Annotated in this window: 66 protein-coding genes and 1 tRNA gene (2 of these 67 cut by a window edge); 26 read left to right on the top strand and 41 right to left on the bottom strand. The window is 64.6% G+C overall.

All coding sequences use genetic code 11. The features are described 5' to 3' along the window. From SAMIE_RS08690 to SAMIE_RS08595, 21 genes are all read right to left on the bottom strand, one after another. Positions 1–434 carry the 5' end (the start) of a S49 family peptidase gene (locus tag SAMIE_RS08690; RefSeq protein WP_066700065.1) on the bottom strand. It extends 493 nt beyond the left edge of the window, so 434 of the gene's 927 nt are visible here — the first part of the coding sequence; the start codon lies at positions 432–434; the stop codon falls past the left edge of the window. Beyond that, a complete protein-coding gene (locus SAMIE_RS08685) occupies positions 431–2,065 on the bottom strand; it encodes a phage portal protein (RefSeq protein ID WP_066700063.1) in 1,635 nt (544 codons plus the stop codon). The genes SAMIE_RS08690 and SAMIE_RS08685 overlap by 4 nt, the downstream gene beginning before the upstream one ends. Further along, complete coding sequence (locus tag SAMIE_RS08680; protein ID WP_066700062.1) at positions 2,065–2,307, bottom strand: hypothetical protein; 243 nt, start codon at positions 2,305–2,307, stop codon at positions 2,065–2,067. Before SAMIE_RS08680 ends, SAMIE_RS08685 begins: the two co-directional genes overlap by 1 nt. 9 nt (positions 2,308–2,316) lie before the next feature. After that, a complete protein-coding gene (locus SAMIE_RS08675; protein WP_066700060.1) occupies positions 2,317–4,539 on the bottom strand; it encodes a terminase gpA endonuclease subunit in 2,223 nt (740 codons plus the stop codon). Further along, positions 4,523–5,143, bottom strand: coding sequence for a hypothetical protein (locus SAMIE_RS08670; RefSeq protein WP_066700058.1), 621 nt, complete (start codon positions 5,141–5,143; stop codon positions 4,523–4,525). Before SAMIE_RS08670 ends, SAMIE_RS08675 begins: the two co-directional genes overlap by 17 nt. 236 nt (positions 5,144–5,379) lie before the next feature. Continuing rightward, positions 5,380–6,054: a hypothetical protein gene (locus SAMIE_RS08665; protein ID WP_066700056.1), complete on the bottom strand. Its 675-nt coding sequence runs from the start codon at positions 6,052–6,054 to the stop codon at positions 5,380–5,382. Beyond that, positions 6,051–6,248, bottom strand: a complete 198-nt coding sequence (locus tag SAMIE_RS23355) for a hypothetical protein (RefSeq protein WP_126516778.1) — start codon at positions 6,246–6,248, stop codon at positions 6,051–6,053. Before SAMIE_RS23355 ends, SAMIE_RS08665 begins: the two co-directional genes overlap by 4 nt. Next, positions 6,245–6,406, bottom strand: a complete 162-nt coding sequence (locus tag SAMIE_RS23350; RefSeq protein WP_157077758.1) for a hypothetical protein — start codon at positions 6,404–6,406, stop codon at positions 6,245–6,247. Before SAMIE_RS23350 ends, SAMIE_RS23355 begins: the two co-directional genes overlap by 4 nt. Further along, positions 6,403–6,720 carry a hypothetical protein gene (locus SAMIE_RS08655; RefSeq protein ID WP_066700052.1) on the bottom strand — a complete coding sequence of 106 codons (318 nt, stop codon included), beginning with the start codon at positions 6,718–6,720 and terminating at the stop codon, positions 6,403–6,405. The genes SAMIE_RS23350 and SAMIE_RS08655 overlap by 4 nt, the downstream gene beginning before the upstream one ends. Further along, complete coding sequence (locus SAMIE_RS08650) at positions 6,717–7,469, bottom strand: hypothetical protein (protein WP_066700050.1); 753 nt, start codon at positions 7,467–7,469, stop codon at positions 6,717–6,719. Before SAMIE_RS08650 ends, SAMIE_RS08655 begins: the two co-directional genes overlap by 4 nt. Next, complete coding sequence (locus tag SAMIE_RS08645) at positions 7,372–8,031, bottom strand: hypothetical protein (protein ID WP_126516777.1); 660 nt, start codon at positions 8,029–8,031, stop codon at positions 7,372–7,374. Before SAMIE_RS08645 ends, SAMIE_RS08650 begins: the two co-directional genes overlap by 98 nt. A gap of 23 nt (positions 8,032–8,054) precedes the next feature. Further along, positions 8,055–8,444 carry a GIY-YIG nuclease family protein gene (locus tag SAMIE_RS08640; protein WP_066697618.1) on the bottom strand — a complete coding sequence of 130 codons (390 nt, stop codon included), beginning with the start codon at positions 8,442–8,444 and terminating at the stop codon, positions 8,055–8,057. Continuing rightward, on the bottom strand, positions 8,441–9,220 hold the full coding sequence (locus tag SAMIE_RS08635) for a hypothetical protein (RefSeq protein ID WP_066697615.1): 780 nt from the start codon (positions 9,218–9,220) through the stop codon (positions 8,441–8,443). Before SAMIE_RS08635 ends, SAMIE_RS08640 begins: the two co-directional genes overlap by 4 nt. Beyond that, positions 9,221–10,186 (bottom strand): hypothetical protein, encoded by a 966-nt coding sequence (locus tag SAMIE_RS08630; protein WP_066697612.1) that lies wholly within the window; start codon positions 10,184–10,186, stop codon positions 9,221–9,223. 11 nt (positions 10,187–10,197) lie between these two features. Further along, positions 10,198–10,743 carry a hypothetical protein gene (locus tag SAMIE_RS08625; RefSeq protein WP_066697604.1) on the bottom strand — a complete coding sequence of 182 codons (546 nt, stop codon included), beginning with the start codon at positions 10,741–10,743 and terminating at the stop codon, positions 10,198–10,200. Further along, positions 10,743–11,318, bottom strand: coding sequence for a hypothetical protein (locus tag SAMIE_RS08620; protein ID WP_066697601.1), 576 nt, complete (start codon positions 11,316–11,318; stop codon positions 10,743–10,745). Before SAMIE_RS08620 ends, SAMIE_RS08625 begins: the two co-directional genes overlap by 1 nt. Beyond that, on the bottom strand, positions 11,315–11,500 hold the full coding sequence (locus tag SAMIE_RS08615; protein WP_066697598.1) for a hypothetical protein: 186 nt from the start codon (positions 11,498–11,500) through the stop codon (positions 11,315–11,317). The genes SAMIE_RS08620 and SAMIE_RS08615 overlap by 4 nt, the downstream gene beginning before the upstream one ends. Further along, on the bottom strand, positions 11,500–11,724 hold the full coding sequence (locus SAMIE_RS08610) for a hypothetical protein (protein WP_066697594.1): 225 nt from the start codon (positions 11,722–11,724) through the stop codon (positions 11,500–11,502). The genes SAMIE_RS08615 and SAMIE_RS08610 overlap by 1 nt, the downstream gene beginning before the upstream one ends. Beyond that, complete coding sequence (locus SAMIE_RS08605) at positions 11,721–12,443, bottom strand: MT-A70 family methyltransferase (RefSeq protein ID WP_232037401.1); 723 nt, start codon at positions 12,441–12,443, stop codon at positions 11,721–11,723. The genes SAMIE_RS08610 and SAMIE_RS08605 overlap by 4 nt, the downstream gene beginning before the upstream one ends. 2 nt (positions 12,444–12,445) lie before the next feature. Next, entirely contained in the window at positions 12,446–12,925 is a 480-nt protein-coding gene (locus SAMIE_RS08600) for a hypothetical protein (RefSeq protein WP_066697591.1), read from the bottom strand. A 186-nt stretch (positions 12,926–13,111) separates the two neighbouring features. Next, positions 13,112–13,330, bottom strand: a complete 219-nt coding sequence (locus SAMIE_RS08595; RefSeq protein ID WP_126516776.1) for a carph-isopro domain-containing protein — start codon at positions 13,328–13,330, stop codon at positions 13,112–13,114. 105 nt (positions 13,331–13,435) lie between these two features. Here SAMIE_RS08595 and SAMIE_RS08590 point away from each other — a divergent pair, with 105 nt between their 5' ends. From SAMIE_RS08590 to SAMIE_RS08520, 17 genes are all read left to right on the top strand, one after another. Then, positions 13,436–14,089 (top strand): S24 family peptidase, encoded by a 654-nt coding sequence (locus SAMIE_RS08590; protein WP_066697574.1) that lies wholly within the window; start codon positions 13,436–13,438, stop codon positions 14,087–14,089. Next, positions 14,068–14,328 (top strand): hypothetical protein, encoded by a 261-nt coding sequence (locus SAMIE_RS08585; protein WP_066697572.1) that lies wholly within the window; start codon positions 14,068–14,070, stop codon positions 14,326–14,328. The genes SAMIE_RS08590 and SAMIE_RS08585 overlap by 22 nt, the downstream gene beginning before the upstream one ends. A 134-nt stretch (positions 14,329–14,462) precedes the next feature. Further along, positions 14,463–14,714 (top strand): hypothetical protein, encoded by a 252-nt coding sequence (locus SAMIE_RS08580; protein WP_066697570.1) that lies wholly within the window; start codon positions 14,463–14,465, stop codon positions 14,712–14,714. Continuing rightward, positions 14,711–14,875, top strand: a complete 165-nt coding sequence (locus SAMIE_RS23345) for a hypothetical protein (protein ID WP_157077752.1) — start codon at positions 14,711–14,713, stop codon at positions 14,873–14,875. Before SAMIE_RS08580 ends, SAMIE_RS23345 begins: the two co-directional genes overlap by 4 nt. Continuing rightward, positions 14,872–15,807: a PD-(D/E)XK nuclease-like domain-containing protein gene (locus SAMIE_RS08575; protein WP_066697564.1), complete on the top strand. Its 936-nt coding sequence runs from the start codon at positions 14,872–14,874 to the stop codon at positions 15,805–15,807. The genes SAMIE_RS23345 and SAMIE_RS08575 overlap by 4 nt, the downstream gene beginning before the upstream one ends. Positions 15,808–15,819: 12 nt before the next feature. Continuing rightward, positions 15,820–16,530, top strand: coding sequence for a 3'-5' exonuclease (locus SAMIE_RS08570; protein WP_066697561.1), 711 nt, complete (start codon positions 15,820–15,822; stop codon positions 16,528–16,530). Then, the gene (locus tag SAMIE_RS08565; protein ID WP_174522202.1) at positions 16,527–17,639 is read left to right on the top strand and encodes a hypothetical protein; all 1,113 of its coding nucleotides are present in this window, start codon (positions 16,527–16,529) and stop codon (positions 17,637–17,639) included. The genes SAMIE_RS08570 and SAMIE_RS08565 overlap by 4 nt, the downstream gene beginning before the upstream one ends. 1 nt (position 17,640) lies before the next feature. After that, complete coding sequence (locus tag SAMIE_RS08560) at positions 17,641–18,774, top strand: coiled-coil domain-containing protein (RefSeq protein WP_066697558.1); 1,134 nt, start codon at positions 17,641–17,643, stop codon at positions 18,772–18,774. A gap of 11 nt (positions 18,775–18,785) precedes the next feature. After that, positions 18,786–19,298, top strand: a complete 513-nt coding sequence (locus SAMIE_RS08555) for a hypothetical protein (RefSeq protein WP_066697555.1) — start codon at positions 18,786–18,788, stop codon at positions 19,296–19,298. Between the two features lie 133 nt (positions 19,299–19,431). Next, complete coding sequence (locus SAMIE_RS08550) at positions 19,432–19,929, top strand: hypothetical protein (protein ID WP_174522201.1); 498 nt, start codon at positions 19,432–19,434, stop codon at positions 19,927–19,929. Further along, the gene (locus tag SAMIE_RS08545; RefSeq protein WP_066697551.1) at positions 19,922–20,611 is read left to right on the top strand and encodes a hypothetical protein; all 690 of its coding nucleotides are present in this window, start codon (positions 19,922–19,924) and stop codon (positions 20,609–20,611) included. The genes SAMIE_RS08550 and SAMIE_RS08545 overlap by 8 nt, the downstream gene beginning before the upstream one ends. Continuing rightward, positions 20,604–20,888 carry a hypothetical protein gene (locus tag SAMIE_RS08540; protein WP_066697549.1) on the top strand — a complete coding sequence of 95 codons (285 nt, stop codon included), beginning with the start codon at positions 20,604–20,606 and terminating at the stop codon, positions 20,886–20,888. Before SAMIE_RS08545 ends, SAMIE_RS08540 begins: the two co-directional genes overlap by 8 nt. After that, positions 20,885–21,187 carry a hypothetical protein gene (locus tag SAMIE_RS08535; protein ID WP_126516775.1) on the top strand — a complete coding sequence of 101 codons (303 nt, stop codon included), beginning with the start codon at positions 20,885–20,887 and terminating at the stop codon, positions 21,185–21,187. The genes SAMIE_RS08540 and SAMIE_RS08535 overlap by 4 nt, the downstream gene beginning before the upstream one ends. Then, the gene (locus tag SAMIE_RS08530; RefSeq protein WP_066697545.1) at positions 21,187–21,573 is read left to right on the top strand and encodes a hypothetical protein; all 387 of its coding nucleotides are present in this window, start codon (positions 21,187–21,189) and stop codon (positions 21,571–21,573) included. The genes SAMIE_RS08535 and SAMIE_RS08530 overlap by 1 nt, the downstream gene beginning before the upstream one ends. Beyond that, positions 21,563–22,357 (top strand): DUF5131 family protein, encoded by a 795-nt coding sequence (locus SAMIE_RS08525; RefSeq protein ID WP_066697543.1) that lies wholly within the window; start codon positions 21,563–21,565, stop codon positions 22,355–22,357. Before SAMIE_RS08530 ends, SAMIE_RS08525 begins: the two co-directional genes overlap by 11 nt. Next, the gene (locus SAMIE_RS23340) at positions 22,354–22,530 is read left to right on the top strand and encodes a hypothetical protein (RefSeq protein WP_157077751.1); all 177 of its coding nucleotides are present in this window, start codon (positions 22,354–22,356) and stop codon (positions 22,528–22,530) included. The genes SAMIE_RS08525 and SAMIE_RS23340 overlap by 4 nt, the downstream gene beginning before the upstream one ends. Beyond that, a complete protein-coding gene (locus SAMIE_RS08520) occupies positions 22,530–23,702 on the top strand; it encodes a tyrosine-type recombinase/integrase (RefSeq protein WP_066697541.1) in 1,173 nt (390 codons plus the stop codon). The genes SAMIE_RS23340 and SAMIE_RS08520 overlap by 1 nt, the downstream gene beginning before the upstream one ends. A gap of 75 nt (positions 23,703–23,777) precedes the next feature. Here SAMIE_RS08520 and SAMIE_RS08515 read toward each other — a convergent pair. The 3 genes from SAMIE_RS08515 to moaA form a co-directional block, all read right to left on the bottom strand. Then, positions 23,778–23,852: transfer RNA gene (locus SAMIE_RS08515), tRNA-Asn, on the bottom strand. Between the two features lie 78 nt (positions 23,853–23,930). Further along, positions 23,931–24,707 (bottom strand): NAD kinase, encoded by a 777-nt coding sequence (locus SAMIE_RS08510; protein ID WP_066697540.1) that lies wholly within the window; start codon positions 24,705–24,707, stop codon positions 23,931–23,933. After that, positions 24,704–25,714: a GTP 3',8-cyclase MoaA gene (gene moaA / locus SAMIE_RS08505; RefSeq protein WP_066697538.1), complete on the bottom strand. Its 1,011-nt coding sequence runs from the start codon at positions 25,712–25,714 to the stop codon at positions 24,704–24,706. Before moaA ends, SAMIE_RS08510 begins: the two co-directional genes overlap by 4 nt. Positions 25,715–25,847: 133 nt before the next feature. Between moaA and SAMIE_RS08500 the strand changes: the two genes are divergently transcribed. Continuing rightward, on the top strand, positions 25,848–27,875 hold the full coding sequence (locus SAMIE_RS08500; RefSeq protein WP_408641262.1) for a putative bifunctional diguanylate cyclase/phosphodiesterase: 2,028 nt from the start codon (positions 25,848–25,850) through the stop codon (positions 27,873–27,875). On the opposite strand, the gene SAMIE_RS08495 is transcribed toward SAMIE_RS08500, so the two are convergent. The 5 genes from SAMIE_RS08495 to SAMIE_RS08475 all read right to left on the bottom strand — a co-directional run bounded on the left by SAMIE_RS08495 (position 27,872) and on the right by SAMIE_RS08475 (position 33,558). Further along, positions 27,872–28,267, bottom strand: coding sequence for an MAPEG family protein (locus SAMIE_RS08495; RefSeq protein ID WP_066697536.1), 396 nt, complete (start codon positions 28,265–28,267; stop codon positions 27,872–27,874). The two genes, SAMIE_RS08500 and SAMIE_RS08495, sit on opposite strands and share 4 nt — an antisense overlap. A gap of 55 nt (positions 28,268–28,322) precedes the next feature. After that, positions 28,323–29,060 (bottom strand): TorF family putative porin, encoded by a 738-nt coding sequence (locus SAMIE_RS08490; RefSeq protein ID WP_066697534.1) that lies wholly within the window; start codon positions 29,058–29,060, stop codon positions 28,323–28,325. After that, positions 29,047–29,454, bottom strand: a complete 408-nt coding sequence (locus SAMIE_RS08485; protein WP_066697530.1) for a hypothetical protein — start codon at positions 29,452–29,454, stop codon at positions 29,047–29,049. Before SAMIE_RS08485 ends, SAMIE_RS08490 begins: the two co-directional genes overlap by 14 nt. 261 nt (positions 29,455–29,715) lie before the next feature. Further along, positions 29,716–33,177, bottom strand: a complete 3,462-nt coding sequence (gene mfd, locus SAMIE_RS08480; RefSeq protein ID WP_066697527.1) for a transcription-repair coupling factor — start codon at positions 33,175–33,177, stop codon at positions 29,716–29,718. 114 nt (positions 33,178–33,291) lie between these two features. Further along, positions 33,292–33,558 (bottom strand): FAD assembly factor SdhE, encoded by a 267-nt coding sequence (locus tag SAMIE_RS08475; RefSeq protein WP_066697524.1) that lies wholly within the window; start codon positions 33,556–33,558, stop codon positions 33,292–33,294. Positions 33,559–33,702: 144 nt separating this feature from the next. Here SAMIE_RS08475 and recG point away from each other — a divergent pair, with 144 nt between their 5' ends. After that, positions 33,703–35,766, top strand: a complete 2,064-nt coding sequence (gene recG, locus SAMIE_RS08470; protein ID WP_066697523.1) for an ATP-dependent DNA helicase RecG — start codon at positions 33,703–33,705, stop codon at positions 35,764–35,766. Positions 35,767–35,936: 170 nt separating this feature from the next. After that, positions 35,937–37,013, top strand: a complete 1,077-nt coding sequence (locus tag SAMIE_RS08465) for a mechanosensitive ion channel family protein (protein ID WP_066697520.1) — start codon at positions 35,937–35,939, stop codon at positions 37,011–37,013. On the opposite strand, the gene SAMIE_RS08460 is transcribed toward SAMIE_RS08465, so the two are convergent. Beyond that, positions 36,985–37,341 carry a PilZ domain-containing protein gene (locus tag SAMIE_RS08460; protein ID WP_066697517.1) on the bottom strand — a complete coding sequence of 119 codons (357 nt, stop codon included), beginning with the start codon at positions 37,339–37,341 and terminating at the stop codon, positions 36,985–36,987. The genes SAMIE_RS08465 and SAMIE_RS08460 overlap by 29 nt on opposite strands. 79 nt (positions 37,342–37,420) lie before the next feature. Next, positions 37,421–38,638, bottom strand: coding sequence for a tyrosine--tRNA ligase (tyrS, locus tag SAMIE_RS08455; protein WP_066697512.1), 1,218 nt, complete (start codon positions 38,636–38,638; stop codon positions 37,421–37,423). A gap of 125 nt (positions 38,639–38,763) precedes the next feature. Here tyrS and SAMIE_RS08450 point away from each other — a divergent pair, with 125 nt between their 5' ends. Further along, the gene (locus SAMIE_RS08450) at positions 38,764–39,861 is read left to right on the top strand and encodes an anhydro-N-acetylmuramic acid kinase (protein ID WP_066697511.1); all 1,098 of its coding nucleotides are present in this window, start codon (positions 38,764–38,766) and stop codon (positions 39,859–39,861) included. A gap of 4 nt (positions 39,862–39,865) precedes the next feature. Here SAMIE_RS08450 and SAMIE_RS08445 read toward each other — a convergent pair whose 3' ends face one another. Next, a complete protein-coding gene (locus SAMIE_RS08445; RefSeq protein WP_066697510.1) occupies positions 39,866–40,303 on the bottom strand; it encodes a DUF1003 domain-containing protein in 438 nt (145 codons plus the stop codon). A 241-nt stretch (positions 40,304–40,544) separates the two neighbouring features. Further along, positions 40,545–41,720, bottom strand: a complete 1,176-nt coding sequence (locus tag SAMIE_RS08440) for a vWA domain-containing protein (protein ID WP_066697509.1) — start codon at positions 41,718–41,720, stop codon at positions 40,545–40,547. A 130-nt stretch (positions 41,721–41,850) separates the two neighbouring features. Here SAMIE_RS08440 and SAMIE_RS08435 point away from each other — a divergent pair, with 130 nt between their 5' ends. Beyond that, a complete protein-coding gene (locus SAMIE_RS08435; RefSeq protein WP_066697500.1) occupies positions 41,851–43,230 on the top strand; it encodes a methyl-accepting chemotaxis protein in 1,380 nt (459 codons plus the stop codon). 3 nt (positions 43,231–43,233) lie between these two features. On the opposite strand, the gene SAMIE_RS08430 is transcribed toward SAMIE_RS08435, so the two are convergent. The 8 genes from SAMIE_RS08430 to SAMIE_RS08395 all read right to left on the bottom strand — a co-directional run bounded on the left by SAMIE_RS08430 (position 43,234) and on the right by SAMIE_RS08395 (position 51,452). Beyond that, positions 43,234–44,277 carry a hypothetical protein gene (locus tag SAMIE_RS08430; protein ID WP_066697498.1) on the bottom strand — a complete coding sequence of 348 codons (1,044 nt, stop codon included), beginning with the start codon at positions 44,275–44,277 and terminating at the stop codon, positions 43,234–43,236. A 100-nt stretch (positions 44,278–44,377) separates the two neighbouring features. Then, positions 44,378–44,785, bottom strand: a complete 408-nt coding sequence (locus SAMIE_RS08425; RefSeq protein ID WP_066697495.1) for a GFA family protein — start codon at positions 44,783–44,785, stop codon at positions 44,378–44,380. Positions 44,786–44,787: 2 nt separating this feature from the next. After that, positions 44,788–45,633, bottom strand: coding sequence for an AAA family ATPase (locus SAMIE_RS08420; protein ID WP_066697492.1), 846 nt, complete (start codon positions 45,631–45,633; stop codon positions 44,788–44,790). A 77-nt stretch (positions 45,634–45,710) separates the two neighbouring features. Further along, positions 45,711–46,391: a DUF6975 family protein gene (locus SAMIE_RS08415; RefSeq protein ID WP_066697488.1), complete on the bottom strand. Its 681-nt coding sequence runs from the start codon at positions 46,389–46,391 to the stop codon at positions 45,711–45,713. A gap of 155 nt (positions 46,392–46,546) precedes the next feature. Continuing rightward, entirely contained in the window at positions 46,547–48,595 is a 2,049-nt protein-coding gene (gene rpoD, locus SAMIE_RS08410; RefSeq protein ID WP_066697485.1) for an RNA polymerase sigma factor RpoD, read from the bottom strand. Between the two features lie 42 nt (positions 48,596–48,637). Next, complete coding sequence (dnaG, locus tag SAMIE_RS08405; protein WP_066697483.1) at positions 48,638–50,542, bottom strand: DNA primase; 1,905 nt, start codon at positions 50,540–50,542, stop codon at positions 48,638–48,640. Beyond that, the gene (locus SAMIE_RS08400; protein WP_066697481.1) at positions 50,539–50,937 is read right to left on the bottom strand and encodes an endonuclease domain-containing protein; all 399 of its coding nucleotides are present in this window, start codon (positions 50,935–50,937) and stop codon (positions 50,539–50,541) included. Before SAMIE_RS08400 ends, dnaG begins: the two co-directional genes overlap by 4 nt. 62 nt (positions 50,938–50,999) lie before the next feature. After that, positions 51,000–51,452, bottom strand: coding sequence for a GatB/YqeY domain-containing protein (locus tag SAMIE_RS08395; protein ID WP_066697477.1), 453 nt, complete (start codon positions 51,450–51,452; stop codon positions 51,000–51,002). A gap of 156 nt (positions 51,453–51,608) precedes the next feature. Between SAMIE_RS08395 and carA the strand changes: the two genes are divergently transcribed. The 4 genes in view from carA to carB are tightly spaced (at most 26 nt apart) and all read left to right on the top strand, a layout consistent with a single transcriptional unit that may run on beyond the window. Next, positions 51,609–52,787 (top strand): glutamine-hydrolyzing carbamoyl-phosphate synthase small subunit, encoded by a 1,179-nt coding sequence (gene carA, locus SAMIE_RS08390; RefSeq protein WP_066697474.1) that lies wholly within the window; start codon positions 51,609–51,611, stop codon positions 52,785–52,787. Further along, complete coding sequence (locus SAMIE_RS08385) at positions 52,784–53,152, top strand: ribonuclease E inhibitor RraB (RefSeq protein ID WP_066697468.1); 369 nt, start codon at positions 52,784–52,786, stop codon at positions 53,150–53,152. The genes carA and SAMIE_RS08385 overlap by 4 nt, the downstream gene beginning before the upstream one ends. 26 nt (positions 53,153–53,178) lie before the next feature. Next, positions 53,179–53,403, top strand: a complete 225-nt coding sequence (locus SAMIE_RS08380; RefSeq protein WP_066697465.1) for a hypothetical protein — start codon at positions 53,179–53,181, stop codon at positions 53,401–53,403. Beyond that, on the top strand, positions 53,403–53,923 hold the 5' portion of the coding sequence (gene carB / locus SAMIE_RS08375; protein ID WP_066697460.1) for a carbamoyl-phosphate synthase large subunit. The gene runs 2,815 nt beyond the window's last position; the window shows 521 of its 3,336 coding nt (coding positions 1–521); it begins with the start codon at positions 53,403–53,405; its stop codon lies beyond the right edge, outside the window. The genes SAMIE_RS08380 and carB overlap by 1 nt, the downstream gene beginning before the upstream one ends.

The following is a 53,923-nucleotide window of genomic DNA, read 5'->3' as shown; positions in this document are numbered from 1 at the left end:
TCGGCCGCTGCGAACATGCCCGCGCACTCGCCGCCGCCGGAATCGAACGGAAGCATCATGCCCGTGATGCTGTCGTCGGTGGCCGCCGCGCGCGCCTGCCGCAGCAGGAAATCGTAGCCGATCAGACCGGACTCTGCGTCGAGCCAGCCGCCGCGATGAACCAGCGACCCCCTGACCGGAATGACGGCAATGTCACCATAGGCGGCAAAGGCGCGGCGGACGCCATTTGGACCCTGAAATGTTGCGAAGCCCTCGTTCGCCTGAATGCGCTCCGGATCGTGGTCAACCCTGTCCAGCGTGGCGGAGGTCAGCTTTTGCGGTCGCGCGCCGGTGATGCGCGTCTGCGCGAATTCGCAGAGCACCTCGTTCTTGAACCGGTCCAGCGCCAGTGGACGGTTGTAGAGGCGCTCGGCCCACAGCGGGAAATCGGTCATGCTGCCCTGCGCTCCGGTTGCGCCGGCGGGGCTGGTGCCGGCTCATTTTCGTTCGGATCGTCCTCCGCTCCGGTCGGTGCGGCTTTGACGTTGTGGTTGGGGGGCGGCATGCCGCGCTTTGCGCGCTCTTTGAGATACCAGTCCTCTTCCGCCATCACGTCAGTAGGATCTCGACCATCCTCCAGAATTGCGGCGACCGTCGATTTGCGGCCCGCTGCGATGTCGAGATTGTTGGCGTTCGCCTCTTTGAGCGGATCGACCGAACCTCGTCCGGGTCCGATCCACTCCGCCATGCAGATAGCCGTCTTGTTACGATAGAAGTTGGCGGGGCCGCCCGGGACAGTGATGTCCCCGTTCGCGACTTCCACTTCGAGCCATGCGGCATAGATCGGGGTGCAGAACTGCTGCGTGAAGAACTCACGATCCTCAAGGAAGGAGCGCCACAGTTCGTTGAGCAGGGCGCGCGCCGACGAATAGTTGATGCCCGACCAGTCCTGCGACAGCTGAGGGTAGCTGATGCCGAGCGACGCAGCGATCTTCTGGAGGACGAAGCGCGCGAAGGCGGGATAGTTGCTATTCGGATGGCTGGCATCCGGAGCGACCACGTCCTCCTCGGGAAGGAGGTGGACGATCTGCGCCGCATCCATGCGGACCGGCGACTTGGTACGATAGTCGAGATACTTGTCGACCCATGCGTCCAGCTCATTGTCGTTGCCGGTCGGCGCCAGCGCGGCCTGCAGATCATCGGTCGACCCGGGCGATCTGATGAAGAACGACAGAATGGCCGCTTTGAGCGCGGCCTGAACCTCCGCCCGGTCGACGCGGTCCAGCATTTTCGCCGGGACCATCGCTTCGGCGAGGCGCGAGATGCCGCGGTTCTGTTCTGCGTAGCGGGGGCTGAACACATGGACCAGCTTGGCGCGCCCGGTTTTGCCGAAGCGGGGGATATAGTCCCACCGGTCCGATGTCTTGCGGCCAGCGCTGTCTGCCGGGTGACGCGACGCCACGTAATAGCTGATGGCCGCGCCGCTGGATGAGAAGGCAATGCCATTGCGGAGCAGCGGTCCCTCTTCGAACATCCGGTCGCTCGGCGTGCTGATGCGCTCGGCTTCGAAGAGCAGGACGTTCGTGGTGTTCGAGATGCCGCGCTTGTCGTCACGAATCTCGGCCGCCACCTCGCCATCGCGGATATAGGTGAGATAGGCGAGCTTAGTGATCTGCCCGAAGGTCAGCATCTGCCGAGCATCGCATCGGCGTTCGATGTCCTTGCCCCAGACCTTGAAGCGGGCCTCCGTCTTGGCGGTCCACTTCATACGCCAGTCGTAATCGCGATTGAGGATGGTCAGCTCGGGCTGGGCTGCCAGACGGATCGACCCGCCGATGACGGATTCGACACGCCTATCAAGCCCGCCGTTGATCCACGCGTTGTTCTTGTCGAGATCCCGCGCGCGACCGAGGATGGCGTCCCGCTCGCCATAACTGTTCGAACCGGCAAACCCGGGAGGCGGATTCCAGCCATTCATCTCAGGGATGTCGCTGCGGCCAGCGTCGCGGCGGGGCTGGCCGAAGCTGATACCCAAGGAATAGGCAGCGCGGCTGAGGCCTGCGCCGATGTCCGAGATCAGCCCCATCAGTTCGAATACCGGATGCCGATGGCGCGGCGGCGCGGCGAACCGCCATCGTCGGCGAGGACGTCCGCCAGTTCCTGGTTCAGAGCGGTGAGGACCTTGGAGATACCGTCAAGGGTTATCTCGCTGAAGGTCAGCCGCCGGCCGTCACGCCAGACTTCTTTCACACGCTCACCGCGGATCAACGACAGCCGCTCAGCGCGGACCGCGGCGATGTCCGCCCTGATTTCCTCTGCTGTAGCCAATGTCGCTTCCTACCTGCTATTGAGCGCGTCAAAGCGCTGGAGAAGATTTCCCTTGGTTTCTTTCTTCGGCGTGGGAACGGGTGATCCCTCATCCGCAACCGCTTGATCACCTCCCCCCGTGCTGATGAGAACGGGGGTTGCCCACGGCGGTAGCTTCCCCTCGTCCCATTTGATGTCCTTGCGATCGGGCTGGAGCATCTGGCGGCCAGCCTCCTCGTACCCGAAGAGATCGAGGCTCTCGTTTGGTCCCGTCCGGTCCCACTTGCCGTCCTTCAGCGTCTCGCCGAAATACTCATCGAAGTGGTTCGACGAGATGCCGTCGGCGAATTCGCATTGGCCCGGGCCGCCGTCCGCTACACCGAGACGCTCGATTGCCTGCTCTTTGAGCCCGTGCACGCCCAGATCGAACTCCAGCACGATGGGCGTAACCTCATGGCCGTGCTCGTCCTTGCTGACCTTGCGCGGCACCACCGGCAGGGGCGGAGCGGTCACAGGCTTCGCGCCTTTGATCAGTCTGACCTTCGGCCAGGGATTGGAACGCGAGCCCCAGTACCTGCCACTTCTGATCGACCGGCGGGCAAATTCTCGCGCCTTCCACGTCGAATTGCCATCGCCGCTGTCGATGCAGGTCACCGCCACCGGCATGGCCCACCCCGGCCGTCCAAGGATGGGGAAACGTCGGTCGATGACCATCTCGTAGAGGACGTCCCAGTCGTCGATGCGGTCGGTCGGGCGCAGCTCGCGCCACACACCGTCCGGCCAGCGCCGCTGCGTCAGGGTAGACCGATCGATCCACCACGAACGGCTTTCCAGATCCCAGCCGCGAAAGCTGATGTCGAACTTGCCGTGCCCGACGTCGACCGCGGCGGTGATGAAGCGGACGGAGGCCGGGCATCGACCGATCGTAAACCGCAGATCGTCCTTCTGCCCGTCGGCGGACGCATCATGTCCACCCGATGCACGCTTCTGTAAACCTGCGCTGTCCAGATCCTGACCAGCCCCAGCGCCCTCGAAAATCTCCGCGAAGACCTTCGCCAGCACCTGCTTGAGCTTGTCGGTCTTCCGCGTCGACTCATAGTGGGCGTTCGCGCCCTCAAGATCGCGCGCCAGTTCGGCGTTGGTGATGGCCTTGACCATCAGGCCGTGAATCCAGAAGCCGCGCGCTGGATTATCGTCGGGTTCGCCCATGATGCCGGCTTCGACGTCGAGCCATTGGCCCTCGTGCATCCAGCCGCTCATGGTGTTGCGCCCTGTCCCCCGGCCTGCCGCCGCATCGTCGACCATGGCAAATCTCTGCTTGTCGTCGAGACCGGCAAGGCAGTGAGGGCACTGCATCACAGCGGTCTGCTCTGCGACCTTGAGGCGCTGCGACAGGGTCCAGCGCTCGTGCTTCGGCTGCTTCTCGTAGACCAAGCGAAACCGCGGAACGTCGGGCCAGAACTTGGTCGGATAGGGCGATGCATGGCCGCCGCAGTTCGGGCACTGCATGATGAATATGCCCTTGGAGGACATGGTCCACGCCTGCGCCACGCCAGAGCCCCAACCCATGTCGGGGTGAGACGTGATGCCCACCTTGCGATGCGAGCCCAACTGGCGGCCACGGATGCGGGTCTGTTCAAGAAAGTTCGAGCAGAGCACCTTCGGAAAGGTATCCAGCTCGTCGACCCGCATCCATGCCGCCTGGCGGCCCGTCACCGTTTTGGTGTTGGCCTGCAGCACCTCGACAGACCGCCCGCTGACTTTCTTCGCCTTGAGCTTGTCATCGCTCCTGCCGGTGCCGACCTTCGCCTTGATGTCCGGATGATCCTCGAAGAGATACCGGAAGCCCTTGTCGCAGTAGCTGTCGACCTCGCTGTCGGACCCAAGGTAGATGAGCATGTCGGGCATCGGCCCATGCTTCATCAGCTTGTACTCGTAGCATTCGAACAGCGCCGTGCCGCCGGATCGCCCAGGCTTGGGCATAATCACCTCGCGGCAGGTCGAATCGTCCAACCCATACCGGGCAGGCCCGACGAGATACGGGGTCTGCGCCCTGCTCCAGAGGAACTTCTTGTCGCCCTTGGGGGAGCGAAAATAGCGGGACGTCTCCGCGCATTCGATGGTGCCGATGTCGTCCGGCGGAATGAGATGCGACCGAACGCCTCGGGCTATCTCAGCAATGTCGGCGCAGTAGCCGTCGGCGGCGATCTTCTCGATCTCGCTGGCAAGCTCCTGCCTACTGTAGACCCGCACCTAACTCCTTCAGAAATGCGTCGACGATTCCGCCGACGTGGACCGCCACGTTCCGCAGTTCGTTGTCGATGACTGCACGGGCGGCCGGGTCCATGCCGCCGTTCGGGTCAGTCACCTGAGAGATGCCAAGGATGCCGCCCGTGACGGCAGCGTTGTAGCGGATCAGGAAGTCGCGGACTCTAGCGGCGGGCACATATTCCCGCTGCCGCGTCTTCTCGTTCTGGGCCCGAATGGTCAGGTCCGCCAGCTTGGCGAGATCCGCGAGGCTCATCGGGCCTTCCGGATCCTCAGGAACCGAGAAGCTGGTGAGCTGATGCGCGCGGCGCGCTGCGGCCTCGTTCGTGGCCATGCGTTCGCGCGCCCGTCGGATCATGTGCCTCAGCACCTTCACCACCTGAAATTCCCATGCGACGCCCTCCGCGCCGCGCCGCTTTACCGGAAACGCAGCGTCAGGCTCGATATGGGTGACCAGCAGGTTGCGCCATGTCATACCCACGATCTTCGACATGACGGTGGTGTCGACGACGTCGCGCGGCTTTGCCACCGTCAGGGCTGCCTCGAGACGCTTGATCAGATTGCTGGCGTCACCTCTCGGTCTGGCCATGGTTCAGTCCTTCCGCCGCCGGCGCGAGCAGCTGCACTCGGTCGAGCCTAGAGCGTCTGTTGATTGCAAGGGTGAGTGCTGCCCGGCGGCGGAAGATCGCTCGGACGAGCAGCGATAAGGCTGCCCGAGTCGCAAAAGCTAATCCGTTGCAGATAAACGAAAAAGGCGCGCCCGATTTTGGACGCGCCTTTCAGCAATTCGATTTCGTATGATTCGGATGTCCCGAAAAGTCAATATCATTGAAATCGCTTTTCAATCTCCAGTCGATTGGCAATTCCCCCATGGAGAGCAAGCGCTCCACGAAGGAAGGCCGCCCGGACGTTAGAATAGCGGCAGCGAGATGCCTTGGCTGCGCTGGTAAGTGTCTGATCTTCCAAAACAATGAGATCGAACAGCCTTGAGACATCGTCGGGTATGAAGCCTTGGGCAAAGCGGAAATCTGATCGAGCTTCTGCTGCCCACTGAGATTTGGGCAGATGACCGTAGATCGGGTCGCCTCGCACGCTTTCGCCGTAGCCCGCAACCGGTGCAGTCGGTTCCATCTCGCCGGCCTCGTACCGATCCTTATACCAGCGGCAGGCTGCAAAGGTGTCATCGTCCAGCACGCCATGGCTGTAGAGGTAGGCGATCTGGCTGATCAGAACCCGGCGCACGGTCCGGACACTTCGCACCGTCCCCTTTTCACCGCGGGGCGTATATGGTCGGAACTCCCCCTTTGTCAGTTGCTCAGGCGTCGGCGGTACCACTGTGTCGTCAAGGTTGGCGAACTCGCCGCTTTCGACCTGGGCGACAGCGATCGTACGCCGCCGGTCCTGCTCCCGGTCATCCGCATCTCGCTTCAACAGCGCTGCGACACGCTGCTCCTCTGCCTCTCGCACGCTCTGGCGATCCTGCCCCCGCTTCGTCATCATTTCTTCGCCTTCCCATGCACTTTGGCGGCAATCGCCTTCACCAGTTCTCGGTCGCCCCATGACTGGATCCAGGCAGGGTCCAGCACGATGAAGCCAGTTTCGTGGAATGCCTGTCGGGCCAGTCGGCGCGCGGCGGCGGGATCGGGGTCGCGCATCGACGACGCATGACGCCCAAGGGAGGATTGCATCGTCACAGCAAGGCTCCTTCCGCCGGCGGCGACACGCGCCGGCATCCTTTCCACTCGCCCATGGTGATCCTGCCGCAGGCGTGGCACTTGAACGGGACAGCCTGGCCGCGATCGTCTTCCCGGCCGCCGCACAGGCATTCGTGATAGGGAATGGGCGCCTTCATGCCGGTGCCCCCTGCTTGAAGACTGCCCTTGCGACATCCAGCCAAAGCAACCACAGCGCAGCGTCAGCTTCATTTTCCTCGAACGCGCGCTCGCTTATCTCGCCGTTCCAGTGCTTCGACGACTTTCGGCGGTCATCGAGCCGCGCCAGGCCAGATACGATGGCTGGGATTGTGACCCGAACTGCGGTGATTTGAAGGCGCGTCAGGTCTTCTGAATAACGCTTATCTGAGGCGAAGACAGACGCTCTGTCCATCGCGATCCGCAACGCTTTTTCATTGGGGCCGAACCGAGGATTCGCTTTTCCCTCAATCATGCCGGCCGCCCCTCATTGAACTCTTCCGCCATCTTGGCCAGCTCGTCAGGGCTGGGCTGACGCAGGTTCGAATAGTCCCTCTTCTTGGTGTCCTCGGCGCGCATCCCTGCGGCCGATTCCATCTCCTTCACGAAGGCGGCCACCTCGGCTGGGTCGACGGGATCATCTTTCAGCCGCTTGCGCTCAGCCAGTTCTTCCTCGGCCCGCTTCGCCGCTTCGAGCAGCTTGGACATGGTGCGCTGGCGTTCGCTCTCGGCGGCGCGAATGTAGGGCAGCAGTTCCCCATACCCGGCGGGGAAGAACTTGTTGGCCTTGGCATAGGCCATGGCGCCCTCTCGGATGGCCTCTAGGCAGTGGGGGCGGCAGTCGTCGCGCAGCAGCTTGAAGCGGCTCTCCGCCTCCGACCGGCTTTCGTTCCTGACGGTGGTTCGCAGGCGAAGCTCGGCGAGGATGTTGTCGAGCGGATCGGAGATGAGCGGGTGCACCTTACCGTCCTCGCCCTCACGCTGCCCGATCACTTCGCGAACGGCCCTCTCGCTCAGGCTGTCCCGGAATCGCTGAGCCACATCGCGAAGCTGGCGCGGGCCATCGGCGGGGATCTGGGCCGGCATGGCATAGGCGACGTCCTCGAACAGGCCGCGCCCCAGCCAGCTAGGAACCATGGCTTTGAGCGAGGTAATCGAATACGGGGTCGCGGAACTGCCCGCCGTGACCGCCTGATCCTGCCTGATGGCGATTTCCTGTCCCATGGGTGGGCATCCTTTCGTCAGCTGAGAGCAGCCAGTTGATCCAAGTTCGCTGCCAGTCGGTCTTCGTTGCGCCGGCCCCGGACTTCGCGAGCCAGTAGTTTCGGAATTTCTCCCGCTCCCGGACGAAGGCGCCGGGCGGCCAGTTCTCCACCATCGCCGTGTGCTTCTCGCTCAACGGCTCCGGCTGCCAGTCCTCAGCCAACCGGGTCCCCTTACGTGCGCGCGTTTCCGTCGCGGGGGTGTGGGTGGGGGTGGGTTTTGGTTGGGGGTCTGGGGGAAGGAAAAGGGAGGGGGCGGGCGAGGGGGTGGGCGTAACAGACGTAACGTCACCATCGTCACTCGCGGCGTTATGCGTTACGTCATCCGTTACGCTCTCACCGGCTTCCCGCTGCTTCTGACGCGCCCGATACCGTGCTTGCCGCTCAGCATTCGCCGTACGTAGCGTTGCGTTACTCGTAACGGATTTGGTGACGCTCGCAGCCTCTGCGACGGCGGAGCCATACAGCTCCATGACGAGCACCATCTGCTCCGGCGTCATGCCAGCTACGGCGATATCGGCCATGATCGATCGAGCGTCGCGAAAGCTCATGCAATCGCCCTCGCTCGAAGATTAGCTAGGAAGTCATCGCGCGAAATTTGATATCCGCTGCAACTAATAGCCTGCTTGATCGAGCAGGGCGGCTGCGAGATCGAAGGCCGCCCACCTTCCTTCCAAGTGCGACAGAATGCCTGAAGCTCGCTCGAATAGGTGAACCATTCCCGGTGAAGCCATTGCGCCGCAAATTGCTGGTGCATGGCGTCCTCGTAGCGCCACGCGCTTGAGCGATCCGGGAACGTCAGGAGCAGATCGATGGACAGTTTCTCGTGATTGCCAGCCTGGAGATCGTAGAGGCGCGTCCACGGGTTCGCTGACATGCCAATTTTGACTTGGCGACGCGACGCTGGGACGATGAAGTAGAGGCGGTGCTTGCTCACGCAGCATCGCTCCCGTGGCACATGAGGGAGCATTCGATATCCGGCTCATCCAAGATATTGCCGCGCGCGGGGTCGAGTTCGTCGAGGAAGACACGACCTTCCTTTTTGGTTCGGATGCAGGTGGCGCCAATCTCTCTCTCGATCCGTGCCATACGTTCGAAAGCTTCGGGGAAGTGCCGCCGGATCTTGTTCCAGTACCCCATGCCGCCCTTGGGGCAGCCGATGCAGTTATTGTTCTGGAACCCCAAGCGATACATCGCCGGGATTTCAATGCCCGCCTCGCGGATCATTTCTTTGCAATCGGACTTGGTAAGTCCTTGGTCGATCAGCGGCGTTTCGAGGTAAACTTCGAAGTTTTCCTCACGGAAGCGGTTGGCCCGGGCCTTCTCTTCGGCGGTGTAGCCAAAGACCTGGATGTCGTCTGGCCGTTGAAAGGTGAAGCGGAGAACGCGCTTCATTTCTCCAGTGCACTTGGCACCGTCGGGACCGACGATATACCGCTCGCGCAGCATCACGTCCCATGGGTCTTTATAGAACCGGCTAGAGAGCTGGACGATTTCGCGCCCGAACCACTTCTCGCAGTCAGCAAGGAAACGCTTGTTGTCGGGGTGCTCGCCCTTCGGGTCTGTGTAGGCCACTACGACGCGATCACCGTATTTATCGATTGATAGCTTGGTGGCGGCAGCAGACGCCGCGCCGCAGGAGAACCACGACACAACTCGGGAACTTTCCGTTGGCGACGGCACGTCGAAAAGGGCAAACTGGTCAGCCGTCACTCAGACGCCCCTCCGGTTCATCTCACGCGCCGTCAGGCCGACTTCGATCAGGCTGGTGACGAAGGTGTCGAGATCCAGACCCTCCTCGCGAGCGGCGCGCAGGACCTGGGCGCTGATCTTGTGCTTGCGGCTTTCAGGGGAGCGCCGTCGATCCATCTCAGCAAGCAGCATGTCGCGCGCAAAGGCGGGAAGCGCTGTCGACTGACCGGACCGGTCCATCTCATCCACCAGCCAGTTGAAGTCCTCCTTGGGCAGGCGGAAGCCGATGTAGAAGGGCACGATTTGCTCGCGCTCGGTCTCCAGCTTGAGCGCTGCTTCCACGGCGCCGGACTTCGGCTCGACTGTTCCGGCGGATTGAAGCCGCTTCAGTTCGGTGACGAATATCCCCCGGCAGAAGGCGGAGAAGGATTCGGCATCATCCGCGCACTGATCGTACTGGTCGCTGATCCAGCGCACGTCTTCCGGCGTGAGCTTGAAGCTGATCTGATTGCTGCGCGGGATGGTGCCGGAAGCCGCACGCGCTGGCTCCTGCTGGGCAGGAGGCACCGGTGGCGAGGTGGGCGCAGTTTGTGGGAGAGCACTTTCAGGAGGCACTGGCGGTTCGACCGGGGCGTTGCGACGCGCAACGTCGATAGCGCGCGAGACCTTCTTCCAGTCGACGGCGTCGGAACCTTTCTCAGCGGCGAGCACCGGCGATCCGGCCGACAGGAAGATCGGCCGCGAAAGGGGCAGCGCTGCCTTGATCTTCTTCCGGAAGATGCGGAACGAGGGGAAGCGGCCGTCTATGTCGATGGCAATCGCCCCGGCGTCTGTCAGCGCCTGAATAGCGTGGTTGAGCTGAGTCTCGTCCTCGAAACCATAGGACATGACCATGGCTTGCTTGGAGAGGCCTGCCTGCTTCGCTTCGGCGCGCTTCACCAGACCGTCGAGGAGCGCGACCTGCTGGTGACCGTGGGATTTGCTCATGGGGGAGATCCTCAGAGGTTCAGGGCCGGGCGCAGCACTTCGGAGGCGCTCCACGGCGGGGAAAGATTGAGGGCGTCGCAGGCGTAATCGAGAATTCCGATTGCCTCGGCCTGATCGTGCTTGGTGGGACGGAAGCCCAACTGGCGGCAGCGCTCGATAGCCATTGCCTTGAGGTCGACCGACTTGGTTCCGCGGGGCATCTTGCCGATGAAGTGCCGTCGCCAGGTCGCCTGATGGACGGACCGGATGATCCGGAACCCCATCGCGTCCCCGAAGCTCTCGATATGACCGGCTATGCCTGCCGCCAGCAGGATCGATTCCTTGTTGGTCGGCACCGGGGATCCCGGCACGATGTTCACCAGATCCTCGTAGAAGACGGCCTCGATCTCTCCGAGCCGGTGGAGCGCCATCATATTCTCGTGGACGCGCGCGAAGACGGTCCCACGAGAAGTGAGTTCGGAACCCAGTTCCCAGACGCCGGAGGCGGGCTGGTCACCGGGAGCCCAGAGCGCCCACCCCATGGAGCGCTTGGAGGGATCGAGGCCGAGGACGCGCATCAGTTCAGCGGCGACACGGTGGCGAGAGCAGGGCGCTTGCGCTCCCGGGTCGGCATGCTGTCCGCTTCGCCCTCGCCCATGGCGTCGACCAGATCGCGGCTGAGACCGATGTCCAGCCCTTCCATCAGGCCATAGAGCGAGCGCAGGAAGTCGTCGCGCTTCGTGTCTTCCATCTCGGCCAGCTTGAACGCCAGCTTGGCGGCGCCGGGATGGACGTGCGCCTGCTTCTTGATCGCCTTGTAGGCGGTGGACTGTTCCTGTGCGAACTCGCCGACCTTTGCCTGCGCGGGACGGATGTCTTCCTTGTAGAGCTTGATCGCCAGCGCGAAATCCGGCTTCGGAATCTCACCGCTGATCGGCTTGTCGGCAGCTTTCTTGCCTCGTGCCATGTCGTGTCCTTTCATTGAGCCGATCGGGAGGTAGGCTTCGGGCGGCGGCGGATCGGCGGCGTCGCTGCTGAGGTGGAGTTTGGCTTCGCCCAGGCTGATGCCGGCGATTGCGGCGGCCTCTTGGACCGGCTTTCCGTCGCGGATCGCGATGCGGAATGTCCGCAGTTGGACGGAGCCTCCGGTCACCGGTCTTCGTTGTCGGTGCCGAGGACGAGATCAGCGCATTCGGTGATGCTCCGGCCGTCAGCTTGATAGACAGAGATGGAAACTGAGCGAATTCCGCCGACCGCTTTGGCCCAGCGCACCAATGAAGCGATTAGCGGATCCGGCTCAGTGGGATCTGGGATAGCAAATTTGCGGTCCTGCATCAGATCCGCTCCCCCTTGGCGACGGCGTAGATCAGCGCCAACTCGGGATGCTCCTCGATGGTAGGGCGCTCTGTTTCGATGATCCGGTTGAGCCGACGCTTCATCTCGTCACGCTGGTCCTCAGCGGATGCGATGTTTTCGGCCATGCTTGTTCCGGCCCAAAAGCAGCCGGCGATGAAGCCGACTATGCCGGCGACAACGGCGTAAAGGATCAGAGAGATCATAAGGCTGCTCCGTCAAAGAGTGGCGCGACGGAGGGCGATTGATCGGAGCGGGCATTGGCTAAGGGTGTGCCGCCCGTATCCCCTCCGACTGTCAGGCTATCTTTGGGCCCATCGCCCCTCTTTCGGTCCCGTCGCGGACCGGGGATTTCGTCAAACTTGCCGACTTCGTCACCCCAGCAATCCCAGCCGAAGGCGTGCGCTCTACTGAAAAGCTCGCACCGGGGCCGGTCGCCATAGAGGCGCAAGATGTCTTCGCGGATGCGGTCAGGTTTGCGACTATGCTCACGCAACGGTTCGATGATGAGGCTACGGACGCCGCGGTCGATCGGAAGCCCAACCTCGCCTATGGTGGCCAGCAGGCAGATCTCGACATTGGCGCGCGTACTGTAGCCGAGCCCCATGTGCCAGCCACCGTCCCGGCGGGTGCGCTTGGCCCACGTGAAGGCCACGGTTTTATAGGTGAAGCCCCAGCCGCGAATGACGTCGATCGCTCGGTCCAGCAGCGGGTTGGTGACCCAGCAGAACAGAGCGCAATTTGGAGCCGCGAGGTGCCCTACTGGTAATGCCGCGATCTCGTCGATTGACATGCAGTCGTAGTGACGAGCCGCGTTCTTCCACTCTCCGGCCTTCGAATAGTTTTCATAGCGCCATGGCGGATCGGCATAGATCACCTCATAGCCGAACATGCTCAATGCGCCGAAAGGCCAAGATTCTGCCATGGTCAGCGCCCCTTCGACGTGAAGGGGATGAGCACTGACACAGCCAGATCGGCCAGCGGCGCCAGCTTGCCTTTGTCACCGTTGCAGAACACCTGATCCATGCCCAGTTCGGCGAACACTGACGCGACCTTCATCAGCGTCGCGATGACATAGCCGGGCGCTCCGGGCTCGGGGTCGAGGTCGAATGTGCCCTGGCCAATGTCGCTCAACAGGCGGGCAGTGAAGTCGCGACCGAGGAAACTCGCCAGCACCAACAGAGTGTCCGAAGGCGGCGTACGACGTTCCTCGCCTGTGGCGACGTAGCTCCGAAGCGTGCGGACCGGGATGCCTGTACCATCGCTCACATCGTCAACCGAAAAGCGCCGGCCGCGCCCGACGAACAGGCGCAGAGCATCCGCAACCGCGTTGCCGGCACGATCAGGTGAAATCAGGCGATCATTCGACACTGCGCTATTGCTCCGCGCCTGCCAGGGCAGGACCATGAACTGTGATGGAAAGATCAGCGCGACCGGCGCTCGGACTGGAGAGGTTGGCACCGGTCGCGCCGAAACCCGGCGTGCAGGCCGGGGTGTCGATGGCCTGGGCTGTTCCGAGCGCATCGACGGAAATGAATTGGCAGGGGATGAGGCGCTGAAAGCCTCCCGCCGATGGGCCGTGGAGCCAGCCAATCACGCGGCGCGCTCTTCGGCGGGCGCGTCTGCGGGGATGTTGATCAGCTCAACCTCGGTGAGATCGATGCCATGCTCCTTCGCGCGAGCCAGGATAGTAGCTCGACGCCACTCCGGAATGTCGCGCTTGGCATGCCAGCTTTTTACAGTCGAAGGCGGCACCTCGATTTTGGCGGCCATCGGCCGAATTCCGCCAAATTTTTGAAAGACGCTGAGCATGGAGGAGCGATCCGCTGATGGTGTGCGATATACGCACCTTAATCGCACCATCAATGTGCGTCAATCGCACTTACCTCCGCACTGCGAAAATCGCACAAGGCTGACATGGATTCGCAAGCAATCATCGAAGGTCTCAAGCGCTACAACATCCCTCACGAGCGCATCGCTGAGGTGATCGGGCGAGATCGCACTGCCGCCACGAAGCTGGTGAATGGCAAGCGCTCTGTGAAAGTGAACGAAGTTGCCGCTCTCGAGGCTCTGATCGCTGAGTACGAGATGGAGGCGGGCGACACGACGATCATTCGTCGTGCTGAACGGTTAACGGAACAGTTCGAGGACGGTCTCCTCGGTGACTATGTTTCAGTCGAGGTCCTGCCGACGCATGCCGGTATGGGGGCGGGTGGAACAGCAGACGGGGACCGAAGGAAAACTCTGCTTCCCCGCTCGTTGGTGGAAGGCGAACTCAAGGCGTCGCCAGGCGATCTGCTGGTGATTGAAGTGCGTGGCACGAGTATGGTCCCAGACTTCCGACAGGGCGATCAGATACTTATCGATCGGCGGGATCGTGACCCGAAACAGGGCGGTCCCTTTGCGATCTTCGACGGGGACACCTACATCCTCAAAAATGTCGAGGTGCTTCCTGGCCCCGAGGGTAAGATGAGAGTCTTTTCGACAAACCCCATATTCTCCGACTGGTTTCCTGCCGATGGCGAGGCTCACATTGAAGGCAGGCCGGTATGGTACGCGCGACGCCTCTAATTGCGATCGTGCTGCTGTCAAATTGCGGCCCTTGGACGGACAATCAGAAAGCCGACGCGCTGGCTTCTGAGTTCGATCGGCTCACCACAGCAACTGAGCGCTGTCGGTTCGCTGCGCAGATTGTGTCAGCGTATGCAGCTGCTGGCAATGGCGACAAAGTCAGCGAATGGCAGCACAAGCAGCGCGTCGAATGCCTCATGAAGGACACGCAAGAATCGGTCGGGATTTACGGCAAATAGCATAATCGCACTTTCTTCGCACGCTATGTGCGAAAATCGCTTGACTAAGTGCGAACGTCGCACATACAAATGCGCCATCACCCGCTGATGGGCGCTGGCTGACTCAGCATCCATCCGCCCGGATGGAGGCTTTCATGTTGAACGGCTGTGAACACCCGGATGCGCTCGCCAGCGAGTGTGGCGCGACCGGCACTCCCCCCCTGACTTATGCCGGTCGCGCCGACCTCTCGCGAGACCGTGCACACTGGTCGTTCGACCGCGATGCGTATCGGCATGACGTGCTTTCGCTCGCCTATCGGCCGGGCACCATTTCAATGCTCCTGCTTGTCCTCACCGCGTTCTGCGCCTTCGTCATGGTTGCAGTTGCCTTGGGCGCGCAGGGATGAGTTTCGTCGACCTCATCAACGCGAAACGCGCGCCGGGGCATTTGCCGTTTACGAGGGGCGAGATCGCTGCCCAGCGCGCCCGGGAGGCCGCCGACTTCCACACCTTGCCGCAGGCGGAGCGTGACCGTCGCGTAATGGCGGCAATGGAGGCGGTCCGGTGACGGAATTGTTCGCGCCTCCTCTCTCGCCTGACGGTCTGATCGTACACCCCGGCGCCTATCCGGACGTGTCAGCGGAAGATTATCACGGCCGGGAAATCTGTGTCCGCCCGTCCGTCAGCAGCAGCGGTCTCAAGCTGATCTCGTCAAAATCGCCCCGACATTACTGGGCTGCGTCCAGTATGAACCCCAACCGCCCGGAGCGGAAGGAGAAGGCGCATTTTGCCATCGGCAAGGCACTGCACGACGTGCTGTTGCTCAGTGACCGGTTCGGGACCCACTATTACATCCTGCCCGAAGGGTACAACGCCAGGTCTCGGGAGTTCGAAGAATACCGGCGCGCCGCTGAATATGCCGCGCGCAAGGGCCGCACGGTGCTGACGAAGACGCAGCACGAGATGATCCTCGCCATGGCCGATCAACTGGTCAACGACGAGCTGGCGTCGGCGCTGCTCACAGCTGGCACGCCTGAGATGACGCTCGTGGCGATCGAGCCCGAGACGCAGGTCTACCTGCGCGCGCGGCCAGACGTGCTCCCCACCACCATGGAAATCATCCCCGACATCAAGACTGCGGCGGATGCTTCGCTTGACGTCTACGAGCGTGCGGCGACCCGCTTCGGCTATTTCCAGTCGGCGGCCCATTATCTCGACGTGATCGAGCAGCTCTACGGCGCTGCCAAGCGCAAATTCGTGCTGGTGACGGTTGAGAAGGAATATCCCTACGTCGTCACCATCGACCAGCTGGACGACGTCGACATTGATTTCGCGCGCCTGCGCAACAGGGCCGCTCTCAACCGCTTCGCCGAATGCGTGAAGACGGGGGAGTGGCCCGCTTACACCTCACGCCAGAAGCCAATCCGCCAGCTGATGATGGCGCCCTACGAACGGGCACTGATCAATCAGGCGATCGAGCGCGGCGAGCTTTCCTACTGACGGAGTTCCCCAATGATCCTTGGCTACGATACTGAGACGACGGGCCTACCTGACTGGCACCAGCCTTCCGACGCCCCGCATCAGCCCCACGTCATTCAGATCGCGATGATCTGCCAGACGATGGACGGCACAGAGATCGATCGCTTCGTCAGCATCGTGAAGCCGGGCCCCGGCGCTGTCATGGAGCCCAAGGCTTTCGAAGCCCACGGCATCACGCTCGAGCAGGCGATGGACGAGGGCGTCGATCCCGTCGAGGTGACGGACCGCTTCATCGACTGGGCGGGCAAGGCGCAGCTGATGGTCGGCCATAACGAATCCTTCGACCGTCGGCTGATGCGGATCATGGCGGCGCGGCACAAAGGCTTCAAATGGGAGCCTACGTGTCCGAACTTCTGCACTCTCTACAGGTCGAAGTTCGTCCTCAATCTCCCGGCGACGCCTCGAATGATCGCAACAGGGATGCCCGGACCGAAGGCGCCCAACCTGGGCGAATGCGTGCAGCACTTCTTCGGCGAAACGCTGGAAGGCGCGCACGACGCTGCGGTCGATATTGAAGCCTCGCTGCGGGTCATGTGGCATCTCATCAACGAGGTGGGTGTGCCGATGTTCAAGGCGACGCGTTCGACCGGCGGGCGGCCCGCGCCGCGCCGGTCCTCTCCGGCGCGCCAAGCCAGCGGCGACCCCTTCGCCGCCGCTGCCGCCCTGCTTGGGGGTTCAAAGTGAACCAGCCGGTTTCAGCAGAGGATATTCGGCGCCAGTCGCGCGGTGAGGTGGCCAGCCAAGCGGCTGGAGTCGAGCACAGCCGCGCCGTCGCCGAGGTGCAGGCCGCTGTCACGGTGGCTCAGCGCTGCCCTCGCGACGAAGCCCGCGCAATCGAGAAGGCAAAGACGAGCTGCCGACAGTGGGAAGTCGCGTCGACAGCCTTCTTCAAGTTGCCACGTGGCGGCGAGAGCGTCACCGGGGAGACCATCCACTTGGCCGTCGAACTGGCGCGGTGCTGGGGCAATATCGACTATGGGATCATGGAACTCGCGCGCGACGACAGCGCACACGAATCCGAGATGCTTGCCTTCGCCTGGGACCTGGAGACCAACACCAAGGCACGTATGACCTTCATCGTACCGCATAAGCGCGACAAGCGCGGCGGTCCTGTCCTGCTGACGGACATGCGGGACATCTACGAGAACAACGCCAACAACGGCGCGCGCAGACTGCGTGAATGCATCTTCCGGGTGCTGCCGCCCTATCTCAAGGAGGTTGCCAAAGCGACCTGCTACGGGACGCTGGAGAAGGGCAAGGGCGATAAGCCATTGGAGGTTCGGGCGGCCGAAGCAGTTGAAGCCTTCAAGGGCATCGGCATTGCGCGCGACCGGCTCGAAGCCAAGGTCGGTTTGGTCCGCAACTGGACCGCCGCTGACATCGCCAACCTCGAAGTGTCCTTCATGTCGATCAAGCGCAACGAGGTTAGCGCCGACGAGGAGTTTCCTCGCGGCGGTGTCGACGAAACTGTCGAGCAGGCGAGAGCTATCGCGCACAAGGCGCGAACTGCGAGCAGACCCGATCAACAGCCCAGCGACGAAGCAGAGGGTCCTGACGATAGCCAGCGTGGTGAGGCGAACGCGGAGGCGCCCGGAGATCCGGACCTGCGCCGCGCCGCCATCGACATCATCCGGCGCGCGGCAGTGATCGGCGGTCGCGACGAATACGACGATCTGGAGATGGAGGCTGCTCCGCTTCTCTCCGATCTGCCGCCAGCCCTGATCGATGAGGTCAACGCCGCGCTGGACGAAGCCCAAGCCCGAATTTCCCGCAACCCCAAGGGAGGCAAGTAAGATGGCCAAAACAGCAGCGAAAGTTCAGGAACCAGCGATCGACCACGAGGCGGTCAAGAAGGAGGTTGCTGACAAGCCCATCATCGTCCTGATGGACCCGATAAAGCTCGACGCTTACATCGCTGCCTTGCGGGCTGAGGTGGCTGAGAACCCGGGCGATGTCGGCACTGCCAAGGGCCGCGACATCATCCGCGCCAATGCGGCAGAGATCGGCAAGAAAAAGTCGGCCATTGATCGTGAGCGGCTCCGGTCGACAGAGGAGTGGCGCAACAACATCGCGACGGTGAATGCTGCTGGCAAAGTGGTGAAGGAGACCCTTCAAGCTCTGCAGGACGAGACGCGCGCGCCGCTCACCATCTGGGAAGAGCGCGAGGAAAGCCGGATGGCCGAGGCTGCTTCCATCATTGCGGATATGAAGGCGGCGGTGGTCATCCAGGTCGGCGACACCGCGGCGATGCTGCGCGAACGGCTCGAGCGCATCCGCAGCCGTAATCTGTCGGACGATATGTTCGGGCCGCAGATCGAAGAGGTGACCGACCTTCGAGACGAGACCGTGGCAGCGCTGCTGACTGCTATCACCCGCGTCGATCAGGAAGAGGCTGATCGGGCCGAACTGGTCCGCCTTCGCGAGGAGCGGGAAGAGCGTGAGCGTCAGGACGCAGCGCGTCGCGAGCGTGAAGAGGCCGAGCGCGCCGAAGCCGAGCGTCAGAGGTTGGCGGCCGAGGCGGAGGCTCAGCGGCAGGCGGACGAAGCCGCACGCATCGAACGCGAAAGGAAGGAGGCAGCTGATCGCGCCGTCCGCGAGGCGGAAGAGCGGGCCCAAGCGGAACGTGATCGCATCCAGCGTGAGCATGAGGCCCGGTTGCAGGCCGAGCGTGATCGCGCTGAGGAAGCTGAGCGCCTTGCTCAGGAGGAGCGGGCCCGAGCAGCGCGCGAGAAGGCGGAGCGCGAAGAAGCCGCTCGCCGCGAGCAGGAGGAGCAGGCGCGGCGGGAGGCCGACCGTGCCCATCGCTCCAAGATCCAGCGAGAGGTGAAGGAAGCCTTCATGTCGTGCGGGGTCGACGAAGACACGGCGAAGAAGCTGGTCCTCGCTATCCTCGCCAAGACCGTCCCTCACACCAGCATCCAGTTCTGAGGAGTGCCGCCATGGTCATCATCAGCATCAGCGAATCGCGCGCCGCCTCCGCGCCCCTCGGCCTTCCCACCAATACGGAGGTCCGCGCCCAGCTCAAAGAATGGCAGGCTGCCAATCGCTGGCCTTGGGTCCACGTCTCCAACGCGATGCGGATCTGGGGACTGAGCAACATTCCCGGCGCCACCCGCCTTGAGGCGTTCAGCAATTCTTCGCGCGTCGGTCTGCATGAGGACGCCCTACGCTCCTTGCGGCGCTTCCTACTGACCTTTCCGAACCCGCCCGCCTATGTCGAGCTGGTAGTGCGGCTTGAGGAGGAGAGGGCCGAGCGGGTCAGGGAGAAGACCGAGTATCTCCAGCGCCAGGCGGCGCAGCGCGATGAGGAACGTGCCCACCACGAGCGTTACTGGCTGTCTCGCGAGCCAGCCGCCAACGGCAGGCCAGCACGCGCGTCGGTCAACGCCAGCAATCCGCTCTTCGGGCTCAACAAGGCGACGGTTCGGGCGCTGAGCGGAGGCACGCTGTGAAGGCCCGGCAGCGCCCGGCCCGCCGCACTAGGCAACAGGTCCAAGCCGGCCCGTCAGATGACGCTCAGTTCGCAGTGTTCCTCGTCTTCCTCTTCCTGATGATTGGCGGCTTGGCTGCATGTGGGGCCTTGCGGTGACGAAGTACGCCACCCAGACCGAAGTCACGAGCAGCAGATCTCGCGATGAGATCGAACGCACGCTCGAGCGCTATGGCGCTGACCAGTTCATGTACGGCTGGCAGGATAGCTCCGCAGTCATCGCCTTCCGTATGTCTGGGCGGCACGTGAAGTTCGTCCTTCCGCTTCCGTCGAAGGAGGACAAGGCGTTCACCGAATATGTCTCGCGAGGCAAGCTGTGGGCCCGGACCGAAGAGGCGGCGCGCAAGCTGTACGAGCAGGCCGTGCGGTCTAAGTGGCGGGCCCTTGCTCTCGTCGTGAAAGCCAAGCTCGAGGCCGTCGAAAGCGGCATCAGCGAGTTCGACAGCGAGTTCATGGCCAACATTGTGCTGCCTGGCGGTGAGACTGTCGGTGAGTGGATGCGCCCTCAGATCGCCGAAGCATATCGCATCGGCCAAGTGCCCACTGTCCTGCCGATGCTTCCCGACCATAGCAAAGGAGGCCAGAATGGCTGATCGGCCGATCCTTTTCAGCGCGCCGATGGTCCGTGCTCTGATCGATGGTCGAAAGACCCAGACACGGCGCCTGCTCCCTCACCCGGAATATTATGGCTGCCCGACCGGCGACTGCCCGCATGACAGGCAGGAGCAATGCAACCAGGCCATGATTGAGAGTACCGCGGAAGACCTGCGCTTCGCAGTTGGAGACCGCCTCTACGTCCGCGAGGAATACTATCAGTTCGGCAGCTGGCATGTTGTCGAAGGTGCTCTGACAAAGGGCGGAAAAGCGAAGTGGGCCTTCGACGGTGCCAAGGCGATGGTCACGTTCGAACCACCCGCCGATTTTCTGGTCAGCCGCGACAAGGCATTTCCCGGCCTGCCCCGGTGGTACAAGCGCTTGGGCCGGTTCATGCCGCGCAGCCTGTCGCGCATGACCCTGACCGTCACCGATGTTCGCGTACAGCGGTTGCAGGATTGCAGCGAAGCCGACGCGCTGGCGGAGGGCGTGGTCGAATACGAGCCGACCATGGAAGACCCGGCGGAGTTCTCTGCCTTCGACGGCACCGACGTCTTCAACAATGCCATCTCGGCGTATCACGACTTGTGGAATCGCATCAACGGCGCGGGCGCGTGGGAGGCCAACCCTTGGGTGGTAGCCGTCACCTTCGAGGTGCGGGAGGGAAATATCGATGGCTGACCAGACGCCTCCGCCACCTCTAAGCGCGGCAGAGCAGGACCTGATGGTCACGCTGGCCTACGCTTTCCGCGCCGTCGCCAAGGAATTGCTCGACAAGACGCCGGCCGATGGACCGCTTGTCTGGATGAGCATGGGCTTTGCGGCAATGAGCCTGGCCTTCGATGCGCGCCAGAGCGACGCGGACGCCTTGGAGGCTGCCGAGATATTCGCCCAATCATCCCGCCAGTCGATGGCGGACATGGTGGCGGGGTCCGAGAGCCATCAGGTGATGCAATGAGCGATAGCGTGCTTCACCATGTCGGCAAGCAGGTTCTGCGCGGACAGGAACACTATGCCGACGCCGCCACGCCGGAGATTGCGGCCGAGATCGTTGCAATGGAACAGCGGGCACTTCGAGCCGAGGAACTGCTGTCCAGTATGATGAAAGGCGGCGAACTCCTTGCCGAGGCGCTCGGCGAGGCGGGCGAGACCTTCGGCTATCTCCATGCCTGCATGTTCGGGGCTGAGCAGCATCTGCGCGAGCATGGATGGCTCAAGCCGGTGCCTGTCGACCATGAGGAAAGGATGCCGTTCTGATGGCTGACCTTGCAAAAGCCTTCTCGGGTTTGAACAACGAAACTCATTCGGTCATCGAAGACCTGCTGAACCTGATTTGGTGCTCGGGCGAATGGACCGATGAGCATCAGGACATGCTGGAGGCGTGGCGTAAGGCCCGCGGCGAAGCAGCTATGAGCAACTGGAGCTGGTGGATCGGCGACGTCGATGATGACCTGTACGCCTACGATTTCACCAGCGAGACGGCTGCTCTTGATGCTGGTGACCGCCGCTTTTCAGCAGAAGGCCGCTTCCGCATTGCTGAGGCGCGTTGCTGGAACGACAATGTCGAGGACGGAGCAGATGAGGTGCGGTTCGCCGCGATCCGGAACGCTCGGGTGGTGGAGGTGCGGACCGATGGCTGCTGACACCAAGATCGAGTGGGCAGCCCGCGAACTGCTCGACGGCACTCTCCAAGCGGGCTTCACGTACAACCCGTGGATAGGATGTACAGAAGTCTCGCCAGCGTGCGACAACTGCTATGCCCGCGCCCTTATGGAGGTGCGCCACAAGCGCGCCATCTGGGGGGCAGGGGAGGACCGCGCCCGCACGTCCGCTGCGTATCGCCGCCAGCCGCTTGGATGGAACCGCATCGCGGCAGAGACCTGCAGTTGGGCAACCGTGTTCTGCCTCAGCCTCGGCGACGTCTGGGACGTTGAGGTTGATGACCTGTGGCGGCGCGAGCTGATGGACACGATTGAGGCGACCCCAGCACTGACTTGGCTGCTGCTCTCGAAGCGCATCGGCAACGCCGCCCGCATGACGCGGCGCGAGGCAGGGCACCGGCCGCTGCCAGCGAACGCCGCATTGGGCGCCACTATGGTCAACGCCAGAGAGTGGGAGCGCGATGCCAACAAGCTCGAGGAGGCACGGCAGCGCACCGGAGCGAAATTCACCTTCGCTTCTGTCGAGCCCATGCTCGAGCGTGTCGACTTGGGCGATGACGCACCCGACTGGGTCATCTGCGGCGGCGAGAGCGGCCATGGCGCGCGAGACTGGGAGGGATTCGCCGACGCTGCCCGATACCTGCGCGACCAGTGCGCGGAGCGGGGCGTTGCCTTCTTCATGAAGCAGATGGTCAGGAAACAGCCGATCCCAGCCGATCTGATGGTTCGGCAGTTCCCGTCGCAGCTGACAGGGGCCGCCCTATGACAGCGGCAGCGCGCATCAGTCAGGCGGATATGGAGCGTGCCACGAAGGCCGTGAAGGCGGCTGGATATGAACGCGCGCGCATAGTCATGGATTTGAAAGCTGCACGCATCGAGGTCATCATTGGCGAGGATGGCGAATCGCCGCCGCCGTTGAACGAATGGGATCGCGAGTGATGGCAAGGCCGCGCGACAGATCGAACCGCTTTCTCCCGGAGTTCGTTACCAGGGAGAAGAACCGGCACGGTAATGTCCGGTATCGCTTTCGCAAGAAAGGGCTCCCCAGTGGATATTTCAAAGCGACGCTGGGAACCGAGGATTTCCGGACTGAATACCACGCTTTTCTCAACCCAAGCGCAGAGAAGCCGAAGATCGCGCGGTCGACCGCGGCGCCGGGCTCGCTGGACGAAGCTCTGGATCGATACATGAACCCGATCACCCGGTTGGGTCCAAGCGAGATCACGCAGCAGAAGGTCAAAGCTGTGCTGGAGGATTTTCGCAACGGCGACGAGACCTCCGGATACAGGGGAACCCGAATGCTTCGCGGCATCAACTTCGAATCGGTCGACAAGATCCTCGCGAAGAAGCGTGTGAAGACGGGTGTCGGCAATAAGACCAAGGGCGGGATCAACGCGGCAATCAAGCTGAGGAAGGAACTTGTCCGGTTCTTCGACTTTTGCCTCAAGGCTGGGCTGTGCGAGGTCAACCCCGCCGCCCAGTCGGAGAAGCTCAAGGTCGCAATCGGCGAAAGGACCAAGGGCTTTCACACTTGGACCGAAGCCGAGATCCAGCAGTATCGCGACCACCACAAGCTCGGCACCCGGGAGCGCTTGGCGATGGAGCTGTATCTGTGGACCGATCAGCGTCGATGCGACGTGTTTAAGATGGGCAAAGCTCAGATCGTAGGGGGCCGAATCCCCGTGGTTCAGGCGAAGACTGGCAAGGCGTTGTGGGTGCCGCTGGCTCCGCAACTGCTTGAAGCGATCGTCGCCATGCCGCCCCACCTGACGAGCCCGTTCTGCTTCATCGTTTCTCGAAAGGGCACCGCCTACACGAAGGAGAGCTTCGGCAACTGGTTCAAGGACGCTTGCGTGGCCGCTGGCCTCATGCACCACAATGGCCACGGGCTACGGAAGGCCACGCTCCGCCGCCTCGCCGAGCTGGGCACCGCCAACAAGCCGATGAAGGCGCTATCCGGGCAGGAGCGAGACGAGACGCTGGCGATCTACACTGCCGACGCTGACCAGAAGCGCCTTGCCGACCAGGCGATCACAGCGCTGGCGCGCTGGGAAATGCAGGCGAAGCAGGAAGACAGAGACGGCGAATATCGCTTCACCGCGAACGACTGAAAGCCGCACCTATCTCTAGGGTGCGGCATTGAAGGTGCTAAAAGGCGCAGAAAAGGTGGGTTCTATGAAAGATGTTGGCTCCCCGAGTAGGATTCGAACCTACGGCCATTCGATTAACAGTCGAATGCTCTACCGCTGAGCTATCGGGGAGCAGCCCTGCTTCCGCTGGGCAGGCCGCGCCTATAGCAGCGGGATTCCGAAGATGGCAAGCGGCAAATCACAAGAAAATTACGCGATGAACTGTTCCGCCGCGATCCTGTCGTCGAGGGTGTGTTCGGGGTCGAAAAGCAGGGTCAGCGGCGTCGCGCGGTCGATGCCGACTTCCACATTGGCGATGTCGCGCACCTCGCGCTGATCGACGACGGCGCTGACAGGGCGCTTGACCGGATCGAGCACGGTGAAGCGGATCGCGGTCGCTTCGGGCAGGATCGCGCCGCGCCAGCGCCGGGGCCGGAACGGGCTGATGGGGGTGAGCGCGACGAGGCCGCAGCCGAGCGGAAGAATGGGGCCGTGGGCGGAGAGGTTATAGGCGGTCGATCCCGCGGGCGTGGCGACCAGCACGCCGTCGCACACCAGTTCGGGCAGAACGGCGCGGCCGTTGACTTCCACTTCCAGCCGCGCGGTCTGGCGGGTTTCGCGCAGCAGGGAGACTTCGTTGATGGCGGGGATGGAGAAGCGTTCGCCATCGACCGTATCGACGGTCATGCGCAGCGGATTGACCTTGAAGCTCTTGGCCTTTTCAAGCCGCTGGTCGAGCCGCTCCAGCCGCCATTCGTTCATGAGGAAGCCGACGGTGCCGAGGTTCATGCCGAACACCGGCAGGATACGCCGGGCTTCCAGCATCGAATGCAGCGTCTGGAGCATGAAGCCGTCGCCGCCCAGCGCAATGACCATGTCGGCCTGCTCCAGCGGCACGAAGTCATAGGCGGCGCGAAGCCGCTCCTCGGCGGCCCTTGCCGCCTGCGTCGGGGAGGCGAGAAGCGCTCGCCGGACGTCCGTGCTCATCCGCCGGTCACGCTCATATGGCGGCGTGTGGCCGGGGCAAGATCCGTCCCGATGCGGAAATCATGGGCGGCGGGCTTGAGCCGCAGGGCGCGGTCGACGAGCGGCTCCACCGCACCGACGCCGCCCGACCGCAGAGCGGCCTTGAAATCGACATGATCCTCATGGCCCAGGCACATGAAGATCTTCCCCTCGCACGTCATGCGGATACGGTTGCAGTCGGCGCAGAAATTGCGGGTGAGGGGCGTGATGAGGCCAAGGCGCGCACGCAGCCCGTCGACCGCGTGATAGCGCGCGGGGCCGCCGGTCCGGTCGGGCAGGGGCGTCAGCGCATGATGCGCGTCGATCATGGCGGCGACCTGCGTCAGCGGAAGATAATGGTCAGTGCGGTCCTCGCCGGTTTCGCCCAGCGGCATCGTTTCGATAAGCGTCAGGCTAAAACCCTGCGCGTCGCACCAATGTAGCATCGGCAGGATTTCGTCATCGTTGACGCCTTTCAGCGCCACCATGTTGATCTTGACCGCAAGCCCGGCGGCGCGGGCGGCGTCGAGCCCGTCGAGCACCTGCGCGATCCGGCCGCCGCGCGTGATGTGGGCGAAGCGTTCGGGATCGCGCGTGTCGAGGCTGACGTTGATCCGCCGCACGCCCGCACCGGTGAGCATATCGGCATGGTCGGAAAGCCGCGTCCCGTTGGTGGTGAGAGTCAGTTCGTCGAGGCCGCTGCCGACATGCCGCCCGATCCGCCGCACGAGATCGCCGATGTCGCGCCGAACCAGCGGCTCGCCGCCGGTCAGACGGATGCGGCGGATGCCGCGCGCGACGAACATGTCGGCGAGCAGGGCGATTTCCTCAAGGCTCAGCACTTCGTTTCGGGGCAGGAACTGCATCTTTTCCGCCATGCAGTAGCGGCAGCGCAGGTCGCAGCGGTCCGTCACCGATATGCGCAGATAGCTGATCCGGCGGCCCAGGCCGTCGGTCATCATGGAGCGCGAAGGATCAGCCGGAACCATGGCGCTATAGCTAGGGTATGGACCAGCGACGCGCAAGCGCTCCGCAAGGGGCACCGAGCCGGGCGTTGCGATGCTGGCAAGAGGTCGGTAACCCTCACGATGTTAAGGCATTGCGATGGGCGCCGCCGGGGACATGAACAGAGTGATTGGGGATCAGAGCGCCGACACGCAGCGCAGCCTGTTCATCCTGTCTCCGGGCGACCGGGACGGGCTGAGCGAGGCTGCTCAGCGGGCGGGCTGGCGGCCGATCAGCGCGCGGCGCGCGAAGGATGCGCCGCAACGCTTTCTCCACAGCGAAGCGCAGGTGGCGCTGGTCGATCTTCGCAACGGGGGCAGCGCGGCGGAGCTGCTCGCGCCGCTGGTGCCCGCGATGGAGGCGGGGGGCGGCGCGCTGCTGGCGCTGCTCGACCCGGCGGATGAGGTGCATGCGCCCGCGATCATGGCGGCGGGGGCGACGCATTATCTGGTCGGGCCGCCGGGCGACGCGGCGTTGCGCGGCGCGCTGGCTTCGGCCCATCGCCTCGTTGAGCGGGTCGGCGGCGGGGCGCAGGACAGCCGCCGGGCGCAGCGTATCCGGCGGGGCGACGCGCTGTATTGGGAGTGGAACCGCAAGAGCGGGCTGTTGACGCTCAGCGACAATCTGGTGCGGCAACTGGACCTGCCCGCTTCCCGCGTTCAGCCCGCGACGCTGCTGCGTCACCTGCCACGCACCGAGCGGCGGGGCGTGCTGGCGTCGTTGCGGGCGATGCGGCGGGCGGGGCGGCCCGCCGCGCTCGCCCATGCGTTGCCCGACCGGCCCGGGCTGCGGCTCGTCCATCATCTGCGGCTGCTGGACAGCGGCGTGGCGGCGGATGTCGAGTGGCTGTCCGAAGGAGCGGAAGGCGATGCGGCGAGCCGGGATTACCTCACCGGCCTGCGGTCGCGCCATGCCGCGCTCGACTGGCTGGACCGGCGCAGCGGGCTGGCGACGACGATCCTGCTGCTGTCGATCAGCCAGTTCGACCGGATGAACGCCGCCTATGGTCAGGTGGTGGGCGACGCGCTGCTGGGGCGGATCGCCCGGCGGATCGAGCGGATGGTGGACGATGTCGCCCCCGGCTCCATGGTCGCGCGGATCGCGGGCACCGAGTTCCTCGTCGGACTGATCGGCGAAGCGGCGGGGAGCGACCGGGCGACCTTCCTCGCGCGGCAGTTGATCGGGGTGATCGGGCGGCCATTCAGCGCCGGGGATCACCTGATCCGGCTGACCACCCGCTGCGGCATCGCCCAGTCCCGGATGGAGGATGATGCGACGGCGCTGTTGCGCCGGGCGGGCACGGCGCTCGCCGATGCTCGGCAGGCGGGAGGAGAGGGCATCCGCATCCTGTCCGCCGAGCGCCAGAGCCGCCAAGTCGACGGGGACCGGCTGGAAACCGACCTGCGGCTCGCGCTCGACCGGGGGGAGATCGGTATCGTGTTTCAGCCCCAATATCCGGTCGATGCCGAGAAGATCATCGGGGTGGAGGCGCTGGCGCGGTGGAACCACCCGCATTACGGCCCCCTGAGCGCGGGTATCCTGTTCGCCACGGCGGAGCGGTCCGACTATATGCTGCCGCTGTCGGCGCATATTCAGGCAGCGGCGTTGCGACAGGCGGCGGCATGGCCAAGGGCGCTTTCGGATCTGCGCCTTTCGATCAACGTCACCGCCGCCGACATTGCGCAGCCAGGCTTCATGAAATCGCTGCTGGGGCTGGTGGACGCCAGCGGCTTTCCCCGGTCCCGCCTGACGGTGGAGATCACCGAGAGCGGCCTGATCGAGGATGTGGCTTCGGCGAGCGCACTGCTGACGGCGCTCCGGGCCGAAGGGCTGGCGGTCGCCATTGATGATTTCGGGACCGGCTATTCGAGTCTCGCCTATCTCAAGAGCCTGCCGCTCGACTATCTCAAGATCGACAGCGGTCTGGCGCAGGACATCACCGGCACGGCGCGGGACCGGATCGTGGTGCGGGGCGTCATCCACATGGCGAAATCGCTGGGGCTGAAGGTCATCGCCGAGGGGGTCGAGACCGAGCAGCAGCTCGCGCTGCTGAGCCGCGAGGGATGCGATTTCTATCAGGGCTTCCTGCGGTCGGCGGGGGTGCCGTCCGCCGAGCTTATCAACCTCGTCCTTGCCGAGGGTTAGAAGCCGAGCAGCGGCCAGAGGGTGATGAGGATACCCGCAAGGCCGCACAGGAAGATGATGGTGCGGACCACCGGAACGCCAGCCGCATAGAGCGGCAGATAGACGACGCGCGCCGCCAGCCAGATCCAGCCGCCCATCGCGGTCCATTCGCTCGTGCGGCCCGCGACCGTCACGCCGATCAGCGCGACGATGGCGATGGGCAGCGTCTCCATGAAATTGGCCTGCGCCCGCACCAGTCGCCCGGCGAGCGGGTTGAGCGGCGGCAGATCCTCGTCGCGCGCGCCCATGTTCCACCTGGGACCATATTGCTTCGTCTTGAAATGCGCGGCGGCGAAGATGTGGACGAGGAGCAGGATCATGCTCCAGGCGAGGATGGTGAGTTCGACGGGCATGACAATCGCCTCCCTGTGTTTCCTTATGCTAGCGGAACGAGAGAAGGAAAGACAGTCAGAAGCTGACGCCCAGCCGGCCGATCAGGGTCGCGCCTGCATGGAGGCTGTCGGGGGCTTCGATGTCGGTATCGGCGTAGCGCAGCCCGGCGGACCAGCGGCCGCGATACCAGTCGACGCCGATGTCATGATCCCAATAGCCGCCGCCGGGGCGCAGCCGCTGGGCGCGCGCTGCGTCGCGAACCTCTCCGGTCGAGCGGCCGACATGGCCTGAGACGGTGAGGGCGGTGTCGGGGATGGCGGCGGACGCGCCCGCCGAGAGATAGAGATTGTCGCCGCCGATGGCCGACTGGCGCGGGGCGTAGCGGGCGGCGAGATCGAGGCTGGCGGGGCCGAGCGTGAAGCCTGCGGTCGCGCCGACTTCGCCATAGCCCTGATGCGATGCTCCGGGGAAGAGATGGTAGCGGCCCTCCGCGCCCAGCCGCCAGCCGCCGACCTGCCGGACGAAGGTCGGCCCGATGTCGAGCGCGGCGTCCGCGCCGCCATGGCGGGGGCTGCCCCACAGGGTCGTGGCTGCGCCGTCGAGGGTCAGTCCTTCGCCGACCGGCACCGAGAGCGCGGCGCGCAGGGCGGGATCGCCGTCGCTCCAGCTCAGACCCCGGCGGCGGTCGTCGCTCATCGCTTCGAGCGTGATGGCGGGGCCGCTCGCATATTGGGCGGCGGCGGGAAGGGCATGGCCGGCGAGCAGCAGCGCTCCCAGCCATGCCGCAGGGCTGTGGAGATCAGTTGACGGCAAGGGCGCGGGCCGAATCGAGTTCCGCCAGCAGCGGCGCGCGGTCGGCCTGCGCCAGCGCGGCGAGGTTGGCGCGGATCGCGTCGCCATGCCGCGCCAGCACGGCTGCGCCCGGATCGCGGCCCGGACGGCAGGCGCCCGGCTCGCTGCCGGAAAAGCGCATGTCGGTAGGCAGGGTGCGGGCATGGGCCGGGCCATGATCGAGCGAGCGGTCGACGACGATGTTCGCCGTCCAGCGGCAGCGCTGGCTGTCCATGCGGGCGCCCGCCCTTGCGCCGACGGTGCGTGTTTCGACGTCTGCGCGGGCGGTGTAGGTTGCGCCGAGTTGCCGGCCATGATGTTCCAGCGCGACGCTGTGACTGGCGGCAGCGGCGAGGGTGGCGAGGATGAGGCTCATAGGGGTTCTCCTGCTTGAGCGCCGGGCTTTGCTGTCCGGTCGCATGGCCGATGTAGGCAAGGGCTGTTGCCGGTCCGTTGCTGCATCATGAAGAAAGACGTCGCCGACGCGACAGTCGAAATCCGCCGAAGTTCACACCGTTGTGCGCCCTTTCCGACGCAGATCTGCGCCGGACGGGAGCATGAAGGCGACAGCGACGCGCCACGGACGCGACGCGCAGGCGACACCGGCGCGACACCGGCGCGACACGGACGCGACACCCTATGCCGCTGCCTTGGCCAACCCCTTCGACAGTTGCAGCGCGCCGTTGAGGCGGGCCTGCGGGTCGGCCCAGGCGCGGTTCACCACCACCTTGCTGTCCGGACGCAGCCGCGCGACGCCGTCGAGCCGCTGGATATAGGCGACGAGACCTTCGGGCCGGGGGAAGCGATCCTCGAAGAAGCTGACCAGCGCGCCCTTTGGCCCCACGTCGATCTTGGCGATGTTGGCGGCGACGCAATTCTGCTTGATCTCGATGATCTTGAGCAGGTTTTGCGTGGGCAGCGGCAGCTTGCCGAAGCGGTCGATGAGTTCGGCGGCGAAGGATTCGAGACCCTGCCTGTCCTCCAGTTCGTTGATGCGGCGGTAGAGGCCCATGCGCAGGTCGAGGTCGGGCACAAATTCCTCGGGAATGAGGATGGGCGCATCCACTGTGATCTGCGGCGAGAAATCCTCGCTGCGGCGTTCGGCGGCAATGCCGCCCGCCTTGGCGTCAAGGATCGCGTCCTCCAGCATCGACTGGTAGAGTTCGAAGCCGACTTCCCTGATATGACCCGACTGTTCGTCGCCGACGAGGTTGCCCGCGCCGCGAATGTCGAGATCGTGGGATGCAAGCTGAAAGCCCGCGCCCAGCGTGTCGAGGTCCGACAGCACCTTGAGCCGCTTTTCGGCCGTTTCGGTGATGATGCGGTTGGCGGGCGTCGTCATATAGGCATAGGCGCGCGTCTTCGACCGGCCCACGCGCCCGCGAAGCTGATAGAGCTGGGCGAGGCCGAAGCGGTCGGCACGGTGGATGATGAGCGTGTTTGCGCTGGGGATGTCGAGGCCGGATTCGACGATGGTGGTCGAAAGCAGCACGTCATAGCGCTTGTCGTAGAAGGCGGACATGCGCTCCTCGACCTCGGTGGCGCTCATCTGGCCGTGGGCGACGATGGGTTTGACCTCGGGCACTTCGGTGCGGAGAAAATCCTCGATTTCGGTCAGGTCGGCGATGCGGGGGACGACGAAGAAGCTCTGTCCGCCGCGATAATGTTCGCGCAGCAGCGCTTCGCGGATGACGACGCCGTCCCACGGCATGACATAGGTGCGCACCGCGAGGCGGTCCACGGGAGGCGTCTGGATGACGGAGAGTTCGCGCAGGCCCGACATCGCCATCTGGAGCGTGCGGGGAATGGGCGTGGCGGTGAGCGTCAGGACGTGGACATCGGTCTTGAGGGACTTCAAGCGTTCCTTGTGGGTGACGCCGAACCGCTGTTCCTCGTCCACGATGACGAGGCCGAGGCGCTTGAATTCGATGCCCTTGGCGAGCAGCGCGTGGGTGCCGACGACGATGTCGATGCTGCCATCGGCAAGGCCCGCCTTCACCGCCTTCGCTTCCTTGTCGGGGACGAGGCGGGAGAGGCGGCCGATCTCGATGGGGAAGCCGCGGAAGCGGTCGACGAAATTCATATGATGCTGGCGCGCGAGCAGGGTGGTGGGGCAGATCACCACGACCTGCATCCCAGCCATCGCCGCGACGAAGGCGGCGCGCAGCGCGACCTCCGTCTTGCCGAAGCCGACATCGCCGCAGACGAGCCGGTCCATCGGCTTGCCCGCGCCAAGATCCTCGATCACGTCGCTGATGGCGCGATCCTGATCGTCGGTTTCCTGATAGGGGAAGCGATCGACGAAGGCGGGGTAGCCGGCATGGTCCGGTTCCGCGACCGTGGCGGGGCGCAGCGCGCGGGCGGCGGCGGTCTTCAGGAGTTCGCCCGCGATTTCGCGGATGCGCTCCTTCATCTTCGCCTTGCGCCGCTGCCACGCTTCACCGCCCAGCCTGTCGAGGCTTACGCCATCGGTTTCGGAGCCGTAGCGGGAGAGGACTTCGAGATTTTCGACGGGGACGTAGAGTTTGTCTCCGCCCGCATATTCGAGTGCGACGCAATCGTGCGGGGCCTTCGCCACCGGTATTTGGGTGAGCCCGTCATAGCGGCCGATGCCGTGATCGCGGTGGACGACGAGGTCGCCGGGAGTGAGGGTGGCGAGTTCCTGGAGGAAGGCGTCGGCGCTCTTCTTGCGCTTGGCGCGGCGGACGAGCCGGTCGCCCAGCATGTCCTGTTCGGTGAGGACGGCGACATCGGGCGCGGTGAAGCCGTGGTCGAGGCCGAGGACGATGAGCGTGACGCGGCCGTCCGCAGCGAGGCCCAGCGCCTCCTGCCAGTCGTCGGCGGCGGCGAGGCGGGATACGCCATGGTCGGCGAGCAGGCCCGAGAGGCGCTCGCGCGCGCCGCCGGAATAGCTGGCGATGACGACCTTCTTCTTCTGGCGGCGGAGCGAGTCGATATGCTTGCCGACGGCTTCGTAGATGTTGGCGTTCTGCGTGCGTTCGGGGGTGAAGTCGCGGGGGCCGTCCACCGCGAAGTCGAGGACGGCGGCGCTTTCCGGCTCATGAAAGGGCGTGGTGGCGTGCATGGGCGCGCTCGCCACGGCGGCGTCCCATTCGGCGGCGTCGAGATAGAGGGATTCGGGCTTCAGCGGGCGATAGGAGCCGGGATCGGCGGACTTCGCCTGCACCCGGTTGGCGTGATAGTCGCGGATCGCCTCGAACCGGCTGTCCGCCGCGCCCGCGACGCCATGGTCGCGCACGATGACGGCATCGCCCAGATGGTCGGTCAGCGGGACCAGCTTTTCCTCGAACAGCGGGAGCCAGTGCTCCATGCCCGCGAGGCGGCGGCCGTCGCTGACCGCCTGATAGAGCGGGTCGCCGGTCGCGGTCGCGCCGAAGGTTTCGCGGTAGCGCAGGCGGAAGCGCTTGATCGTGTCTTCGTCCAGCAGCGCTTCGGAGGCGGGGAGGAGGGTGAAGCCGTCGACGCTGCCCGTGGTGCGCTGGTCGGCGGGGTCGAAGCGGCGGACGGTCTCGATCTCGTCGCCGAAAAAGTCGAGGCGCAGCGGCTGTTCCTCGCCGCCGGGGAACAGATCGACAATGCCGCCGCGGATGGCGAATTCGCCCCGGTCATGGACGGTGTCTGTGCGGACATAGCCGTTCGCCTGGAGCATGTCGGCAAGGCGCTGGATCGCGATCCGTTCCTTGGGCGCGAGTTTTGCGACGAGCTGGCGCACGCGGAAGGGGGTGAGGGTGCGCTGGGTCATGGCCGCGAGCGTGGTGACGACGAGTTGCGGGCCTTTGGGTTTCGCCTGAAGTGCGTAGAGACCCGCGAGACGCGCGGAGGCGGCGCGCAGCGAGGGGCTGGCGCGGTCATAGGGCAGACAGTCCCAGGCCGGAATCTCGACCACCTCCAGTTCCGGCGCGAAGGCGGGCGCGGTGTCGGCGATGGCGCGGGCGTGCTGTTCATCGGCTGCGATGAACATCGCGCGGGTCGTTGCCGCGCGGGCGATGTCGGCGAGGAGCCATGGCTGGAACCCCGCCGGGACGCCGGAGAGGGTGAGGGGCGCCCTGGCGCGGAGGATTTTCGGGAGGTCGGTCATTTACAACTCATTCCCCTCCCGCTTGCGGGAGGGGCTAGGGGTGGGCAGGCTTGACGCAAAGGGTAGTGAAAGCCCACCCCCTGCCCCCTCCCGCAGGCGGGAGGGGGGATAAGGTCAGTTCTGGATCTTCACGAAGTCGAGTTTCAGGAAGCGGTCCATCATCGGGCCTTGCCATTCCGGCGGCACGGGGATGGTGCCGAGCGCCCAGCCCATGATGTCGGCGTCCTGTTCCTCCATGAAGCGTTCAAACCATGCGATTTCATCTGCGTTCCATGTCGCGTGATAACGGTCGAAGAAGCCGCCGACGATATAGTCCGCCTCCCGCGTGCCGCGATGCCATGCGCGGAACTGGATGCGGCGCATCTCGGGATTGTCGTTCACAATTTGTTCCTTTAGCAGGCATGGGCAGCCCAGCCAATCGGGTGTTTGAAGGACCGTCCCGGCCGGCGTTATCTGTTGGCGCATTTTCCGGGTCAGCGGCCGTTCCGGCCGCTTCGAAAATGCTCTAGAGCGGCTCAGATAGACATGCGACCCGATATTCTCAATCCGCTCTTTGCCGAAATTTCCCTGTTCAAGGGAGTCGGCCCCGCGCTGGCCCGCCCGCTGGAGCGGCTGGGGCTGGCGCGCGCGGTCGATGTCGCCTTCCATCTGCCGGTGAGCTGGGTAGACCGGAAGCTGACCGACAGACTCGACATGGGCGACGCGGGGCGGGTGATCGGGATCATGCTGACGCCGGTCGATTATCGCGCCAGCGGCAGCGCGCGCGCGCCTTTCCGGGTGCAGGCGGTGGACGGGGAGGGGAATGGCGTCAGCCTCGTCTATTTCGGGAAGAACAGCGGCTGGCCGCGCAAGCTGCTGCCGCTGGGCGAGCCGAAATTCGTGTCGGGCAAGCTGGATGCCTATGGCGAGAACCTCCAGATCGTGCATCCCGACCATGTGCTGCCGCCGGAAGAAGCGGGCACGATCCCGCCGCGTGAGCCGGTCTATGGCCTGTCGGAGGGGCTGACCAACAACCGGATGCGCGATCTCGCGGCGCAGGCGATCAGCCGCGCGCCCGAGCTGCCCGAATGGATCGAGCCGAGCCTGATCGGGCAGAAGGGCTGGCCGGGCTGGCGCGAGGCGCTGGAGAGAGTGCATGCCGATCCCTCCGACGCCATGGCGCGCGAGCGGCTGGCCTATGACGAAATTTTCGGGGGGCAACTGGCGCTGATGCTGGTGCGGCAATCGTCGCGGCGGCGGCGCGGGGTGCCCATCGAGGGCGACGGGCGGCTGCGCGCGATGCTGAAACTGCCCTTCGCGCCAACGGGCGCGCAGCGGCGGGCGATAGGCGAGATCGAGGGCGACATGGCGCAGGCGACGCCGATGCTGCGGCTGCTGCAGGGCGATGTCGGATCGGGCAAGACGCTGGTGGCGTTGATGGCGCTGCTGAACGCGGTCGAGGCGGGGATGCAGGGGGCGATGCTGGCGCCGACCGAAATCCTCGCGCGGCAGCATTATGAGACGCTGCGCAGAATGGCGGCGGGGCTGCCGGTGGAGATTGCGATCCTGACGGGCCGCGAAAAGGGCAGGGTGCGCGAGGCGACTCTGATGGGCCTCGCGGACGGGAGCATCGACATTCTCGTCGGCACCCACGCCATCTTTCAGGAGGCGGTGCAGTATAGGCGGCTGGGGCTGGCCGTGATCGACGAGCAGCATCGCTTCGGCGTGGCGCAGCGGATGATGCTGGCGAACAAGGCGGAACGCGCGCCGCATTTGCTGGTGATGACGGCGACGCCGATTCCGCGCACGCTGACGCTGACCTATTATGGCGAGATGGACGTGTCGCGGCTGGACGAGATGCCGCCGGGCCGCCAGCCGATCCAGACCCTCGTCATGTCGGCGGCGCGGCTCGATGAAGTGGTTGAGGCGCTGGCCCGCCATGTCGAGGGCGGCGGACAGGCCTATTGGGTGTGCCCTCTGGTCGAGGAGAGCGAGAGCAGCGATCAGGCGGCGGCAGAGGCGCGGGCGGAGTCGTTGAAGCTCCGGTTCGGAGAACGGGTCGGCCTCGTCCACGGGCGGATGAAGGGGCCGGAGAAGGACGCCGCGATGGCGGCCTTCTCCGCGAACCGGACGCAGATACTGGTCGCGACGACGGTGATCGAAGTCGGCGTCGATGTGCCGAACAGTAGCCTCATCATCATCGAAGGCGCGGATAGGTTCGGACTGGCGCAGTTGCACCAGTTGCGCGGGCGCGTGGGGCGGGGGGACAAGCCGTCCGTGTGCATCCTCCTGCGCGGCAATGCTCTGGGCGAGACATCGCGGGCGCGGCTGGCGCTGATGCGCGAAAGCAATGACGGGTTCCGCATCGCCGAGGAGGATCTGAAGCTGCGCGGCGCGGGCGAGGTGCTGGGCACGCGGCAGTCGGGCGAGGCGGCGCTGAAGCTGGCAACGCCTGAGCATGTGGCGGCGCTGGTCGATGCGGCGCGCGACGACGCGCATCTGCTGATCGAACGGGACGGCGGCCTCGACAGCGCGCGGGGGCAGGCGGCGCGAACCTGCCTCTATCTGTTCGAGAAGGATGCGGCGGTGGGCCTGTTGCGCGGCGGGTGAGACGCCGCCTTTTCGTCATGCCAGCGAAGGCTGGCATCTCTGGCGTTTCGATGATGACGATGGCGACCCCAGCCTTCGCTGGGGTGACGATGAGTTTGTTGGGGTGACGGTTAAGGGAGAAACCTTTCGCACCTGCGAAACAATCCGGCGTGGCCTGGCGTTGCGGGGGGATGCCGGACCTCAGCCTCTCCCATATCTCGATCATGGCGGCCGTTTCGATCCTGTCTTCGGTGGCGGTCGCTTTCCTCGTCCATTGGGCGCTCTACTGGATCGCGCTGCGGATCGTGCGACGATCCCGGATCGAACCGACGCTGCTGCCCGCAATCTTCCATCCGACACGGTGGCTGGTGGTGCTGCTGGCGCTGAGCGCGGGGGTGAAGTCGATCGCGCTGGGGCCGCGCGTGGCGGAAATCTGGGGTATCGGGTCGCGGATGCTGTTCGCGCTGCTCGTCGGCTGGCTGATCCTGCGGGGTATGCGCGCGGCCAAGGCGATGTTCGAGCGCAATGCCGACATCAGCGTCGAGGATAATCTGAAGGCGCGGCGGCAGCGCACGAAGGTCGGCATCCTCTATCGCATCGCGCAGTGCGTCGTGGGTTTCCTGGTGATCGCGATGATCCTGATCGCGATTCCGGGCGTGCGGACCATCGGCGTATCGCTGATGGCGTCGGCGGGCCTCGCCGCGCTGGCGGTGGGCGCGGCGGCGCAGCCCGCGCTCAAGAATCTGATCGCTGGCGTGCAGATGGCCTTTTCCGAACCGATCCGGCTGGACGATGTGGTCATCGTCGAGGGCGAATGGGGGCGGATCGAGGAGATCAAGCTGACCTACGTCGTCGTGCGCATCTGGGACGACAGGCGGATGGTAGTGCCGGTATCCTATTTCCTCGAAAAGCCGTTCCAGAACTGGACGACGAAAACATCGGACTTGCTGGGCACGGTGTTCCTCTATGTCGATCCGGCCGCCGATATAGGGCGCATCCGCGAGCGGTTCGTCGCGGCGGTGAAGGCGAATGCGCGCTGGGACGGGCGCGTCGCGATCCTGCAGGTGACCGACCACCGCGCCGATGCGCTGGAACTGCGCGGGCTGCTGTCGGCGCGCAATGCAGGGGTGGCGTTCGACCTGCGGTGCGAGGTGCGGGAGGCGATGCTGGATTTCCTGCGCGCCGAAATGCCCGAAGCGCTGGTGCGCAGCCGTCAGCGGATCGAGGCGGGGGAGGGGTTTACCAGGCTGTCCGGCGCGGCGGGATGAGGCTGAGCAGGGTATCGTAGAGGCGCGGCGCGATGGGGGAGACGAACTCCACGCCGACACGGCCTTCCTCGACCCAGCGGACCTCGGCGGCATAGTCGTTCAGGACCGGCAGCCAGAAGGTCACGCGCTCGCCCTTGAGCAGGGCGGCGTCGGTCCGGCACATGAGGCCGAGCGCGGAGATGTTGATGATCTGGACATCGTGCGTGCGCCCGCGCGCCGTCACATGGCTTACCATATCGACAAGCTCGCGCCGGGCGCGCCGCTGGTCGACGGCAGGGTCGCGGGAGCGAAGGACGTGGCCGAGATTGGCGAAGACCGATGAGGACATGGGGTGAGGCTATGCCGCTGGAAATGAACAAATTCCCAGCGAGCATGGTTAACGCCGCGCCATTGGACCCGCTTTGCGGTCAGTCGACGATCAGGCCGTGCTTTTTTGCGCCGAAACTGATCTTGTCGCCTGCTTTCAAGATGATAGTCGGCTCCGTCACGACTTCGCCATTCACCCGAATCGCACCCTCGGCGAGCTTGCGGCGGACTTCCTTGTTGGAGGTCGCGAAGCCCAGAGCGGTGTTCGCCTGAACGACGGTGAGTGCTTCGCCGCCAAGGCTGACGGTCGGCAGATTGGCGTCCGACGCGCCTTCCTCGAAGGTGCGGCGGGCGGTTTCGGCGGCGGCGGCGGCGGCGTCCTCGCCATGCGCCATGGCGGTCGCGGCATGAGCGAGGATCTTCTTCGCCTCGTTGATCTCCGCGCCTTCGAGTGCTTCCAGCCGGGCGATCTCATCGAGCGACAGGTCGGTGAAGAGGCGCATGAAGCGCCCCACGTCCGCGTCCTGCGTGTTCCGCCAGAATTGCCAATAGTCGTAGGGCGAGAGCGCGTCGGCGTTCAGCCACACCGCGCCCTTGGCGGTCTTGCCCATCTTGCCGCCGTCCGCCGTGGTGATGAGCGGAGAGGTCAGGCCGTAGACAGGCGTGCCGTCGACCCGGCGCGACAGCTCGATCCCGTTGACGATATTGCCCCACTGGTCCGACCCGCCCATCTGGAGCCGGCATCCCGCCCGCCGCGACAGTTCGAGGAAGTCGTAGGCCTGAAGGATCATATAGTTGAATTCGAGGAAGCTGAGCGACTGTTCGCGGTCGAGGCGCAGCTTCACGCTGTCGAAGCTCAGCATCCGGTTGACCGAGAAATGCTGGCCGATGTCGCGCAGGAAGGGGATATATTCGAGCGCGTCGAGCCAGTCGGCATTGTCGACCAGGATCGCGTCGGTCGGGCCGTCGCCGAAGGTCAGGAAGCGTTCGAACACCCGTTTGATGCTGGCGACATTCTCGGCGATCTTCTCGACCGTAAGGAGCGAGCGGGCTTCGTCGCGCAGCGAGGGGTCGCCGATCTTGCCGGTGCCGCCGCCCATCAGGACGATGGGCTTGTGCCCCGCCTGCTGCATCCGGCGGAGCATCATGATCTGCACGAGGCTGCCGACATGGAGCGAAGGCGCGGTCGGATCGAAGCCGATATAGCCCGGCACCACCTGCTTCGCGGCGAGGGCGTCGAGGCCGGCCGCATCGGTCAACTGGTGGATATAGCCCCGCTCGTCGAGCAGGCGCAGGAGGTCGGACTGGTAGTTGCTCATGGCGCGGGCCTGTAGCATCGCAGCCGGTGAACGGAAAGATGCCGTTCGCCCCGAGCTTGTCGAAGGGCGTCACTTCTTTCTAGTAAGGGGCTTCGACAGGCTCAGCCCGAACGGAATGTCACGATATGCCTCAATCCACCCTTGCAATCGGCCTGATGTCCGGCACGTCGCGCGACGGGATCGACGCGGCGCTGATCGAGACGGACGGGGAGGCCGCGGTGACGCCGGTGGCGTTTCACGCCATGCCCTATGACGAGGGGTTTCGCCTGCGCCTGACCGAGGCGTGCGCGCGGGCGATGGCGATGGAGACGCCGGGTTTCGAGCCGCTGATCGCCGCGGTCGAGGGGGAACTGACCGAACTGCATGTGCGTGCGGTGGCCGACCTGCTGGGGCGGAGCGGGCATATTGCGGAAGACATCGGCGTCATCGGCTTTCACGGCCATACGGTCGCGCACCGGCCCGAGCGGGGCTGGACGTGGCAGATCGGGGACGGCGCGGGTCTGGCGGGGGCGTTCGGCATCGCGGTGGTCGGCGATCTGCGCAGCGCGGACGTGGCGGCGGGCGGGCAGGGCGCGCCGCTGCTGCCGGTCTATCACCGCGCGCTGGCGGCGGGACTGGAGAAGCCAGCGGCGGTGCTCAATCTGGGCGGGGTGGCCAACATCACCTTCATCGGCGCGGACGGGACGCTGATCGCGTTCGATACCGGCATGGCGAGCGGCCTCATCGACAACTGGATGCAGACGCATGGCGACGCGGCGTTCGACGAGGGCGGCGCGTGCGCGGCGCGGGGCGCGGTGGACGAAGCGCGGCTGGAGGCGATGATGGCGGACCCATGGTTTAACGCGCCGCCGCCCAAGAGCATCGACCGGGAGCAGTTCAGCATCGACCCGGTGCGCGGGCTTTCGCTGGAGGACGGGGCGGCGACGCTGACCGCCTTTACGGCAGCGGCGGTGGCGCGCGCGATTGAGCACCTCCCCGAGCGGCCCGCCACCGTCCATGTCGCGGGCGGCGGGCGGCACAATGGAACGCTGATGGCGATGCTGGCGGAGCGGACGGGGGCAGCGGTGCTGCCGGTCGATGGCCTTGGCTGGGACGGCGACGCGCTGGAGGCGCAGGGGTTTGCCTATATGGCGGTGCGCAGCCTCAAGGGGCTGGCGATCAGTTTCCCCGGCACCACCGGCGCGCCCGAGCCGATCAGCGGCGGCGTGCTGTTCCGCCCCTGAGCGATCACGCCTTCTGTCCGGCGGCGTCGAGCCGTTCGAGCAGGCGGTCGACCTTTTCGTGCAGCGCCGCGATTTCCGATTCGGCGCGGATGTTGGTTTCATAATCGAGCCGCGCCTCCAGACGGTCCTTCGCCGCCTGCCGGTTCTGGCTCATCATGATGACGGGCGCCTGAAGCGCCGCCAGCATCGACAGCATCAGGTTGAGGAAGATGTAGGGGAAGGGATCGAAGGCGTGCTTCGCGAGGATGACCGTGTTCAGCACCGCCCAGGCGGCGAGGAACAGGCCGAAACCCATGATGAAGGTCCACGAGCCGCCGATGGCGGCGACGCGGTCGGCGAGCTTTTCACCGAAGGTCAGGCCGCTGTCGAACACCTCATAGACGTCGCGGGACGCAGGCGCGCGGCGGAGCGGGGCCGTGAGGAAACGGATGGCTGCATTCATAAATCACCTCTTGGGAGCGACCGTGCCGATGGTCGCTGCAAGAGGCAAGGCCGTTAGCGGCTCGCCTGCGCTCCCATCGGGACGGTCGTTCGACTATGGTCGCTACTGGACATGGTCCCCTCTCGGGAGTTGCGGAAAAAGGATCGCGCCTGCGCCCGATCCTCCGCCGACATGCGCCCGGCCGGACGCAAGGTCAAGGCCGCCGAGGGTTACAAATCGGTCATGTGGAAGACGCGGAAGGTCAGCGCTTGCGCGTAAGTTCGCGCATGGCGGCGTCAATCCCCTCGACCGTCAGCGGATACATGCGGTCGTTCATCAGATCGCGGACCATCTTGGTCGACTGGCTATAGTCCCAATAGGCTTCCTTCGCCGGGTTGAGCCAGACGGTCGCGGGATAGGTGCGGGCGACGCGCTGGAGCCAGACCGCGCCCGCTTCCTCGTTCATATGTTCGACCGACCCGCCCGGATGGCTGATCTCATAGGGACTCATCGCGGCGTCGCCGACGAAGATCACCTTATAGTCATGGCCATATTTGTGGAGGATGTCCCAGGTCGGCGTGCGCTCCGCAAAGCGGCGGCGATTGTCCTTCCACACGCCTTCATAGAGGCAATTGTGGAAGTAGAAGAATTCCATATTCTTGAATTCGCCGGTGGCGGCGGAAAACAGTTCCTCGGTCAGCTTGACGAACGGGTCCATGGAGCCGCCCACGTCGAGGAAGAGCAGCAGCTTGACCGCATTGTGCCGTTCTGGCCGCATCCGGATGTCGAGCCAGCCCTGCCGCGCGGTGCCCCGGATCGTTTCGTCGAGGTCCAGTTCGTCCGCAGCGCCTTCGCGCGCGAAACGGCGCAGGCGGCGCAGCGCCACCTTGATGTTGCGTGTGCCCAGTTCCCGGCTGTTGTCGAGATTGGCGAATTCGCGCTTTTCCCACACCTTGATCGCGCGCTTGTGGCGGGACTGGCCGCCGATCCGGACGCCTTCGGGGTTATAGCCGCCATTGCCGAAAGGCGAGGTGCCGCCGGTGCCGATCCACTTGTTGCCGCCCTGATGCCGCTCCTGCTGTTCCTCCAAACGCTTTTTCAGCGTCTCCATGATCTCGTCCCAGTCGCCCAGCGATTTGATCTTCTCCATCTCTTCGGGCGTCAGATATTTTTCGGCGACGAGGCGCAGCCATTCTTCCGGGATTTCGGCTTCCACGCCTTCTCCGCCCAGAACGCCGCGAAACACTCTGGCGAAGACCTGATCGAAGCGGTCGAACAGCCCTTCGTCCTTCACATAGGTCGCGCGGGCGAGATAGTAGAAGTCCTCGGGCCGCCGCTGGATCACGTCGCCGTCCAGCGCCTCCAGCAACAGCAGATGCTCCTTGATGCCGGCCGGAATACCGGCGGCGCGCAGGGCGTCGAGAAAATCGAGAAGCATGGCGCCTTGTCGATCAAGCGCAGGCGAGATGCAAGATGCGACAAAGGTCGTGACGGAAGAGAAATATTAAGTGTTGCAGTGCATGGTTAATAGGGCACTATCCAACATAAGCGGTTCGAGCGGGGAAAAGTTGGAAAATAGCGACTTACTGGCTGACCTGGGGGAAAGGTCAGGCGATATCGCGCTGCAATGCAGCGAAACTGCAGGCTTTCTGGGCGAAGTGAACCGCCGTATCCAGGCCGACGCCCTGCGTCTGGGCGAACTGGGCGCGCATATGGACCGGCTGGCGGCGAGCCAGTCGGAAAGCGTCACCGCCGCGCAGGAACTGAGCCTGACGGCCCAACGCGCCGAACAGATCATCACCCAGGGGCATGAGACAGTCGGCCTGTCCATCGGCGAAGTCACCGATCTGGCGCGGCAGGTGGGCGGGCAGGAAGGGCATCTGCGCCAGTTCCTGACCGTCATCGAGGCGGTGGGCGGCATTTCCGATGAACTGGGCGCGATTGCGCGGCAGACGCGTCTGCTGGGCGTCAACGCCGCCATCGAGGCGGCGCGGGGCGGCGAAGCGACGCAGGGCTTTGCCGTCGTGGCAGAAGAAATCCGCCGCCTCGCCGCACAGGCGGGCGATTGCGCGGCGTCGGTGGGCGAAAAGCTCGGCCAACTGGATCGTGACGCGCGGCTGCTGATCGGCGGGGTGGAAGCCAATATCCGCCGCAGCCGCGACGTCAGCGACCATATCGACCAGCTTCGCGTTTCCATGGCGGAGATCGCCGCGCTGGTCAGTCAGTTCAACGAGCGTTCGCACACTATCGTCCATTGCACCGACGCTGCCGATGGCGACGTGACGGCGCTGCGTCAGGGGCTGGCGCTGTTCCGGCGTTCGGCGACGGAAAATGCCAGCCGGGTCGATGGCGCGCGCGATCAGCTCGAAACGCTGGAGGGGATGGCCAACGCCATGCTCGACTGCGCGGCGCACGGACCGGGGCGCACGCGCAACAGCCGCTACATCGCGCTGGCGGAGGAAGGGGCGGACGAAATATCGGCGCTGATCGAACAGGCGCTGAAGGATGGGCGGCTGGATCGGGATGCGCTGTTCGATACGGCCTACAGCCCTGTCGCGGGGTCCGACCCGCCGCAATATGAAAATGGCTTCACCCGGTTCGCCGATGCCTTCGTCCAGCCGGTGCTGGACCGCCGGACGGCGCAGGACAGTGCGATCGTGGGCTGCTGCCTCATCGACATGAACGGCTATCTGCCCACGCACATCAGCGAACGGAGCCAGCCCCAGCGGCCCGGCGCGCGCGAATGGAATATGGATCATGCGCGCAACCGGCAGATTTTCATGGACGGCCAGACCCGTCGCGCGCTGGACGGGGAGGGGGATTTCTTCCTCTTCACCTACCGGCAGGATCTGGGCGAGGGGCGTTATCGCGCGCTGCGCAGCGTGTTCGTGCCGCTGGTCTTCGCCGGGCGGCGCTGGGGCGTCTATGAGGTCGGCTATCTGATCTGAGGATCAGCGCACCGCCGTGGTCGAGGCGCGCCGCACCGTGACATCGCCATTGGCCGCATAGGCGGCGACGGCAGCGGCCTGCGCGGTCTGGGGGTCCGTGCCGTCGATGATGGCGGCGACCTGCGCTGCATTGGGCGCCCGGTCATAGGTGCCGTAGAGGTCCGTCTGCCCGACCATATGGATCGAAAGCCGGTAGCCGGCGCCGTCCTGCGCCGGATCGAGCGCGAGCAGGGTGCCGCTGTCGTCCATCGGCACGATGATGGGGCCGTCGGCCCGGCCCGCCTGTTGCAGCATCTCGAAGCGGCCGTCGGCGGTCGCGATCGTGCCCCGGACGCAGAGGCTGTCCTGACCGTCGCGGGGGATGCCGACATCGCGCGGCGGGGCGGTTTCGCCGGTCGCGGCGGGGGCAAGGCTGGCCTGCGCGGTGTCGGACGCGGGGCATTGCGCGAAGCGGACGGGGGTGGCCGCGTGAAGTGTGGCGGGATCGTCAACCGCAAGGTTGGCGAGCATGGCGTCGAGCCCGGCGACCACTTCGGCGCGACGCGCGGTCGGTCCCGTCACGCGCAGCTTCACGATCCAGCGCCCGGCATGGACGAAGCCCGCCGCGGTCGTGAGTGCGCCGTCCGCCGCATCGTCATAGACGGCGCGGATGGCGCGGCCCGGCTGGCCGCCCACGGGCGCGCTGGCATAGGCGGTGCGCCGGGTCTTCGATCCGAACCGCGCCATGATCGCCTTGTCTGTCATATAGGCAGCGAGCGCGGCGTCGGCGTAGGTCGGCATATAGACGTAGAGCGTCGCCTGAATCTCGCCGTCTTCGGAGAGATATTGCGCATAATTGTCGATGGCGCGGCCGCCGTTGGAGGCTTCGCCGCTCTTGGCGAGAGACAGGTCGCCTACAGTCTGGGGCAGGACGATTCCGGCGGCGGGCGCACGCAGAGCGGTCGCGGTCGGCGTCCATGCCTCCGGCTCCCCGGCGGCGAGCGCGGGCGTCGTCATGCCGCACAGGCCAGCGGCCAGCAGCGCGACGGAGGCAATTCGGGCGGGCATTCGCATCGGCAACCCTCTCCAGATCCAGACCGTCTTCGCGCGGCCTTGAACGATGGGGAGAGGCTACAGCCAATACCGGCGGACGCAAGCGCCGATTTGGCTATTGCGGATTTTGCGCCGGATGATGGGGAAGGGCGGGATTGAGGACCGCCCAGTCTGGCGCGGCCTCCGTCCATATTTCCATCTGCGGCGCCATGCGCGCGGGGTCATCGAGCGCGCCCGCGCGCACGACGACAAGATGCGGGCGCACCTCCGTTCGGCTGAGCAGCGATGTGCCGCAGGTGGGGCAGAAGCCGCGCTGCATCGCATTGCCGCTGTCCGCCACATCCTCATGCCAGCGGACTTCGCCGGTGAGATGGAGAGCCTCGCGCGGGAAGATGACGTTCACCGTGCCGCCGCCCGCGCTCAGATACTGGCACAGGCGGCACCAGCAGCGGCGCGCGGTGAGGGGGGCAGCGTCGATCGAGAAGCGCACCGCGCCGCACAGGCATCCGCCTTCGTGCGCCATCGTCAGCGGCCCTGCCGGCGCGACATGAAGGCGAGGCGTTCGAACATCATGATATCCTGTTCATTCTTGAGCAGCGCGCCGTGGAGCGGCGGAATCGCCTTGGCGGGATCGCTGTTCTGAAGCACGTCGAGTGGCATATCCTCGTTGAGGAGAAGTTTCAGCCAGTCGAGCAGCTCGGACGTGCTCGGCTTCTTCTTGAGGCCGGGCACTTCGCGGATGTCGTAGAAAATGTCCATCGCGCGCGACAGGAGGATTTTCTGGATGCCGGGGAAGTGGACCTCGACGATCTTCTCCATCGTCTCCCGGTCCGGGAACCTGATATAGTGGAAGAAGCAGCGGCGCAGGAAAGCGTCGGGCAGTTCCTTCTCGTTATTGGAGGTGATGACGACCACCGGCCGCTCGGCCGCCGCGATGGTTTCGCCCGTCTCGTAGACGTGGAAGGCCATGCGGTCGAGTTCCTGGAGCAGGTCGTTGGGAAACTCGATGTCGGCTTTGTCGATCTCGTCGATCAGGAGGACGGGCAGGCGGGGGGAGGTGAACGCCTCCCACAGCTTGCCCTTGCGGATATAGTTGCCGATGTCGTGGACGCGGGGGTCGCCGAGCTGGCCGTCGCGCAGGCGGGCGACGGCGTCATATTCGTAGAGACCCTGATGCGCCTTCGTCGTCGATTTGACGTTCCATTCGATGAGCGGAGCGTCGAGCGCGGCGGCGATTTCCTGCGCCAGCACGGTCTTGCCGGTGCCCGGCTCACCCTTCACCAGAAGCGGGCGGCGCAGCAGCACGGCGGCGTTGACCGCGACCTTCAGGTCGTCGGTGGCGACATAATCCTGCGTGCCTTCAAAACGCATAAGCCCGTTTGCCTCCCGTTGCTGCGTGCAACGCGCCTAGGGCAAAGCGTGGGGAGGGTGCAATCGTTAAAGGCGCGTCAGGCCTGACGGGCGCGCACGTCGGCCCGCGCGGCGAGCAGATCCCACAGGCCGCGATGCTGGTTCAGAAGCTGGCGCGCGCCGAACTGGATCGCGCGGTCGATGCCGTCTTCCCCGCCCACGGCGCGCGCGACATCGAGCGTCGCGGCGCGATCCGGCAGGATGCACGTCTGCGGCTCCACCCCTACGCGAATCGCCGCCATGTCGAGCACATGGCGCACCGCGCGCCAGTCGAGCACCAGCGCCATCGCCGCGCCCATGGCGCAGCCGCGCCGGTCGGACTGGGCCAGCATGTCGAGCGCATGCCGCTGCTGGCTGACCGCCGTTTCGCAATCGGCCTGACCCGCCGTGCTGGGGGCTGGGCCGGCGGCGACCGTCACCTGCGTCAGATAGGAGCGTTCGCGCGCGAAACCGTCTGCCGCCTCGATCAGCCAGTGGCGGGCGGCATTGTCCGCCGAACGGGTCGCCGCATGATCGACGACGCCGGGGTGGCGGCCATGGAGCATGCAGAGATAATAAGCGGCGTCGGCGAGATCGGCGATGGACAAAAGCGCCTGCCGCGACACGCCGGTGCTGGCGCGATTGGCATAGGCGTGCGAGGCCGTGCCATCGGACGCCACCAGCGCTTCCAGGATGCGCGCGATATCGCCGAACTGATAGCGCAGTGCCGCTTCGCTCATGCCAGACCTTCCAAACTGCCCCGCCGGGGCGGGATGGGTGAGGCAAGGCAATAGCGCAGCGGGGTAAACGTCCGGTATACGAACGCAGAAAGGGCGGCCCTGTAAGCCGCCCTTTTCCGTCACGGATGGTTAACGCAGGTTTACCGGCGTTCTTTTTATTGATCGAGGAAGCTGCGCATCTTGCGGCTGCGCGAGGGATGCTTGAGCTTGCGCAGCGCCTTCGCCTCGATCTGCCGGATGCGTTCGCGGGTCACGCTGAACTGCTGGCCCACTTCCTCCAGCGTGTGATCGGTGTTCATGCCGATGCCGAAGCGCATGCGCAGCACGCGCTCCTCGCGCGGGGTAAGGCTGGCGAGCACGCGGGTGACGGTTTCCTTGAGGTTCGCCTGAATTGCCGCGTCCACCGGAATGATCGCGTTCTTATCCTCGATGAAGTCGCCAAGGTGGCTGTCCTCCTCGTCGCCGATCGGCGTTTCGAGCGAGATCGGTTCCTTGGCGATCTTCATCACCTTGCGCACCTTCTCCAGCGGCATGGAGAGACGCTCGGCCATCTCTTCCGGAGTCGGCTCGCGGCCCTGCTCGTGCAGGAATTGGCGGCTGGTGCGGACGAGCTTGTTGATCGTTTCGATCATGTGGACCGGGATGCGGATGGTCCGCGCCTGATCCGCGATCGAGCGGGTAATCGCCTGCCTGATCCACCATGTCGCGTAGGTGCTGAACTTGTAGCCGCGGCGATATTCGAACTTGTCGACCGCCTTCATGAGGCCGATATTGCCTTCCTGAATAAGATCAAGGAATTGCAGGCCGCGGTTCGTATATTTTTTAGCGATGGAAATGACGAGGCGAAGGTTCGCCTCGACCATTTCCTTCTTCGCGATCCGGGCTTCACGCTCGCCCTTCTGCACCATGTTGACGATGCGGCGGAATTCGCTCAGCGACATGCCGGTCGCCTGCGCGATTTCGCTCACCTCGTTGCGGATGCGCTCTACGGCGTTCGCTTCGGCAGCGGCGAAGGCGGACCATTTCTTGTCGAGACCGCCGACCTTGTCGAGCCATGCGTCGTCCAGCTCGTGATTGACGTAGCGGTCGAGGAAGTCCTTGCGGCTGACCTTGTGCCGCTCCGCCAGACGCAGCATCTGCCCGCCCAGTGCGGTCAGGCGGCGGTTATAGGCGTAGAGCTGGTCGACCAGATATTCGATCTTCTGCTGGTGAAACTGGACGCTTTCCACCTCGGCGGTCAGGCTTTCGCGCAGCGCCTGATAATCGTCCTCCGCCTTCTGGCTGAGAGCGTCGCCGTTCGCCATGGCGAGCATGCGCGCTTCCTGCGCCTGCGAGAAGCTGCGGAAGATTTCGGTGATGGTCGCAAACTTCTCCAGCGCCATCGGCTTGAGCGTTTCTTCCATCTGGGCGAGCGAGAGCGTGTTGTCCTCCTCCTCATCCTCCTCGGTGCGGCGGGCGCGGCGTTCGGTCAGGCCGTCCTCATCCTCGTCCGAGTCGGCAGGCTCCTCCTCCGGCTCTTCCTCTTCCTTGAAGCTCGGACCGGCGGTCTTTTCGCTGATCTCGCCATCGTCGTCCTCGGCGCCCTCTTCGAGATTTTCGGGCGCCGGGTCCTTGGACAGCATCGCGTCGAGATCGAGAATCTCGCGGAGCTGCATTTCGCCATTGTTGAGCGCGGTCGACCATTCGATGATCGCGTTGAAGGTCGTCGGGCTTTCGCACAGGCCGAGGATCATCGTGTCGCGGCCCGCTTCGATCCGCTTGGCGATGGCGATTTCGCCCTCGCGGCTCAGCAGTTCGACAGCGCCCATTTCGCGCAGATACATGCGCACCGGATCGTCGGTCCGGTCGACCGTTTCCTTCTTCTTTTCGGTGACGAGCTTCGGGCCGTCGTCGTCCGAACCTTCCTCGGCCGAATCGTCGGTGTCGTCGTCGCGCTGATCGTCGCCGTCCTCGCCGGCTTCCTCATTCTCGACGATGTTCACGCCCATGTCGTTGAGCGCGGACATGACATCCTCGATCTGCTCGGAGGACATCTGGTCCTGCGGCAGGGCGTCGTTCAGTTCGTCATAGGTGATGTAGCCGCGCTTTTTCGCGCGAGCGATCAGCTTCTTGACCGACGCTTCGTTGAGGTCGAGCAGGGGAGCATCGCCGCCATCCTCGCCATCGCCCGCGCCGTTATTCTTGCTGTTCGCCTTGGTCGCCATTACTTCGCCTTGCACTTCGCGATGCCGGTCAGGGCACCGCAATCAAATACCATCTTCGGGCTGCACGAGTTCCGCCAGTCGTCGGTCGTGATCGGCCTTTAGCGCGCGGATGCGCTGCTGCTCAGCGAAATTTTCCTCGCTGAAGTCCTTCTCGAACCGCCTCGTTGCTTCCACCAGCGCCGCTTCCAGCTCCGGTCCCTGCGCCATCACCCGCACAGCTTCCTCCAGATCGCGCGCCACGCGACCGGGATCGGCTGTCATCCTGTGTGGGGTGAGTGAGAACGTGTCGGCCCGGAGCATCCCCTTGGCCCTATTATACACTTCACCTTGGCCCAATATGGTAAGGAGGGCATGCGTTTCAACTGTTTCTTTGCGCAGCGAGCACTCGATCATCGCCCCGAGCAGTTGCGAGAGGACCGGATCCGCGATTCGCAGGGCCGAAAGCGGCTCGCGGTGCGGCGCGATCTGGTCGGGATGGCGCAGCAGACTGGCAAGAACGGCGCTCAGCAATCTTTGTTCCAGCCCGCTCACGCCGATCGCCCGCGCTTCGGTGCCCGCGGGCGGGAGGGGCGGTTTCCAGTTGCCGCGCCGGTCGCGCTGCCAGCGCGGCGCGGAGTTGCCCCCCGTGCCGCGCGGCTGGGCGTTCTGGCTGTCCCGCCGCGCGAAGAACAGGGCGTCGTAACGCTCGCGAAACTCATGGGCATAGTGGGCACGCACATCGGGGTGCTGGATCGAATCGGACAGGGCGCGCAGCCGCTGTTTGAGTGCGGCTTTCTGCTCGGGCGTGTCGAGCGGGGCGGCTGCTATCTCATGGCTCCACAAGCGCTCGACCAGCGACTGCGCCTTGTCCAGCACCGCGTCCATCGCAGCGGGGCCGCTGTCGCGGAGGAGATCGTCAGGGTCTTGCCCCGCCGGAAGCGTCGCGAAGCAGAGGCTGTGGCCGGGCCGCAGCAGTGGAAGGGCGCGGGCGGCGGCGCGGATCGCGGCCTTCTGCCCCGCGCTGTCGCCGTCGAAGCAGAGGATGGGCACCTCCACCATCTTCCAGAGGCGCTCGATCTGGTGCTCGGTGAGTGCGGTGCCCAGCGGCGCGACGGCATCGGCAAAGCCCGCCTGCGCCAGCGCGATCACGTCCATATAGCCTTCGACGACGATGATGCGCCCGGTCTGGCGGCTGGCCGGGGAAGCGCGGTCGATATTGTAAAGCGTGCGCCCCTTATCGAAAAGGGGGGTGTCGGGCGAGTTCAGATATTTGGGTTCGCCGGTCCCGAGAATGCGCCCGCCAAAGGCAATCACCCGCCCGCGAATGTCGCGGATCGGCAGCATGAGGCGGCCGCGGAAGCGGTCGTAGCTTTCGCGTTTTCTTTTGCTTTCGCCATCCGGCTCGGCGCCATCCGGCTCGATGAGCAACCCTGCCTCGATCAGCATCGGGTCGCCAAATTCCCTGAGCGCGGTCTTCAGCTTTCCGCGCGAGTCGGGCGCGAAGCCGAAACCAAAAGCCCGGCGCGTGGCCTCGCTGATGCCGCGTTTGTTCAGATAGGCGCGCGCCTCCGCGCCTTCGATGGAGTCGAGTTGCGCGACGAAGAAATCCTGCGCCGCCGCCATCACGTCATGCAGCCCCTTCGCCTGTTCGGCCCGTTTCGCGGCGCGCGGGTCGGGGGCGGGGACATCCATTCCGGCGGTGGCGGCCAGTTCCTTCACCGCCTCCATGAAGGGCAGGCCGCGATGATCGGTCATCCAGCGGATCGCGTCGCCATGCGCGCCGCAGCCGAAACAATGGTAGAAGCCCTTTTCGTCGTTGATTGTGAAGCTGGGCGTCTTTTCGTTATGGAACGGGCAGCAGGCCTTATGTTCGCGACCCGCCTTCTGCACCTTCACCGTCCGGCCTATCAGCGTCGACAGCGACGTGCGGGCGCGCAGTTCGTCGAGAAATTGCGGGGTGAGGGTCATGAGGCTCCGCCGGCCATACTCCCCTCCCGCTTGTGGGAGGGGTCGGGGGAGGGCATGTCCGCTATCACCCGTTCGATTTCACTGATAACGCCTTCGATGTTGCCCAAGACATCATGGTTCCAGAAGCGGATCACGCGAAAACCTTGGGCCTCGATATAATTGGTCCGTTCTGCATCGGCATCCTCGTTGTGCTGGCCACCGTCGATTTCCATTACGAGTCTGTTCGAACGTGCCACAAAATCGCAAATGAAGGGGCCGATCGGCACTTGGCGATTGAACCGGATGCCAGCGACCTTCCGGGCACTGATCGCCCGCCACAATGTTCGTTCGGCTTCCGTCGCATTGTGGCGCAGGGCGCGCGCTTTTGCTGTAGGGCGGGCGTAGCCTTTATCCATCGGTGCCGAACATGCCCTCCCCTGACCCCTCCCGCAAGCGGGAGGGGAATAGGTGAAGCGCCCTATGAAAGGGCCGCCTTCACCAGGCCGCTTGCCTTGCTCATGTCGATGACGCTGCCGTGGCGTTCTTTCAGCACGGCCATCACCCGGCCCATATCCTTGACGCTCTCCGCGCCGACTTCCGCCTTGATGCCTTCGATCGTGGCCTTCGTTTCGTCCTCGGTCATCTGGGCCGGGAGGAAGCTCTCTATCACGTCCAGTTCGGCCTGTTCCTTCGCCGCCAGTTCCTCGCGACCGCCGCTTTTGAACATGTCGATCGATTCGCGGCGCTGCTTCACCATCTTCTGCAGCACCTCCACGACCACGGCGTCGTCGTCCGGCACGCTCGACGCGGTGCGCAGTTCGATGTCGCGGTCCTTCAGTTTGGCGAGGATCAGGCGCACCGCGGCAAGGCGTTCCTTGTCGCCCGCCTTCATCGATTCGATCTGGGCGCTCTTGATGGTGTCGCGAATCATGGCGAGCTAATCCTGTGTCTTGCGGAAAGAAGCAGATATAGCGGCAAAAGAGATTTTTAACAGACGTTGACCTTGTGGGGCCACGCGCCTACCTGACCGGCCGTTTAACCCGCATCAGACGGGTTCCCGCAAAAGCATAAGAAGGAACCGCAGACCATGGCTGACGCCAAGACCCTCATTGTGCCCAAAGGAGCGACAGGGGTCGTGGTTTTTGCCGATGGCAGCGCGGTTTTCGGGCGCGGATTCGGCGCGGTCGGCGAAGCGGTGGGCGAACTCTGCTTCAACACGTCCATCACCGGCTATCAGGAGATCATGACCGATCCGTCCTACGCCGGGCAGATCATCAACTTCACCTTCCCCCATATCGGCAATGTCGGCACGAACCTCGACGATGTGGAGGCCGATAATCCTTATGCGCTCGGCTGCATCGTGCGGCAGGACGTGACCGCGCCCAGCAATTTCCGCAATGTCGAACCTTTCGACCAGTGGATGCGGGTCAATGGGCGGATCGGCGTGGCGGGCGTGGATACGCGGGCGCTGACCCGGCTCATCCGGGTGAAGGGCGCGCCCAATGTGGTGATCGCTTACGATCCCGAGGGCAGTTTCGACATTGAGGCTCTGGCGGCGAAGGCGGCTGGCTGGCCGGGGCTGGAGGGGATGGACCTCGCCATCGAAGTCACCGGCAAGGAAAGCCGCCTGTGGAAAGACGGCGTGTGGCGGCTGGGCTTTGGCTATGGGGCAGGGGAGGCGACCGACGACCGCCCCCATGTCGTCGCCATCGACTATGGCGCAAAGAACAATATCTTCCGCAACCTTGTGAAGGCCGGCGCGCGCGTCACCGTGCTGCCCGCCACCGCCACCTATGAGCAGGTGATGGAGCAGAAGCCCGACGGCGTGTTTCTCTCTAACGGCCCCGGCGATCCCGCCGCGACCGGCGCCTATGCCGTGCCGGTGATCGCCGCGCTGCTGACCGAGAATGTGCCGGTGTTCGGCATCTGTCTGGGGCACCAGCTTCTCGGGCTGGCCGTGGGCGCGAAGACGATCAAGATGCATCAGGGCCACAGAGGCGCGAACCACCCGGTCAAGCGCCTGTCGGACGGGTTGGTCGAGATCACGTCGATGAACCACGGCTTCGCGGTCGACGCCGACACGCTGCCCGATAACGTGCGCGCCACCCATGTGTCGCTCTTCGACGGCAGCAATTGCGGCATCGAACTGACGGATAAAAACGCTTTCTCGGTCCAATACCACCCCGAAGCCTCGCCGGGTCCGCAGGACAGCTTCTACCTGTTCAAGCGGTTCGTCGATGGCATCAAAGGTTCAGTCGCCGCGTGAGCCAGAACCTGCCCCCCGTCGACGAAGCGCGCCTCGCCGCTGAGTGGGAGGCGGACCGTGAGGTTCTCGCCAACCTCGCCGCCAACGGCGACGTCGCGCGCATGGCCCGGCCCGTGGACGTCAGCTTCCGGGGCAGCGAGCAGGATTTCGAGCGCGTTCTGACCATCGCCAGCCAGTTCGGCTTTGTCGAACTGGACCGGGAGGAAGATGAGGATGGCGACCTGTTCCTATTCCTCGAATGCGTGCAGCCGGTCGATGAAGCCTCGATCCGTGCGCTGACGAAAAAGTGCCTCCAGATCGAAATCCTCTGCGGCGTCGAATATGACGGCTGGGGCTGCGAAGCGCAGGCGGGGGGCGTGCATTGATGATCGACCTAAGGAGGGACTGAGCAATGGCTACGGTGCGCGACTTCACAGTTGAACATCTGGATAATGCTCGGCCTCATGAAGAGGTCGAAACTATCGTGCGGCTGGTTGATTGCGGCCGAGAAAGGCTGATCCAGATCGACACCTACGGCCGGCCCGGTCGAGAGATGCCTGGCAAAGTTTCGCAGACAATTCGCTTAGATAAAGCCGCTTTTGAAAAGCTGGTGCAGATCGGGAAAAGCCACTTCTGATGCCTAAAAGAACCGACATCTCCTCCATCCTCATCATTGGCGCGGGGCCGATCATCATCGGTCAGGCGTGCGAGTTCGATTATTCGGGCACGCAGGCGGTGAAGGCGCTCAAGGAAGAGGGCTATCGCATCATCCTGGTCAATTCCAACCCGGCCACGATCATGACCGACCCGGAATTTGCCGACGCGACCTATGTCGAGCCGATCACGCCCGAAATCGTGGCGAAGATCATCGAGAAGGAGCGGCCGGACGCGGTGCTCCCCACGATGGGCGGGCAGACGGCGCTTAACACCGCGCTCGCGCTGTTCAACGACGGCACGCTGGAGAAGTTCGGCGTCAAGATGATCGGCGCGGATGCCGAGGCCATCGACAAGGCGGAGGATCGCCTCAAGTTCCGCGACGCGATGGACAAGATCGGGCTGGAGTCTGCCCGCTCGCGCATCGCGCACACGATGGAAGAGGCGCTCGACGCGCTGGAGTTTACCGGCCTTCCCTCGATCATCCGGCCGAGCTTCACGCT

The organism is Sphingobium amiense, assembly GCF_003967075.1.
Classification (GTDB): Bacteria; Pseudomonadota; Alphaproteobacteria; order Sphingomonadales; family Sphingomonadaceae; genus Sphingobium; species Sphingobium amiense.
Note: the sequence above shows the minus strand (reverse complement) of the source record. Positions and strands in the feature narration are given on the sequence as shown.

Coding starts and splice junctions, on each gene's coding strand:
- SAMIE_RS08685 (WP_066700063.1), bottom strand. CDS start 2,065: ATGGGGCTGATCTCGGACATCGGCGCAGGCCTCAGCCGCGCTGCCTAT.
- SAMIE_RS08670 (WP_066700058.1), bottom strand. CDS start 5,143: ATGGCCAGACCGAGAGGTGACGCCAGCAATCTGATCAAGCGTCTCGAG.
- SAMIE_RS08665 (WP_066700056.1), bottom strand. CDS start 6,054: ATGATGACGAAGCGGGGGCAGGATCGCCAGAGCGTGCGAGAGGCAGAG.
- SAMIE_RS23350 (WP_157077758.1), bottom strand. CDS start 6,406: ATGAAGGCGCCCATTCCCTATCACGAATGCCTGTGCGGCGGCCGGGAA.
- SAMIE_RS08655 (WP_066700052.1), bottom strand. CDS start 6,720: ATGATTGAGGGAAAAGCGAATCCTCGGTTCGGCCCCAATGAAAAAGCG.
- SAMIE_RS08650 (WP_066700050.1), bottom strand. CDS start 7,469: ATGGGACAGGAAATCGCCATCAGGCAGGATCAGGCGGTCACGGCGGGC.
- SAMIE_RS08645 (WP_126516777.1), bottom strand. CDS start 8,031: ATGGCCGATATCGCCGTAGCTGGCATGACGCCGGAGCAGATGGTGCTC.
- SAMIE_RS08630 (WP_066697612.1), bottom strand. CDS start 10,186: ATGAGCAAATCCCACGGTCACCAGCAGGTCGCGCTCCTCGACGGTCTG.
- SAMIE_RS08625 (WP_066697604.1), bottom strand. CDS start 10,743: ATGCGCGTCCTCGGCCTCGATCCCTCCAAGCGCTCCATGGGGTGGGCG.
- SAMIE_RS08615 (WP_066697598.1), bottom strand. CDS start 11,500: ATGCAGGACCGCAAATTTGCTATCCCAGATCCCACTGAGCCGGATCCG.
- SAMIE_RS08610 (WP_066697594.1), bottom strand. CDS start 11,724: ATGATCTCTCTGATCCTTTACGCCGTTGTCGCCGGCATAGTCGGCTTC.
- SAMIE_RS08605 (WP_232037401.1), bottom strand. CDS start 12,443: ATGGCAGAATCTTGGCCTTTCGGCGCATTGAGCATGTTCGGCTATGAG.
- SAMIE_RS08600 (WP_066697591.1), bottom strand. CDS start 12,925: ATGGTCCTGCCCTGGCAGGCGCGGAGCAATAGCGCAGTGTCGAATGAT.
- SAMIE_RS08595 (WP_126516776.1), bottom strand. CDS start 13,330: ATGCTCAGCGTCTTTCAAAAATTTGGCGGAATTCGGCCGATGGCCGCC.
- SAMIE_RS08590 (WP_066697574.1), top strand. CDS start 13,436: ATGGATTCGCAAGCAATCATCGAAGGTCTCAAGCGCTACAACATCCCT.
- SAMIE_RS08585 (WP_066697572.1), top strand. CDS start 14,068: ATGGTACGCGCGACGCCTCTAATTGCGATCGTGCTGCTGTCAAATTGC.
- SAMIE_RS08580 (WP_066697570.1), top strand. CDS start 14,463: ATGTTGAACGGCTGTGAACACCCGGATGCGCTCGCCAGCGAGTGTGGC.
- SAMIE_RS23345 (WP_157077752.1), top strand. CDS start 14,711: ATGAGTTTCGTCGACCTCATCAACGCGAAACGCGCGCCGGGGCATTTG.
- SAMIE_RS08570 (WP_066697561.1), top strand. CDS start 15,820: ATGATCCTTGGCTACGATACTGAGACGACGGGCCTACCTGACTGGCAC.
- SAMIE_RS08560 (WP_066697558.1), top strand. CDS start 17,641: ATGGCCAAAACAGCAGCGAAAGTTCAGGAACCAGCGATCGACCACGAG.
- SAMIE_RS08555 (WP_066697555.1), top strand. CDS start 18,786: ATGGTCATCATCAGCATCAGCGAATCGCGCGCCGCCTCCGCGCCCCTC.
- SAMIE_RS08545 (WP_066697551.1), top strand. CDS start 19,922: ATGGCTGATCGGCCGATCCTTTTCAGCGCGCCGATGGTCCGTGCTCTG.
- SAMIE_RS08540 (WP_066697549.1), top strand. CDS start 20,604: ATGGCTGACCAGACGCCTCCGCCACCTCTAAGCGCGGCAGAGCAGGAC.
- SAMIE_RS08535 (WP_126516775.1), top strand. CDS start 20,885: ATGAGCGATAGCGTGCTTCACCATGTCGGCAAGCAGGTTCTGCGCGGA.
- SAMIE_RS08530 (WP_066697545.1), top strand. CDS start 21,187: ATGGCTGACCTTGCAAAAGCCTTCTCGGGTTTGAACAACGAAACTCAT.
- SAMIE_RS08525 (WP_066697543.1), top strand. CDS start 21,563: ATGGCTGCTGACACCAAGATCGAGTGGGCAGCCCGCGAACTGCTCGAC.
- SAMIE_RS23340 (WP_157077751.1), top strand. CDS start 22,354: ATGACAGCGGCAGCGCGCATCAGTCAGGCGGATATGGAGCGTGCCACG.
- SAMIE_RS08520 (WP_066697541.1), top strand. CDS start 22,530: ATGGCAAGGCCGCGCGACAGATCGAACCGCTTTCTCCCGGAGTTCGTT.
- SAMIE_RS08510 (WP_066697540.1), bottom strand. CDS start 24,707: ATGAGCACGGACGTCCGGCGAGCGCTTCTCGCCTCCCCGACGCAGGCG.
- moaA (WP_066697538.1), bottom strand. CDS start 25,714: ATGGTTCCGGCTGATCCTTCGCGCTCCATGATGACCGACGGCCTGGGC.
- SAMIE_RS08500 (WP_408641262.1), top strand. CDS start 25,848: ATGAACAGAGTGATTGGGGATCAGAGCGCCGACACGCAGCGCAGCCTG.
- SAMIE_RS08495 (WP_066697536.1), bottom strand. CDS start 28,267: ATGCCCGTCGAACTCACCATCCTCGCCTGGAGCATGATCCTGCTCCTC.
- SAMIE_RS08485 (WP_066697530.1), bottom strand. CDS start 29,454: ATGAGCCTCATCCTCGCCACCCTCGCCGCTGCCGCCAGTCACAGCGTC.
- mfd (WP_066697527.1), bottom strand. CDS start 33,177: ATGACCGACCTCCCGAAAATCCTCCGCGCCAGGGCGCCCCTCACCCTC.
- recG (WP_066697523.1), top strand. CDS start 33,703: ATGCGACCCGATATTCTCAATCCGCTCTTTGCCGAAATTTCCCTGTTC.
- SAMIE_RS08465 (WP_066697520.1), top strand. CDS start 35,937: ATGCCGGACCTCAGCCTCTCCCATATCTCGATCATGGCGGCCGTTTCG.
- SAMIE_RS08460 (WP_066697517.1), bottom strand. CDS start 37,341: ATGTCCTCATCGGTCTTCGCCAATCTCGGCCACGTCCTTCGCTCCCGC.
- tyrS (WP_066697512.1), bottom strand. CDS start 38,638: ATGAGCAACTACCAGTCCGACCTCCTGCGCCTGCTCGACGAGCGGGGC.
- SAMIE_RS08450 (WP_066697511.1), top strand. CDS start 38,764: ATGCCTCAATCCACCCTTGCAATCGGCCTGATGTCCGGCACGTCGCGC.
- SAMIE_RS08445 (WP_066697510.1), bottom strand. CDS start 40,303: ATGAATGCAGCCATCCGTTTCCTCACGGCCCCGCTCCGCCGCGCGCCT.
- SAMIE_RS08440 (WP_066697509.1), bottom strand. CDS start 41,720: ATGCTTCTCGATTTTCTCGACGCCCTGCGCGCCGCCGGTATTCCGGCC.
- SAMIE_RS08430 (WP_066697498.1), bottom strand. CDS start 44,277: ATGCCCGCCCGAATTGCCTCCGTCGCGCTGCTGGCCGCTGGCCTGTGC.
- SAMIE_RS08425 (WP_066697495.1), bottom strand. CDS start 44,785: ATGGCGCACGAAGGCGGATGCCTGTGCGGCGCGGTGCGCTTCTCGATC.
- SAMIE_RS08420 (WP_066697492.1), bottom strand. CDS start 45,633: ATGCGTTTTGAAGGCACGCAGGATTATGTCGCCACCGACGACCTGAAG.
- SAMIE_RS08415 (WP_066697488.1), bottom strand. CDS start 46,391: ATGAGCGAAGCGGCACTGCGCTATCAGTTCGGCGATATCGCGCGCATC.
- rpoD (WP_066697485.1), bottom strand. CDS start 48,595: ATGGCGACCAAGGCGAACAGCAAGAATAACGGCGCGGGCGATGGCGAG.
- dnaG (WP_066697483.1), bottom strand. CDS start 50,542: ATGACCCTCACCCCGCAATTTCTCGACGAACTGCGCGCCCGCACGTCG.
- SAMIE_RS08400 (WP_066697481.1), bottom strand. CDS start 50,937: ATGGATAAAGGCTACGCCCGCCCTACAGCAAAAGCGCGCGCCCTGCGC.
- SAMIE_RS08395 (WP_066697477.1), bottom strand. CDS start 51,452: ATGATTCGCGACACCATCAAGAGCGCCCAGATCGAATCGATGAAGGCG.
- carA (WP_066697474.1), top strand. CDS start 51,609: ATGGCTGACGCCAAGACCCTCATTGTGCCCAAAGGAGCGACAGGGGTC.
- SAMIE_RS08380 (WP_066697465.1), top strand. CDS start 53,179: ATGGCTACGGTGCGCGACTTCACAGTTGAACATCTGGATAATGCTCGG.